Below are 56,443 nucleotides of genomic sequence, written 5' to 3' on the forward strand. Positions count from 1 at the left end.
TTCGACCGGCGGCAGGACGCGATGCTCACGCCGTCGGCCTATCGCCAGATCGGCGGGATCTCCGGGGCGCTGGCCAGGCGCGCCGACCAGATCTTCCTCGCGCTTCCTGACGGCGTCAGGGAGGCCGCCCGCCAGCTGTATCTGCGGCTGGTCACCATCGGCGAAGGAACCGGCGGCACCCGCCGGCGGGTGCCGCGTGCCGAACTGGTCTGCCTGCAGCCCGGTCCCCAGGAGATGGAGGCGGCCATCGACGCCTTCGGCGCGGCGCGGCTGCTGTCGTTCGACCGTGATCCCGACACCCGCGCGCCCACGGTCGAGGTGGCCCACGAGGCGTTGCTGCGCGAGTGGACCCGGCTGCGCGGCTGGATCGACGCGGCCCGCGAGCACGTGCGGACCGAGCGCCGGCTGGCCGCCGCGGCCCGTGACTGGCTGGGCGCGGGCCGGGACGACTCCTTCCTGGTCACCGGATCGCGCCTGGACCAATGGGAGGCCTGGCGGAACACCTCCGGCCTGGCCCTCACCCCCGACCAGCACGACTTCCTGCGCGCGTCTGCCGCCGAGCGGGATCGCGCCCGGGCGCAGGAGGAGCACCGGCGGGCAAGGGAGCGGGCGCTGGAGCGGCGATCCGTCAGGCGGCTGCGCGGGCTGGTCGCGGTGCTGGCGACCGCCGCGATCACCGCGGCCGGGCTGACGGTGTTCGCGACCGGCCAGCGGGAACGCGCCGAGGCCGAGGCCCGGCGGGCCGCCGCCCGGGAACTGGCCGCGGCGGCGGTGGGGAACCCGGAGGCCGACCCCGAACGCAGCATTCTGCTGGCCCTCCACGCCGTGCGACGCACCCGCTCGGCCGACGGCACGGTGCTGCCCGAAGCCGAAGAGGCGCTGCACCGCGCCGTCGGCGCCTCTCGCGTCGTGCTGACCGTCCTCGGCGTGGGCGGCGCGCTGGACTGGAGCCCCGATGGGAGCATCTTCACCACCGAAGGCCCGGAAGAGACCGGGATGGTGGACATCCGTGACGCCCGGACCGGCCGGTCGGTGCGCAGGTTCCGCGGGCACGACGTCGACGTCAACGAGGTGGCCTTCAGCCCCGGCGGCGCGCTGCTGGCCACCACCGGCGACGACGGCTCCGCCAGAGTCTGGAACGTCCGGACCGGCACCCAGGCAGCGGGCTTCACCAGCCGGAGTCTTCCCGGCGGGGAGGTGTGGGCACCCTCGTTCAGCCCGGACGTCGCACTGCTGGCGGCGGCATGGAAGGACGAGGGCCTGGTCCGCGTGCTGGACGCCGCGACGGGACGGGTCAAGCGCGAGTTCCGGACCGCGGGAAAGCCGACCGTCACCCGGTTCAGCCCGGACGGCGGCCGGCTGGCCATCCTGGCGCGCGACCCGAACGAGGCCGCCGTGGTGGATGTGGCCTCCCGCAAGCGGCTGTTCACCCTGCGCGGCGTCACATCGCTCCTCACTGACGTCGAATGGAGCCCGGACGGACGGTGGATCGCCACGACCGGCATCGATGCGAACGCGCGTGTCTGGGAGGCGACGACCGGCAAGCTCCGCTTCACCTTGCAGGGACACACCTCCGCCGTCGTCTCGGCCGACTGGAGTCCCGACTCCACCCGGCTGATCACCGGCGGCGAGGACGGGACCGCCAGACTCTGGGAGCCCGGCGAGGCCGGGTGGCGTCAGGTGCTGTCGTTGTCCGGGGCGCAGGACGCCATCGCGGGGGTCGCCTTCTCGCCCGACGGCCGCCGGGTCATGACCGGGGACGCGCAGATCGGGTCGGTGAAGGTCTGGGACGTCAGCCTCACCGGCGACGCCGAATGGCTCAACGTGCCCGGCGGCCCGGCCGCCAACGCGGTCGCCTTCACCCCCGACGGCGGCCGCCTCGCCGCCATCGGCGGGGGCGGCTCGGTCACCGTCTGGGACGCCGCGACCGGACGGGCCGTCCGCGTCCTCGGGCCTGGCCGCACGGCTCCCGCCAGCACCGTCCCCGCCATCGACGTCAGCCCAGACGGCGCGCTGATCGCCACCGCGACCGGTGAGGTGACGGTGTGGCACGCCGCCTCCGGCAGACAGATGTTCACCCTGGCGGGCGCGGTCGACGTCGACTGGAGCCCGGACGGCGGGGCGCTGGCCACGGCGACCAAGGCCGGCGGGGTGAGCGTCGTCGACCGGTCCGGCAGGCTCATGGCCGTATTCCCCGGCGACCCCGGCCTCACCACCGACCGGGTCCGCTTCAGCCCGGACGGCCGCCTGCTCGCCTACAACCAGTTCTCGACCGAACGGTTCAACGCGGGCGAGCCGCAGGTGAAGATCTGGGACTGGAAGCGGCGGAAGCTGCTGCGGACCCTCCGGGTCCTCGCCTACAGCATCGGCTTCGATCCGGCCGGCAGCCGGATCGTGCTGGGCGAACCCACCGGCCGGGTGGACGTCTGGGATGTCGGCGGCGGGCGGAACCTGCTGACGCTGGCCGGGCACACCGGAGTGATCGGGGACGCGGTGTTCAGCCCCGACGGCACGCGGATCGCGACCGCCGGCGCCGACTCGACCATACGGCTGTGGGACGCGACCTCCGGCGAGCAGGTGCTGACCCTGCGCGGGCACAAGGGCATGGTCTTCAGCCTGCGCTTCAGCCCGGACGGCGGCAGGCTCACGTCCGGGGGCGACGGGGACGCCATACGGGTGTGGGCGCTCAACCTCGATGACCTCATCCGCATCGCACGCGCCAACCTGACCCGAGCCCTCACCGACCAGGAGTGCCGCCAATACCTGCACACCGTACGATGCCCGCCCACCTGACTCGACCAACCGCTGTCGGGCCGCCACCGCCCGGCCTCCGCGCTCCGCGCTCTGCGGTCAGCCGAAGCTGATTACGGGCGGGTGGCGACGGCGAGCAGGGCGGCGGCCAGGGCCCGGGCGGAGGCGGGGGCGTGCTCGGTGTCTCCGAGGTGGTGCCGCAGGTCTCCGGCGTACAGCAGCACGGTGTCGTCCGGCTGCCGGGCGACGGTGATGCCGGCGTCGGGCAGCGCCACCCCGCGCACCCCGTCGCCGAGGTCACGGCTGAGGTCGGCCAGGGCGGGCAGCACCAGGCCGGCGGCAGCCTGCGCGGCGGCCACCGCTCGCGCAGCTCCCGCGCCTCGCCTACGGCGCGCTCGCGGCCGGTCTCGGCGGAGACAGCGCGCTGCTCGGCGGCGGCGGCGCGCTCGCGCTGGGCGTCGTGCTCGGCGCGGGCCTGGCGCAGTTCTTCTTCGGCGCGTTGCTGCAGCCGCGCGGCGGCGGCGGCCTCGCCTTGAGCGGCGATCAGGGCCAGGCGGGCCTCGGTGGCCTCGGCCCGGGCATCCTCGGCCCGGCGCTCGGCGGTCTCGGCGCGGGCGGCGTGCCGGCGGCTGTCGTGCTCGGCGCGCTCACGGGCGGCCTGGGCGTCGGCGGCGGCGGCGGCCAGGCGGTCCCGCTCGTGGCGGGCGGTCTCAGGTCGGCGGCCAGCGCCTGGCGCTCGGCCTGGGCCTGCTCCCGCTGGCGCAGCGCGTCGTCGCGGGCCTGCTCGGCGGCCTGGCGGGCCTGGTCGGCGGTGTCGCGGGCCTGTTCGGCGGCGCCGCGGGCGCGTTCGTGCGCGGCGGCCTGGGCCCAGGCGTCGCGGGCGTCGTCCTTGGCGGCCTCGACCCGGCGGTCGGCCTCCTGCCGGGCGCGGCGGGCGGCCTGCTCGGCGGCCTGCTGAGCGTCGCGGGCCGCGGCGGCGCGGGGCTCGGCGAGGTCGGCGCGGATGTCGGCGGGGCCTCACCTGGCCGCCCTCGCCCAGCACGTCGTCACCGCGCCCACCGGCAGCGGCAAGCAGACGGCCGCGCTGCGCACCCTGCCCGAGCTGGTCGAGGACCTGCTGGCCGCGCACGTCACCGCCAGCCGCGCCGCCGGGCACACCTGGGAACAGGTCGGCCGGGCCCTGGCCCTGCACCCCGACACCGCCCGGCGCCGCTTCGGCCACCCCCAGGCCGACGCCGACGGCGACGGCGACGCCGCCGCTGACGACCACGCCGCTCGCCGTGACGAACTCGGCGAAGAGGTCCTCGAGGAGCTCGCGGGCAATCACCCGGCAGGCGACGACACCTCCGTCCCGCTGCCGGAGGCTGGCCCCGCGCCCGACCCCGTACCCCGTACAGTCCCGAAGGCGTAGCCACAGTGGCGGCTCTCCTGCCGATAGCGAGGCTGCGGACCCCAGGCAAGCTCGTGAGTAGAGACCCGATCAAACCTACTTTGGGGCTGGGGACACCTTCGGGAGCGGAGGGCCGCTTCGATGGACGCGCTCGCACCGGCGCAGCCGTTGCCGATGACGAGCACGTCCACCTGGGCGGTCCACGTGCGAACCTCCGAGGCTCGCACCGGCGCCGTTCCTGTCGCCTCCATGGCGGCCCCTCTCGTTCACGCGCCCTCGCGCACGGACGACAGGAGGGCGGCGCGCCGCGCGCAGGGCCATATCCCGCTGGGCGGGACGTCTCACGCCAGGAGCAGCCCCTCGGCGATCGCGTCGATGACCGGCTCGGCCACGCCGGAGGAGGTGAAGTGGCTCATCGGCTGCCAGCCGCCGACGCAGTAGTCGGGCGCCCAGGGGCGGACGCCGGACAGCGGCCCGTCACCGGCGCCCCACGCGACCACGTCCCGGACGAAGTCGTGCTCGCCTTGCGGGGAGATCGGGTAGCCGGGCAGCGCGCTGTTCCACGGGTAGGGCGCCGACATGGCGGCCGAGGGATATCCCAGCTCGGCCACGAACACCGGCTTGCCGAACGTGCTGCTCAAGGTGGTGGTGACGTCCTTGAACAGGGCCAGGCGGTCGCCGTGGTCGTTGCTGGTCGGGTAGAACGAGGTGCCGAGCTCGCTCGCCTGGTAGCCCGCCGCCCGCATCGCCTGCCAGAACGCCACCGACAGGTTGGGGCTGGCCGCGCCGATCGTGCTGGTGTGGCTGCTGAAGCGGGCGCCGGGCTGGACCGTGCGGATGCCGGCGGCGGTGGCGGCCAGCATCCGTCCCACGTGCGGCCACAGGTGGGTGCGCAGCCAGGCGATGCGGTCGGTCTCGCTCAGCGTGAACAGGGTGGCGAAGTCCATCTGGCCGATCGCCGGGTCGACGGCGTCCGGCGGGCTGTAGGTCCAGTCGGCGGTCTGGGTGACCAGGCTGCGGATGGCGACGCCGGCCATGCCGAACTCGATCTCGTTGCCCAGGTCCCAGACCCGCACCGTCGCGCCCGTGGCGAGGATCTTCGCGGCGACGGTGACGCCGTAGCGGTAGAGGATCGGCAGCATCTGCTCGATGGTGAGCGAGGTCCACGGCCCCGGCAGGGTGATGCCCGGGTAGTCGGAGAAGTCGGGCTCGGGCTGGTAGGCGATGTCTCCGTAGACGGCCCACAGGCCGAGCTCGGGATTGAAGGGCAGGCCGAGCCGGCGGGCCAGCCGCGCGCGTTCGAGCCCGCGGTCGAGGCCGTGCTGGGCGTCGTTGTCGACCGCGACGCGGCGGGTCGCGATGCGGGCGTACACCTCGGTGGCCCCGTGCGCGACGAACAGGCGCTGCACGGCCTCCGCGGTGCGCGCCGTGCGAATGCCGTCGGTCAGGGGCGTTCTGGCGAGCACCGCTTCGGTGAACGGGCTGACCGAGAGCGCGGTACGGAAGGGCCGGGCCTGGTGCGACGTCTCGCCGGCGGCGGGCAGGGCGGGCGTGGCCAGAGCGAGGCCGGCGGCGGCGGTGGCGGTGGTAAGGAAGGTTCGGCGGGTGACACGGGCATGGGGGGTGTGGTGCGTCATGTCGATCCTTTTCAGCGGAGGGTGACTCAGTTGCTCTTGTAGGCCTTGTCCATCTCGGTCAGGACGTCCTGCGGTGTGGCGGCGCCGGAGAAGAGCTCCTGCACACCGCTCAGGTGAGCCTGCTGGACCTTCGGGTTGGGCCAGAACTGGTCCATGAACGGCACGGTCCTGCCCGACTTCTGGTACTCCAGGAGCGCGGCGAAGGCGGGGTCGGGGGCGAAGGCGTCGTTGGGGATGGCGGGGGCGGCGTTGCTCTTGGCGGCGTAGTCGTTCATGATCTGCGGCTGGGCGAGAAAGTCGATGAACTTCTCGGCGGCGGCCCGGTCACGGGCCTTGGCGTTGATCGCGTAGGAGGTGCCGACGGCGCCCGGCATCCGGGTGGCCTGGGCGTCGTCGGTCGCCGGCAGCGGGAACATGCCCAGCTCGGTGCCTTGGGCCGCGGCGTCCCTGATCTGCCCGGCGGTGGCCAGAACCTGGACGGCCGCGACGGCCTCGCCCTTGCCGACCTGCTGGAGCGCGGTCTCGACGGGGGTGCCGAGCGGATCCTTGGAGAAGCAGCCGCGCTTGCTCAGCTCCAGATACTTGTCCATGGCGCCCTTCCACCCGGTGGAGGCGGCGAAGCTCGTCCTGCCGCCGGCCAGGTCGGCGTCGAAGGTGGAGCCGGGGGTGTAGACGAGGGTGGAGACGAGCGCGTAGTCGATGAGCTGGGTCACCCAGGGCGTCTGGTTGCCCAGGGCGAAGGCGGTCCTGCCCGCGGTCCTGGCCTTGTCGCACAGGTCGAGCACGTCTTTCCACGTGGTGGGTTCGGATCCGCCGACCTCCCGCATGGCCTTCTTGTTGTAGATGGCGCCGATGCCGGTGAAGGTGACCGGCAGGAGGTACTGCTTGCCGCCGGCCTGCGTGACGGTCTTGACGTCCTGCGGGACCTGCCCGGCCCACGGACGGGCGGACAGATCCTGGAGGTAGCCGGACGGGGCGAGGACCTGGACCGCGCCGGCGTTCCCTTTCGCCGGGAAGGCGAAGAAGACGTCAGGGGCGGTGCCCGAGGAGAGCTGCGTGCGCAAGGTGGTCAGGTACGGGTCGGTGTCGGCATAGGTGACCTGCACGTCGATGCCGGGGTTGGCCCGCTTGAACGCGGCGATCGCGGCGTCCAGCGCGATCTTCTCGCTGGAGTTGGACGCGATGCGCAGGGCGGCCGAGGCCGTGCCGCCCCCGGGAGGGGTGGCGGTGTTGCTGCAGGCGGCCAGCAGGGCTCCGGTCGCCAGGACGCACAGCGCCGCGGGCAGCCGTCGGTTCGTCATGGTGGTTCTCCTGAGATGTGGTGAACGGTGATCAGCCCTTGAGGCCGCCGGCGAAGCCCTTGATGATCCGCTTCTGCATCAGGAAGTAGATGAGCAGGATCGGGACGACGCTGATCACCAGGCCGGCGAAGACGAGGTGCCAGTCGGCGACGTACTGGCCGACGAACTGGAAGACCGCCACCGGGACCGTCTGCTGCGCACTGCCCGACAGGTACAGCAGCGGCGTGAGGAAATCGTTCCAGATGAAGATCGCGTTGAGGATGGCGACGGTGCCGGTGACGGGCCGCAGCAGCGGCAGGACGACGGAGAAGAACACCCGCACCGGGGTGCAGCCGTCGATGGCGGCGGCCTCCTCGTACTCGGCGGGCACGGCCCGCAGGAAGCCCGCGTACAGGAAGACGCTGAAGGGGACCTGCAGGCCGCAGTAGAACAGGACCAGCGACCACACCGAGCCGAGCAGGCCGAGGTCGCGCATGCTCTGGTAGAGGGGGATCAGCGCGAGCTGGGCCGGCAGCAGCAGGCCGAGGGCGAACAGCAGGAACGTCCATCGCGACCAGCGGCTCGTCAGGCGCGCCAGCGGGTAGGCCGCCATCGCCGAGACGATGACGATCACCACCAGGCCGGCCAGCGTGACGATCGCGCTGTTGGCCAGGGCGGCGCCCAGCCCGGCCGCCTGCCAGGCGTCGGCGTAGTTGGCCAGGGTGGGCGACGTCGTCGGCGCCACCGGCGAGGCAGGGTCGCCCGGGCGGCGTACCGACAGGTTGACCAGGACGTAGAGGGGGAAGGCGAAGACGGCGCCGGCGGCGATCATCACCGTCTCCAGCAGCGCCGTGCGCGCTGTGTAACGCTTCACGAGGAGCCCTTCTGCTGCCGCAGGCCGCGGTACTGGACGGCCGAGACGGCGGCCACCACGACGGCCAGGAGCACGGCGATCGCGGTGCTGTAGGCGAAGTCGCCGAACTGGAAGGCGTTCTTGTAGATGAGGGTGGACAGGGTCTCGGTGGCGTGGCCGGGGCCGCCGCCGGTGGTGACGTACACCTGGTCGAAGAGCTTGAATCCGCCGATCAGCGCGAGCATGACGTTGATCGTGACGGCGGAGGCCAGCAGCGGGCGGGTGATGTGCCAGAAGCGCTGCACGGCGCCCGCGCCGTCCACGCCGGCGGCCTCGTGCAGCTCGCGTGGCACGCTCTGCAGTCCGGCCAGGAAGATGACCATGGAGTAACCGGAGAACTGCCAGATGACGATCGCCGCCACCGACCACAGCGCGAGGCCGGGGTCGCCCAGCCAGTTCTGCCGCAGGGCGCCGAGGCCGAGGGCGTCCAGCGCCGTGTTGAGCGCGCCCTCCGGGGCGTACAGGTAGCGCCACAGATAGGCCGTGACCACGGGAGTCATCACCGCGGGCGCGAAGAACAGCACGCGCAGCGCGTTGCGGCTCCTGATGCGCGAGTGCACGCCGAGCGCCAGCAACAGACCGACCACGTTCTGCACGATCGTGATCACGGCCGTGATGGCGACGGTCTGCCAGAGCGCGTCCTGGGCCGCGGAGTCGTCGAAGATCCTGGCGAAGTTCTCCAGCCCGACGAAGGACATCCGCTCGCCCAGGCCGCTCCAGTCCGTGAAGGCGTATCCCGCTCCTCTGAAGGAGGGGACGAGCACGACGTAGAGGTACAGCGCGAGAGCGGGGAGCACGAACCATCCGGGGATCGAACGTCCGCGCCGGCGTCGTCGGGACCGGCGGCCATGATGCGGGGAGGCAGGTCTGACCTCGGAGATCTTCGGCATCGTACCTCTTGGTAAAACGTTTTAATGGCGAACGGAAGAAAAGGGCTGCGTACGGCGCGTAGTGAGGATGATGCGCCCGCGTCTCACCCGCGCGGTAGGCCCTTCACCGACGGGTCACTCGCCTACGCGGGAAGGCATGTCCACGAGGAGTCCTATCCCGCCCACACCCACAGCTTCGTGGAGGTGGCGGTCGTCGTCGCGGGCGCCGGCACGCACCACTCGCTCGCCGGCCGGCACGCGCTCGCCGCAGGTGATGTCGTCCTGCTGCGGCCCGGCGTCTGGCACGAGTACGAGCGCTGCGCGGACCTGGTGTTGTACAACTGCTGTTTCCGGCCCGGCCTGCTGCGGCGCGAACTCGCCTGGGCCAGGGAGGACGCGCTGCTGGGGCACCTGCTGTGGACAGCCCCCTACTCGCTCGGCAGGCGCGGCATGCTCATGGCGCGGCTCGACGACGCGGCTCTTCAGGAGTGCATGGCGCCGTTGCGGGCGCTCGACAGGCTGGGTTCGGTGGCCGGTCCGCTGCACCGCGGCGACATCATCGGTCACCTGACGTTGTTCCTCAGCGCTCTGGCCAGGGTCGTGGCCAAGGAGGGGAACAGCCGGCTGAGCCCACCGGCGTCGCCGCACCCGGCCGTGGCCAGGGCCATGCGCCTGCTGGAAGGCGACTTGGCTCATCCCTGGACGCTGCGCGAGCTGGCCGAGGAGCTTCCCATGGTGCCCGGCTCGCTCGTGCGGCTGTTCAAGTCGGCCGTGGGGCTGCCGCCCATGGCCTACCTCGCCCAGCAGCGAGCCGAAGCCGCCGCCGCGCTGCTGCTGCGGGACGAACGGCCGATCTCGCAGGTCGGCGCGGCGGTGGGCTGGCCGGATCCCAACTACTTCGCGCGTCGTTTCAAGGCGCACTTCGGGCTGAGCGCGCGGGCGTACCGCAGCCGCTTCAGCGACGACTCGGCCTTTCTCCGGACCTGGCTGCACGCGGAGTCCTGAGCTCGAAGCCGTCATTTTCCCTTTTCGTGACCCCTGTCGCCCTTGCCGCTCAGTGGCGGCGATGTTACGTTCCTCGCACTCACTGGCACGTGTTAGTTGCTGAGTGCTTAAAACGATCAAATGGAGAGTGTGATGTCCGAGCCCGCATTCCCGCCTCCGGCGGCAGCCGCTCCAGCCGCGCGGCCGGCCAGGGCGAGCGGCGGCTTCATCACCGTCTATGTGCTGGCCTACCTGGGGCTGTACGTGGCGGTGATGACGCCGTTGCTGGCCTCCCTGGCCATCCGGCTGCAGCAGATCGACCCCGAGGGCAAGGAGGCGGCGCTCGGCCTGGTCATCGGGATCGGCACGCTGCTCAACATCATCGCCGCCCCGGTCGTGGGCCTGCTGAGCGACAACACCACCTCCCGCCTCGGCCGGCGCAGACCATGGATGCTGGCGGGCATGCCGGTGCTGGCCGCAGGCGCGGTGCTCACCGCCGTGCTCGACACGGTCCCGGGTGTGCTGCTGGGCTACGTCGTCGCGCAGGTCGGCATCACGTTCATCATGACCCCGCTGCTGGCGGTCATGCCGGACCAGGTGCCCGAGGAGCAGCGCGGCAAGGTCGGCGGCCTGCTCGGGTTCACCGCCCAGATCGCGGGGGTGGCCGGGTTCCAGGTGTCGGGCGCGCTGGCCGGCTCGCCGCTGCTGCTGTTCCTCATTCCGGCCCTCGTCGCCTGCGCCGCCGTGCTGCTGCTGGTGGTGACGATGGCGGACCGGCCGCTGCCTCGCGAGCAGCGCAAGGTGCTCGACCTGGCGGGCCTGGCACGCGACCTCACCTTCGACCCCCGCCGCCATCCCGACTTCGCCTGGACCTGGCTGGGGCGCTTCCTCATCCAGTTCAGCCTCATGTTCCTGTCCACCTACCAGCTGTACTTCCTGACCGATCACCTCGGCTACCGGCTCGAGGAGGTCACCGGCCTGCTGGCGATCACCGGCGGCGTCGGGCTGGTGATGACGTCGGTAGGTGCGGTGGTGAGCGGCTACCTTTCGGACCGGCTGCGGCGGCGCAAGCTGTTCATCTACCTGGCCGCCGCCTGCTTCGTGGTCGGCTTCGTGATCGTCGCCTCCGCCGCGTCGTTCGCCTCGGTGCTGGTCGGCTCGCAGTTCATCCTGCTCGGCGCCGGTGTCTTCGGGGCCGTGGACCTGGCTCTGGTCAACGACGTGCTGCCCGACCGCGAGCGCTCGGCGGCCAAGTACATGAGCCTGGCGGGGATCGCCAGCGCCCTGCCGCAGTCCGTCGCGCCGATCGTCGCCCCGGTCATCCTGGGCATCGGCGGCGGGGGCAACTATCCGCTGCTGTTCCTGGTGGCCGCAGGCGTCGCGATCGTCGGCGGGTTGACGGTCCGGCTCGTCAAGGGTGTACGGTGACCTCGCTAACACGTGTAAGCAAGGAGTCCGAGTGATCACCCTCCGATTCGAGCACCTGCGTGAACCGCTGGGCATCGGCACCCCCGCACCCCGCCTGTCCTGGTCGGCCGAGACCGGCACGCCGGACTGGCGGCAGAGCGCCTACGAGGTCGAGGCCAGGGGCGAGCGGGTCCGGGTCGAGTCGGCCGAATCGGTCCTGGTGCCGTGGCCGTTCGCGCCGCTGGCGGCGCGCGAGCGTGTGGCGGTGCGGGTGCGGGTCGAAGGCCCCGGCGGGTGGTCGGCGTGGAGCGAGCCCGCGCACGTGGAGGCGGGGTTGCTGGCGCGGGAGGATTGGACGGCCGCGTTCGTCAGCCCGGGGGAGGGCTCGCTGCTGCGCGGCGAGTTCGAGGTCCGGCGGGGCGTGCGCGCCGCCCGGCTCTACACCACCGCGCTGGGCGTGTACGAGGCGGAGCTGAACGGCGAGGTCGTCGGCGACCATGTGCTGGCCCCCGGCTGGACCGCCTATGAGCACCGGCTGCGCTACCAGACCTTCGACGTGACGGACCTGCTGAGCGAGGGCACCAACTGCCTGGGCGCAACTCTTGGCGATGGCTGGTACCGGGGACGGCTGGGCTTCGAGGGCAAGCGGGCCCTGTACGGCGATCGGCTCGCCTGGCTGGCCCAGCTGGAGGTCGTCTACGACGACGGCACGGCAGAGCGTTTCGTGACGGATGAGTCGTGGCGGGCCGCGTCCGGGCCCTTGCTCTCCTCCGACCTGTACGACGGCGAGACCCACGACGCCCGCCAGGAACGCCGGGGCTGGTCGTCGCCCGGTTACGACGACTCCGGCTGGTCGCCGGCCGAGATCGTGGACCATGACCTGGGCACCCTGGTGGCGCCGGAAGGGCCGCCGGTGCGCCGCACCGAGACCCGGGCCCCCGTCGAGAAGCGCGTCACCCCGGGCGGCGCCACCGTCTACGACTTCGGCCAGAACCTGGTCGGCCGCCTCAGGATCACCGCCCGCGGTTCCGCCGGCGAGCGGGTGACGCTGCGGCACGCCGAGATGCTGCAGGACGGCGAGCTGTGCGTCGCCCCGCTGCGCACCGCCAAGGCCACCGACACCTACCTCCTGCGCGGCGACCCGCAGGGGGAGACGTGGGAGCCGCGCTTCACCTTCCACGGCTTCCGCTACGCCGAGGTGTCGGGGCCGGTGGACGACGTGGTCGCCGTCGTGTGCCGTTCCGACCTGGAGCGCACCGGCTGGTTCGACTGCTCCGACCCGCTCGTCAACCGGCTGCACGAGAACGTCGTGCAGAGCATGCGCGGCAACTTCCTCGACGTCCCCACCGACTGCCCGCAACGTGACGAACGCCTGGGCTGGACGGGCGATTTGCAGGTCTTCGCTCCCACTGCCTCCTTCCTGTTCGACAGCGCCGGCTTCCTGTCCTCCTGGCTCGCCGACCTGGCCGCCGAGCAGCGCGAGGACGGCCTGGTGCCGCACGTCGTGCCGAACGTCACCTCCGCCTCCAACGCCGCCGCGGCCTGGGGCGACGCCGCCGTGATCGTCCCGTGGGTGCTGTATCGCCGCTACGGCGACACCGGCATCCTGGAACGGCAGTTCGCGAGCATGCGCGCCTGGGTCGAGCACGTCGCCGGCCTGGCCGGGCCGGACCGGCTCTGGGACAGCGGCTTCCAGTTCGGCGACTGGCTCGACCCAGCCGCGCCCGCCAACCGGCCCGAGCAGGCCCGCACCTACCCCGAGATCGTGGCCACCGCCTACTTCGCCCGCTCGGCGGACCTGCTCGCCCAGGCGGCCGAGGCCATCGGGCGGGACGCCGCTCCCCATCGGGAGCTGGCCGACCAGGTGCGCCGAGCCTTCGCCGCCGAGTACGTCACCGGCTCCGGGCGGCTGCTGAGCGACTCGCCCACCGCCTACGCCCTGGCCCTGGAGTTCGCCCTGCTCCCCGAGCCGGGCCGGCGTGCGCGTGCTGCCTCCCGACTGGTGGAGCTGGTGCGCGCGAGCGGCTACAAGATCGCCACCGGTTTCGTCGGCACCCCGCTCATCTGCGACGCCCTGGCCGAGGCGGGGGAGACGGAGGCCGCCTACCGGCTGCTGCTGCAGCGCGAGTGCCCGTCCTGGTTGTATCCGGTCACGCAGGGCGCCACCACGATCTGGGAACGCTGGGACAGCCTGCTGCCCGACGGCACCGTCAACCCCAGCGGCATGACCTCCTTCAACCACTACGCCTTCGGCGCCGTCGCCGACTGGCTGCACCGCACGGTCGCGGGCCTCGCCCCGGCCGCGCCGGGCTACCGGGAGATCGCCGTGCGTCCCCGGCCCGGCGGCGGGCTCACCCATGCCGCCGCCCGGCTGCGTACCCCCTACGGCCTGGCCGCCGCCTCCTGGCGCGTCGACGACGGCACGCTCACCGTCGAAGCCGTCGTCCCGCCGAACACCACCGCGCACGTCACGCTGCCCGGCGGCGACCGGCACACCGTCGGCTCCGGCACGCACCACTGGACCTCCCCCTACACCGAGACCCGAGCCGCCGCCGCGCCGCTCACCCTGGACAGCACCCTGGCCGAGGTGGCCGACCGGCCCGGCGCGATGCGCGTCGTCACCGACGCCATCGTCCGGCACCTGCCGGAGATCGCCGAGTACGTGGAGACCGGCATGGACTCCGCCGCCCAGAACATGACGGTCCACGAGGCCATCGCCCTGATCCCGAACGCCGACCACCTGCCCGCCGAGATCGAGACCGGCTTCGCCGCGCTCCAGAAGGACTGACACCGTGCCGTTGATCGATGAGGCGGACCTGCTGCGCCGCCTCGCCGCCATGACCCTCAAGGAGAAGGTCACCCTCCTCACCGGGGCCGACGCCTGGACACTGACCCCGGTGCCGTCCGCTGGGCTGACCGCGCTGGCCCTGTCGGACGGCCCCGTCGGGCCGCGCGGCACCTCCTTCGGCGCTGACACCCCGCCCTCACTGCTGTTCCCCAGCCCCACCTCCCTGGCGGCGGCCTGGGACGAGGAGACCGCCTACGAGGCCGGGCGGCTGATGGGCGCGCGGGCCCGCGAGATGGGCGTCCACGTCCTGCTCGCCCCCACGGTCAACCTGCACCGCTCGCCGCTCGGCGGCCGCCACTTCGAGTGCTACTCCGAGGACCCGCTGCTCACCGCCCGCATCGCCGTCGGTTTCATCCAGGGCGTGCAGTCGGCGGGAGTAGCGGCGACCGTCAAGCACTTCGTCGGCAACGACTCCGAGACCGGCCGGATGACCTACGACGCCCGCATCGACGAGCGCACGCTGCGCGAGGTGTATCTGCCGCCGTTCGAGGCGGCGGTGCGCGAGGCCGGAGTCTGGGCGGTGATGGCCGCCTACAACCGCGTCAACGGCGAGAGCATGACCGAGCACCGCGACCTGCTGACCGGCGTGCTCAAACAGGAGTGGGGCTTCGACGGCGTGGTGGTCTCCGACTGGACCGCCGCCCGGTCCTGCGAGGCCACCGCCCTGGCCGGGCTCGACCTGGTCATGCCCGGCCCGGACGGGCCATGGGGGGACGCGCTGGTGGCGGCGGTCGAGGACGGCCGCGTCCCTGCCGGGGTCGTGGACGACAAGGTGCTGCGGATCCTGCGGCTGGCCGCGCGCACCGGCGCTCTCGACGGCGTCCCCGCCACCCCCGCCCCGCCCGTCCCCGGCGACGTCCGCGACCGCCTGCGCGAGCTGGCGATCCGCGGCTCGGTCCTGCTGCGCAACGACGGCCTGCTGCCCCTGCGGCCGGGCCTGCGCAAGGTCGCGCTGATCGGGCCGAACGCGGTGCGGTTCACCGCCCAGGGCGGCGGCAGCGCCCACGTCACCCCCGAGCACGTGGTCGCGCCGCTCGAAGGGCTGCGCCGGGTGCTCGGCGAGGACACCGAGATCACCGTCCACGCCGGCGTCTTCCCCCACGCCAAGCTGCGGCCCCTGCCCGCCGCCATGGCCACCGACCCCGAGACCGGCGAGCACGGCGTACGGCTGGAGCACCGCAGGGCCGACGGCACCGTCCTGACGGCCGAGCACCGCGACCCCGCCCCCTGGTGGTTCCCGATCATCCTCGCCGACGAGGTCGCCGAGCTGGCCGTACGCACCCGCCTCACCCTGCCGGCCGCTGGCCTGCACCGGCTGTCGGTCCTGGGCACCGGCCGCCACATCCTGCGCGTCCCCGGCCACGCCGACCAGTCCCATGAACGGCTCCAGGACGGCGACGACATCGCCGCCCTGCTGCTGAACCCGCCCTCGCACACCTTCACCTTCACCGCCGGCGCGGGCCCGATCGACATAGAGCTGCTGATCAGCCCGCAACGCAACCTGCCCTACCCGGTCACCCTGACCGGGCTCGGCTACGAACCGCCGCGCGGCACCGACGAAGAAGAACTGGAGACGGCCCTCTCGGCGGCCCGCGCCGCCGACGTGGCGATCGTGCTGGTCGGCAGCGACGCCGACACCGAGACAGAAAGCCTCGACCGCACCGGCCTGGCGTTGCCCGGACGGCAGGACGACCTGGTCCGCCAGGTCTGCGCGGCCAACCCGCGCACCGTGGTCGTGGTGAACGCCGGAGCGCCGTGGCTGATGCCCTGGGCGCACGAACCGGCCGCGCTGCTGTGGGCCTGGTTCCCCGGCCAGGAAGGCGGCGACGCCATCGCCGACGTCCTGACCGGCGCCGAACCCGGCGGCCGGCTGCCCACCACCTTCCCCGCCGCCGAGGCCGACGTCCCGGTCCTGTCCACACAGCCCGTCGACGGTGTGCTCGACTACGCCGAGGGCGACCGCATCGGCTACCGCGCCTACCGGCCCGAGGGCGTGCTGTTCCCGTTCGGCCACGGCCTGTCCTACACCACCTGGGAGTACCTGCGCGCCGAGACCGCGGACGACGCCGTGCGGGTGACGCTCCGCAACACCGGCGAGCGGCCGGGCTGCGAGGTCGTCCAGGCGTATCTGGAGCAGGACGGCGCTCTGCGCCTGGCCGGCTTCGCCGCCGCCGAAGCCGCACCAGGACAGACGATCACGGTACGGATCGGCATCGTCCCGCAGGAGCGCCCGCACCGGCTGCGCATCGGCCGCTCCGCCTCCGACCTCCCTCTGACCTGCACCATCAACTGAAACGGAGTGAACACTTCCATGCAGCGACTCACCGACCGCCGCATCCTCATCACCGGCGCCGCCTCCGGAATCGGCCAAGCCACCGCGCTGCGACTGCTGGCCGAAGGCGCCCGCGTGGTAGCCGCGGACATCGCCGAGGACGGCCTGAAGGAGACGCTCGCCCTGGCGACCGAGCAGGGCACCGCCGACCGGCTCACCGTCACCTCCGTCGACATCTCCGACGAAGGCTCGGTCACCGAGGTGGTCTCCTCAGCGGTGAGCGGGCTCGGCGGCCTGGACGCCCTGGTCAACACCGCCGCCATCCTGCGCGGCGCGCACACCCACGACTGCTCGCTGGAGCTGTGGAACCGCATCATCACCGTCAACCTGACCGGAACCTTCCTCATGACCAGGGCCGCCCTGCCGGCCCTGCTGGAGTCCGGCCGGGGCGTCGTGGTGAACTTCAGCTCCACCGCCGCCTTCTACGCCCACCCGTTCATGGCCGCCTACTCGGCCAGCAAGGGCGGCATCGCCTCCTTCACCCACAGCCTCGCCCTGGAGTACTCCAAGCAGGGCCTGCGCGCGGTCAACGTCGTGCCCGGCGGCATCAGCAGCGGCATCACCAACAACATCGGCTCCCTCGTACCGGAGGACACCGACTGGAACCTCTTCCTCAAGCTGACCTCGGCCATCAGCGACGGCCTGCCCGGCCCCGAGAACGTCGCCGGCGTCGTCGCCATGCTCGTCTCCGACGACGGCGCGTTCATCACCGGCACCGAGATCCGCGTCGACGGCGGCGCCCACATGTGACCTGCAACGTCGCGCAGCCCTCCACGCAACAGGACCAGTGCCCGCCATCGTGTCCTCGCCGCGATCGGCCAGGAACGCGGGCTGAGTGACCACCCGCAGGCCATGCGTCCGCAGGGGGCCCAGACACCAGTCCGGCACCAGGGCGACCGGCTGTGCTCGTGCGTGCGCGGAAAGGATCGTGGCCACGAGTTCCGCGAGGGCCGGCGTCGGTGACCGCCGTGACGCCCCAGCGGGCCAGTACGCCAGCCACGGCGGCCAGGTGGGGGTACGGCGATTCCCGAGCGCCACGCAGCAAGTGGTCGGCACGCCAGAGGCGGCAGGTCGGCCGCCCGTCGGCCGCGCGTTCGATGCCCGTGTCGTCGCTTCCGTCAAGACGAAGCAGGCGGATCGCGGCGGTGTTCAGCATCCACAGCGAGCCGCCCCGATGCTGCAGCCGGACGGGCCGCTCGGCGTGCAGGCGGTCCAGGGCGCGGACGCGCGCAGGCTGTCCCGCTCGGAGTTCACGATCACGGTCGGTGGGAAGCCTGTGAGGTCACGGCCGCCGGGGAACGCCTCCGGCACCTTCAGGCGGACTCGCGCTCGACCACCCGGATGCCGGCATCCGGCAGCACGTCAAGCTGTGAGGGCTCGCCGTTCAGCGCCCTGAGCAGGGCGGCGGCGATGCGCGCGCCGAGTTCGCCGCTGTCCTGGGCGACCGTGGTGAGCGGCGGGAGCGCGAAACGGGCCGCCGGGATGTCGTCCGCGCCGATCACGGGCAGGCTCGTGCCCAGCTTCCGCATGCCGGCCAGCAGCGCCAGGGCCACCTCGTCGTTGTAGGCGCACACGGCGGTCGGCGGCTGCCGCCAGCCTGCCACCGTCTCGGCCGCCGCGGCGGTGTCCAGGGGGATGGTCGAGACGATCGGTACCGGCAGGCCGGCCTCCGCGCACACCTGGGCCGCTCCCTCGGCACGCCCCTGACCCAGTGCGCTCAGCCGGGGGTCGTCGGGCAGGACGTAGGCGAGCCGGGTGTGCCCCTTCCCGATCAGGTACTGCGCTTGGAGCCGGCCCACGCCATTGAGCCACAGTGTCGAGCCGACATCGTGGCCGCTCTGCTCCGGGGACGGCAGCACGGCCGCGATGTTCGCGCGCCTCATGCCGGCCAGCTCGTGGGCCGTGAACGGCCGCATGCCGAACACGGCCGCCGGGGCGAGTGCGGTCCACAGCCGCGCGAGGTCGTCGTCCTGGCCGGTGTGCACGTGGGTGACGAGGGTCAGCCCGGCGCCGGCCAGCACCTGCGCGGCCCGATCGACGAGCTCCGCCACGGTGTGGCCCTGCGGCCAGTCGGGCAGGACGAACAGCACGACGTCGCTGCGGCCGCTGCGCAGGGTACGGGCAGGCGCGTAGGGCGTGTAACCCAGTCGGGCCGCCGCCTGCAGCACCCGCTGCCGGGTGGCCTCGGGGATGGACTGGCCCGGCGTGTCGTTCAGGACAAAGCTGACCGTGGCCCGAGACAGCCCCGCCTCCCGTGCCACGTCCACGCTGGTGATGCGGCGCTTGGTCTTCTTCTGGTCCGCCACACTGCCCTCGTCCCGCTGTCCGTTCGTCGGGACGATGCTAACGTCCGCATGCTCGCCGGTTACACGTGACAGCCTGACCTGCGCGCCCAAGCCGGTGTCGCAACAGGCATTTCACAGTCCATCCAGCCGTGTTTGCGGTCTACGGACATAGCCGGATTTCACCCGTCGACAGTTCATCCGTCAGCGCGTGGGCCGGGGCCGGTGACCAGCGGATGTCGCTTGACATGGGTGGTGAAGGCGGGCGTCGATACCGACTGCCCCGGACCGGCCAGGGCCCGCGTGAGGTCCGTCACGACGATCCCGGCGAGTGGTCCGGGGCTCACGTGTTCTCCGGGAAGCCGAGGTTGATTCCGCCGTGGCTGGGGTCTGGCCAGCGGCTGGTGATGACCTTCGCGCGGGTGAAGAAGCGGACGCCTTCCATGCCGTGGGCGTGCAGGTCGCCGAAGAGCGAGTTCTTCCAGCCGCCGAAGGAGAAGTAGGCCATGGGGACGGGGACGGGCACGTTGATGCCGACCATCCCGACCTCGATCTCGTTCTGGAAGCGCCGGGCTGCGCCGCCGTCGTTGGTGAAGATCGCCGTGCCGTTGCCGTACGGGTTGGCGTTGATCAGCTCGACCGCCTCCTCGTAGGTGTCCACGCGGAGCACGCTCAGGACCGGGCCGAAGATCTCATCGGTGTAGATGCTCATGTCGGTGCCGACGTTGTCGAACAGCGTGGGGCCGAGCCAGAACCCGCCGGACTCGCCCTCGGCCTCCACCTTCCGTCCGTCGATGACGAGCCGGGCGCCGGCGCTCTCGCCCTCGGCGATGTAGCCGGCGACCTTGTCACGGTGGGCGCGAGTGATGAGCGGGCCCATGTCGACGCCGGTCATGCCGTCGCCGGTGCGGAGCTTGACCGTCCGTTCGGCGATCTTGGCGACCAGATCGTCGGCGATATCGCCGACCGCGACCAGTGCGCTGACAGCCATGCAGCGCTCACCGGCCGAGCCGTAACCGGCGTTGACCGCAGCGTCGGCGGCCAGGTCGAGGTCGGCATCGGGCAGCACGACCATGTGGTTCTTGGCCCCGCCCAGGGCCTGGACCCGCTTGCCGTGGGAGGTGGCGGTCTCGTAGACGTAGCGGGCGATGGGCGTGGACCCCACGAAGGAGACCGCCTTGATCGCGGGCGAGACGAGCAGCGCGTCGACTGCTTCCTTGTCGCCCTGCAGTACGTTGAACACGCCGTCGGGCAGCCCGGCCTCGGTCCACAGCTCGGCGATCCACAGCGCGGCGGACGGGTCCTTCTCGCTGGGCTTGAGCACCACGGTGTTCCCGGCGGCGATCGCGACGGGGAAGAACCACATCGGCACCATGGCAGGGAAGTTGAAAGGGCTGATGACGGCCACCGGGCCGACCGGCTGGCGGATGGAGGACACGTCCACGCGGGTGGAAGCGTTCTCCGTGAACTCGCCCTTGATCAGGTGCGGGATGCCGCAGGCGAACTCGACGACCTCCTGCCCCCGGGTGATCTCGCCGAGGGCGTCGGACAGCACCTTGCCGTGCTCGGCGGTGATGATCTCGGCGAGCTCGCCCTTGCGGGCGTTGAGCAGCTCACGGAAGGCGAAGATGATCTGTGTGCGGCGGGTGAGCGAGGTGTCGCGCCATGCCGGGAAGGCCGCCGCGGCCGCCGAGATGGCGGTGTCGGCGTCGCGGGTGGAGGCCATCGCCACCTGGCCGGTGATGGCGCCGGTCGAGGGGTCGGTGACCGGTGCGGTGCGCCCGCTCGTGCCGGCCACGCGCTTGCCGTTGATCCAATGGGCGATGGTCATCGTGAGTTCTCCTGTGGGTCGCGGCTGACGACCGGGGTTCGCAGGGTGCCGAGCCGGTCGATCTCGGCCTCCACCACGTCTCCTGGTTTCAGCAGCCATGGCGGGGTGCGGACGTAACCGACGCCGTCGGGGGTGCCGGTGGCGACGACGTCGCCGACGCTCAGCGCGGCCGTCCAGCGGCCGAACAACGTCGGATGCTCAGGCACGTCGAACGAGCCCTCGGCGGCGTGCGCGCGGTAGTTGAGCCCTACGCAGATCACCCGCGCCGACGGCGGCACCGGAGGCGCGAAGCTCACCTCCCGCACCGGGACGGCCTCGCCCGTGAGCTGGGCGGCCTTGGCCGTCCAGCCCCGGGCGTCGGCCCAGAAGCGCGTCACGTCGGTCACGATCCGCACGGTGTCGCCGTCCGGACGGGCGAGGTGTACGAGGTCGTCTCCGGGGAGCCGGACTCCGGCGAGTCTCACTGACGGCCAGGAACACGTGCGTGTGGTCAGCGGCCGGCAGCCGGCGGCGGTGACCCGGTAGTGCAGGTGGGCGGGGCGCATTGGATGGCGGCCGATGGCATGCGGCAGCCTGCCGCCGGTGCCGTCGGCGGCCACCGGGTGGCTGCACCACCGCGCCGGGCAGCGGGGTGCCGTCGCAATCGAGCACGCGGCCATGGACCACGGTGGGCACGCCGCGCTCGCGCTCGGGACCGAAGCTGATCCACGCGCCCCGTTCGCGAGCGGGCGCCGGCGAGTGGAAGGGGCCCTCGACCGAGGACGGCGTCATGTTCTCGGGGCCGGCGTTGTTGACGCTGAGCACTTGGTGCGGGAGCGGAGTCACCTGGCGTCGCCGAGATGGCTGAGCAGGAACGCCGCGGTGAGCCGCAGGTGGCCGGGGCGGTCGAACTCCTCGCCTTCGTGCCCGGCGCCGCCGAGCAGCATCATCGTGGACTGGGCTCCGGCGCGGACGAGCGCGTCATGCAAGGCCAGGCTCTCGGCAGCCGGGGTGACCCGGTCCCGGTCGCCGTGGGCGATCAGGAACGGTGGCGCGTCGGCGCTCGCCCAGGTGAGCGGGCTGGTGGCGCGGGCCGCGGCGGGATTCTCGGACACGTCGCCGAGGCCGAGCAGAGGACCCTCGAACGGCGGGTTGAGGATCTCCTTCTCCAGCCAGGTACGGCGGGAGTTGGCCCACAGGTCGCTCTGGCCGAACCAATGGACGACCGCGTCCACATGGCTGGGCTGATCAGGGTGGTCGCCGACCGAGCCCTCCAGTTCGACGTTCTTGGCCGTCAGCCCGATCATGCTGGCCAAGTACGCTCCGGCGGACGCGCCCCAGGCGCCGATCTTCTCGACGGCGAGACCGTACCGCCTGCCGTTGGCGCGCAGCCAGCGCACGGCGGCCTTCACGTCGTGCAGCTGGGCCGGATATGTCGCCTGCGCGGCAAAGCGGTAGTTGGCGGAGGCGACGGCGACGCCATAGGAGGCGAGCAGCTCCAGCCGCTCGGTGGCGCCGTCACGTTTGTCGCCCACCTGCCATCCACCGCCGTGCAGGTAAAGCACGACAGGCGCCGGGCCGTCAACGGTGGGCAGGTAAAGGTCGAGTGCGAGGGAGACGCCGTCCGCCTTCGCGTACTCGATGTCGGACTCGATGCGCACGTGCGTCACGCGGGCTGCCTTTCGTCGGTCAGATGGAGACGAGCGGCCAGTTCGTCGACCAACGCCGGCAGGCCGGAGGCCAGGGTGACGCCGAAGACGTACCAGTCGGGGCGGGTGATGTAGGCGTCGGCGTGGTGGTCCTTGAGAAACCGGCTGTAGACGCCGTCGAGGTCGGTGACCGCGTTCGGGTCGGCCGGGTCCTCCAGGACGGCGACGGAACAGCCGATCGCCTCCAGGGTGTGCAACTGCGCTGCTGACAGCTGCGGGGCGTGGCGGGCGATGAGCTGGAATCCGTGACCGAGCAGGTCGTCACCGCGGCCCTCCACACCACCCTTGCGCAGACGGCCCTGCGGGGACAGCGAGCCGGTGACCGCGGCGATCGAGCCGTCGGACTCGCGGTGCAGGACACCGTGCTCGAGCTTGGGGAACGGCGGCGGGGGCGGGTTGAGGTTGTTGCGCATGGCGTGGTTGCGCTGCGCCGCCTCGTCCTCGTCCACGATGTTGACCAGGCGGGACAGCGCGTCGCTGGCGAACACGATCGCCGACACGTGGGGCTCGCGCTCGGCCTGGTAGTCGTCCAGCAGTTCCTCGCTCGCGGCGCCGGACAGCACGAGTGACAGTTTCCAGCCGATGTTGCGGCCGTCGCGAATGGCGGAACAGCCGCCCTGACCCATGTAGGGGGTCATGGTGTGAGCGGCGTCGCCGGCGATGAAGACCCGGCCGGTGCGCCACCGCTCGGCCACGCGCGTGTAGAAGTGGTAGACGACCTGGCGGCAGATCGACATGTCCTGCTCGCCGAGGCCGTGCTCCTCGCGCAGGAAGTCCCAGGCCGCCTGCGGGTCGTACATCGCCGTCTCGTCCTCGTGCTCGTGCAGGCGGATCTCGAAGCGCTGGCGGGTGGTGCCGAGCGGCATGTACATGTGCGGCCGCTTCGGATCCATGATCATGATGAGGCGGTCGAACCGCTCGGGCAGGTCGCGGAGCTTGTTCATGTCGAAGTTGAGCCAGCGCTCGTGCAGCCCGTAGTCGCGCATGGTGATGCCGGCCGCCTCCCGCACGAAGCTGCCTGTCCCGTCCGCGCCGATGACGTAACGGGCCCGGACCGTCCGCTGCTCGGCCGGGTCGGTCGACTTCTTGGGGCGCACCGTGAGCTCGACGAAGTCGTCATGCTGCGTCAGGCCGCAGACCTCGGTGCCCCGGTTCACCTCGACGTTGGGCATCGTGTCGACCTTCTCTCGCACGACCGCCTCGACGTCCGGCTGGAAGATCGAGGAGTGCGCGGGGAAGCCGCACTGGCTGCCGCTCCAGTCGATGCTGAGCAGGGGCTCGGCGGCGGCGTCGCCGAAGTGGCACGCGTCCAGTCGCACGGCGGTGCTGAGCGCCTTGTCGATGGACGAGCCGGTGGCCTGGACGGTCCGGCATGCCTCACCGTCGAAGGTGACCATGCGCGGCAGCGGATAGAGCTCCTTATGCCGCTCGAACACCACCACTCGGTGTCCGGCCGCGCCGAGCGTGGCAGCCGCCACCTCGCCCGCAGGCCCGTAACCGACGATCGCTACGTCGTAGATGTCAGGCACGAATGTCTCCCAGATGATGCGGCGCCAGGCGCCGGACGAGAAGCCGCGAGCCCCCCGAAACCCGAAACCCGCCTAAAGGTTCGGATGTTTTAAGCGAGTGTGCCTGCCCGTGACCTGCGGGTCAAGAGCGCGTTACGCCCTATTTCAGAAATGTTGCGTTGGGGGCGGAGGCGATCCCGCCGGGCGCTCGGGTGGGCACGCTGACGAGCATCCCCTCGTACACGCCGTCATCCGCACAGTCTTCGGCCAGGTCGCGCAGCCACCACAGCTCACCCAGGGCCATGCCGAAGCTGCCGATGAGCATCTGATGGATGAAACCGAACGGCGCCGCCTGCGGGCTGGTGTCCGCGGGCCAGGCCTCGACCGCGAAGGTGTCGGAGGCGACGGCGGCGCAGTGCGCGTTCCACAGGTAGCGGCACACCTCCTCCGAGTGCGCCAGGCCAGGCGCACGCAGCTCCCGCGGGAGCCGCTTGCGCACGTCATCGGGCTGGTCGGCGTACCAGCCGGTGAAGCCGGTGTGCAGCAGCAGGATGTCGCCGACCTGGTAGTCGACGCCGGCCAAGCGCCGGGCCGCCTCCAGCTCGTCCGGGCCGAACTCGACCGTGGTGCCGGGATCATAGGGACGGCCCAGAGCCCGCATCGCGGCGGGCATGTCGAGCAGGACGCCCCGGCCGGTCATGCCGTGGTCGGCCCAGCGGTCGATCGTGTTGCGGCGGCCGGAGACGATGTCGTCCGAGGTGGCGCCGTTGTAGTACACCTGACGGCTGTATCCGATGTGCGCCAGGGAGTCCCACTGGCTGCCCGCCTGCGGGTAGACGTTGTCCCAGACGTCGTCGAAGCCGATGCCGCCCGGCTGGGCGATGACATGGTGACGAGGATTGCCTCTGTTGCTGTTGAGGGGCGGGGAGAACATGCCGAGGGGCGCGTCCAGCGGGAAACCAGCCCCCTTGCGTACCAGCTTGGCGGCGGCGGCGACCCGTTCCGGGGTCAGCAGGTTGACCAGGCCGAGCTGGTCCTGCTCGCCGAACAGGCCCCAGGCGCTGCGGCCTCCATCCGGTGCCGGCGGCAGGTCGTCGTAGCGGGGCAGTTCCGTCATGGCCGCAGCACCACCAGAAGCGTGGCGTCGGCGCCTGAGGCGTTGCGCAGCGACCGCACCTCGCCTTTGGTGAGGTGAACCGAATCGTGCCGGCCGAGGGTGACCACCCGGTCGTCGCAGGTCAGCTCCAGCTCGCCGGACAGGACGACGTAGACGGTCTCGGCCGCGGTGGGCGCGGAGTCGACCGTCGAACCGGGGGGATAGTGCGACAACCCGACGGAGAAGCCGCCGGGGCCGCCCGCGTCGAGTCCTTGCAGGCGGCGGGCGGCGACGTCGTGGTGGCCAGGCGGGTCATAGGGCACCGCCTGTGCGGCTGTGACCAGGTGCATGAACGGCATTCCTTCCGAACTACCAGGGCAGGAACAGCGGAGGGTCGGGGAAGAACCCGCCGTTCTTCTCCACGGTCGCCGCCACGTACTCTTTCGACTTCTCCAGTGCCTCGCGTACCGGTCCCCACTCGGTCGTCAGCGCGCCGGCCCGCTTGCGGATCCGGCCCGCGATGATGACGGTGTCGATGTTGCCGGGATGCGCCTGCGTGATCACGGTGGCGTACGGGTCGTGCACCGGCGCGGTGTTCACGGAGTCGGCGCGGACGAGGATGACATCGGCCTGCTTGCCCGCCCGCAGGCTCCCGATACGCGTGGACTGCCCCAGCGCCTCGGCACCCCAGATGGTGGCGGCCTTGAGCATCGTCTCGCACGACGGAGGCACAGATTCGGGCGCTCGTCCGGCGGCCATGCCCTCGTCGGCGGCCAGCAGGCGTCCCACCTGCATGGCGGTGCGGGCCTGCTGGAGCAGACTGCCGGAGACGGACGTCGTGACGTCGCAGCCGAATGTGCAGTGCCCGCCGGCCTCCAGCACCCGCTCGGTGGCGGGGCGGCCCATGCCCATGGCCATCTCAGCTTCGGTGCAGGTCGCCACGGAGCCGCCGGAGTCGGCCACCATGCGCAGTTGCTCGGCGGTGGCGTAGTTGAGATGCACCCACACCAGATCGGGACCGAGCAGCCCGGCCTCGTCGAAGACGGCCAGGTCGTCCACCGGCTCGTGGAACAAGATCGCCAGGCCGTTGGTGGTACTGCGCAGTCCGAGCCGCCGTGCGCCCGTCAGTTCAGTCCGGATGCGGTCGATGCCCACCTCGGGCAGGTCCGACAGCGCGATCCCAAGGGTGACCAGCGCGTCGTCCGAGGCCAACCGTCCCTCACGCAGCCTCGCCGCCAGCGCGAGCCGGCCCTCGGCGCTCGCCAGCGTCTCGTCCTGGCCGGGCACGTCGCTGAAGCCGAGGGCGAACTGCGTGCGGATGCCGGACTCCACGCTGCCCTCGATCGCGGCATCCGCGTGCTCGGCCGTGCTGACCGCGTGGCAGAAGTCCAGCACTGTGGTGACACCGGCGTCGATGGCCTCGAGCATGCCCGCCAGGTTGCCCACTCGGATGTCCTCGGGCCGGTACACCGCGGAAGCCTGGAACCTGACACTACGGAAATAGTCCTTGAGCACGGAGTCCCCGGTGAGCCCGCGCAGCCCGGCCTGCCAGACGTGCCGGTGCGTGTCCACGAGCCCGGGCAGCACGATGGTCCCGGTAGCGTCGATCACCTCGGCGTCGGCCTCGATCCCCGGCTCCACCGCGGCGATCACGTCCCCCTCCATGAGCACGTCGGCCAGACGCGGTCGGTCACCCGGCTCCATGGTGAGCACGGTGCCGCCCTTGACGAGCACACGGTTCATCGCAACCTCCTTGGTGTGGACGAAGTCGCAGGCCAGCAGGCTAGCCGACAACTATAACCACCCGGATGTTTGGGGTGTTATGTATATCGCCGGAGCGTACCCTCCGGCTGCCGGAATGGCTAGGAATCTGGTAGAACTGTTCGCGTGGTTACCGCTGACCCCCTGACCCGCGCGGAGGCGCTGGCCGCGGACATCGAGACGATGATCGTCGAACGCGGCCTGGGCCCCGGCGATCTGATCGGCACGATGGAAGAGTTCCGCGACCTCTCCGGCTATGGGCGTGCGACCATCAGCGAGGCCGCGCGACTGCTCAACGATCGCGGCAGTGTCGAGATCCGGCCCGGTCGCGGCGGTGGCCTGTTCGTAGCACAGCCCAACCCGATCGTGCGGCTCCGGCACACGCTGCTGACTGTGCGGAAGATGCCGACCACCGTGGCCGACGCCATCGCCGTGCGCGAGGCCCTGGAGCCTTTGATCGCCGCGGACGCGGCTCAGCACCGCAGCCGGCAGGACATCTCGGACCTGCGCAAGCACCTCACCGCTCTCAAGCGCGCAACGACCAGCACGGACCGCTTCATGCGGGCCAACTGGGCCCTCCACGAGCGGATCGCCGAAATCAGTCCCAATCACCTGGCCAAAGCCGTCTACCTCAGCATGACGCGGTTCATCACCAACCTGTCGGAGCACGCCGACCCCGACGACAATCGCGACAATGACTATCTCCGCCTACGACTGGACGTGCACGTCGAACTGGTGGACGCGATCATCGCGGGCGACGTCGCTCGAACCATGACGGCAGTCGAGCGTCATCACGCGTCCTCCTGACGTCCACCGCCGGCTTCCCGAGGACGGCGGCTTCGGCTGCGCCATCCTTGAGGCTCCCGGAGCGAGGTCGCCCGAGCACTGGCGAGGTCTGGCGTCGGCATCGTCCCGTCGGCCGCGAGCGGGACCGGATTCGGTGAGGGTGCGCCGCAGCGCCGCGTGAGGTATGTGACCACGCTGGAGCCGGTCGGGTCGGCGATCATCCGCGCTGAGCGGTGTCCGTGTCGTGGCTGAGCGTGCGTGGTGCGTACTGGACGGCGGCCTTCGTCAAGATGCGTGGGTGGGGCCGATCCCGGTGAAGAGGGCGTCGAGAATCCGGTCGACGTACTCATGAGTCAGCGGTTCCTGCGTGATCAGCAGCTGGAAGTACAGCGGCCCCGACAGGATCGCCATCGCCAGCTCCAGATCGAACTGCGGCGACAACTGCCCCTGATCCCGGGCCGCCCTCAACCGGGCGACGGTCTTGTCCGCCTGCGGGCCGATGAACCGCTCGTTGAGCGCCGCGGCGACCTGCGGCTCGTGCTGAGCCTCGCCGATCAGCGCCCGGAACAGGGGCCCGAAGGGCGGCCCGGCAAGCAGATCGACGGCCGCGTGAATCTGCACCCGCAGGTCGGCGGCGATGTCCCCGGTGTCCGGATAGTCCAGGCCTGCCTCGTTCAATGACAGCAGCGAGTCCAGCAGCAGCGCGCCCTTGGACGGCCACCGCCGGTAGATGGTGTGCTTCCCGGCTCCGGCGCGGGCCGCGACGGCTTCGATGCTGAGTTTGGCGTAGCCGATCTCCTGGCCCAGCTCCAGCGTGGTCCGCATGATGGCCTCGGTCCGGTCGGCGCCGCGCCGGCGGGGTGTGTCGCTCATGAACGCCACCTTATCGGTACGGCACGTGCCGTGCTTGACATCGTTTCCCCGCAAGGCCATCATCCTTATCGGCACGATACGTGCCGTGCTGATAGATGCCGCGCCCGCCCACCTTTCGCCTGGCGGATCGAATCCGCCCGCACCGGTGGACGTACTCGGCAGGGGCTCGTCGTGGCGCGGATCAAATCAAATGAGACGAGACGGTCCGTCTTGACAGGCAGATGAAAGGCCAGTATGGTCACTTCTCGTCAAGACGAGACGGATCGTCTCGCAGTAGACGAACAACCGATCGGAGTTCCGTTCATGCGCACCGCGAAGACCGCCTCTTCCCGCACCTGGTTCATCACCGGAGCCAGCCGCGGCCTGGGCCGTGCGTTCGCCGTCGCGGCGCTGGAGCGCGGCGATCACGTGGTCGCCGCCGCCCGCACCATCACGCCGCAGGACTTCGACCATCGGTACGGAGACCGGCTGCTCACCCTCGCCCTGGACGTGACCGACCGCGACGCGGTGTTCGCCGCCGTCCACACCGCCGTCGAGCACTTCGGCCGGCTCGACATCGTGGTCAACAACGCCGGCACCATGTCCTCAGGCATGATCGAGGAGTTCACCGAGGCCGAGGCGCGCGCCCAACTGGAGGTCAACCTGTTCGGCGCGATGTGGGTCTGCCAGGCCGTCCTGCCGCACCTGCGTGCCCAGAGGTCCGGTCACATCGTGCAGGTCTCCAGCATCGCCGCTCTCGGCGGCTTCCCGAGCACCGGGATGTACAGCGCGAGCAAGTTCGCGCTGGAGGGCATGAGCGAGGCCCTGGCCATGGAAGCCGCGGCGTTTGGCGTCAAGCTCAGCATCGTCCAGCCCGGCGGCTACTGGACCGACCTGTACACCAGCATGACCATGACGTCGCCGCTGGAGGAGTACGCGCCGTTGCGCGCCGAACTGGAGAAGCAGTGGGCCGAGGGCTCGATCGACAGCGAGCCGCGCCTGGCCGCCGAGGCGCTGCTGAAGCTGGTCGACAGCGAAGACCCGCCGCTGCGGCTCCTGCTCGGCAGCATGGTCTACGACCTGGCCTTCGACATCTCCCACCGGCGGATGGCGACCTGGGCCGGCTGGGAGCAGGTCAGCCGCGCCGCCGAACACGCCGTCCCCGCTCCCTGAACCGCCGACTGACCGCGGCCCCCGACGGTACACCTCGGCCGAGCTGCCGCGGCCGGCTCAGGTCCGCACCGTGGCCGGGGCGCCAACTCATGAGGAGTGAACCATGGACAGAGAGACCAACCCCCAGACCGGCGGACTTCGCCGCACTGAGACCTTCGTGGATGTCGCGGACGGCTATCGGCTCTGGGTGGAGACGGCCGGCGATCCGGGGCGTCCTCCCCTGTTACTGGTGATGGGAGCCAACACCAGCGGGCTGGGCTGGCCCGAGGAGTTGGTCGAGCTGCTGTCTCGGGACCACTTCGTCGTCCGCTACGACCACCGCGACACCGGACGCTCCACCCACGCCTTCCACGAGCGTCCCTACCCCGTCCGGGCGCTGGCCGACGACGCGGTCGCGGTCCTCGACGCGCTGCGCGTCGCACGCGCTCACGTGGTCGGGATGTCGCTGGGCGGCACCCTCGTCCAACTGCTTCTCCTCGACCACGCGGACCGGCTGATGAGCGCCACGATCTTCGGCTCCGCGCTGCTCGGCGGAGCGGCCCCCGACCCCGGCATCTGCGACGAGGACCTGCCCGGGCCCGACCCCCGGCTGCTCGCTCTGTGGGCGGAGCTCGGCCAAGAGCGCGACCCCGAGACGGAGCTGCGGTGGCGCGTGGAGCACTGGAGGGTCCTCAACGGCGGCGTCCTGCCCTTCGACGACGAGGAGTTCGCCGATCTCGAACGCCGGATCGCCGCCCACAGCGGCACCTGGCACAGCCCCGCCGCCCATGCCCTGGCCGACCAGTCCGGCATGGAGCGCGGGGCCGAACTCGCGAACACCTCTGTGCCCACCTTGGTGATCGACGCGCCGGAGGATCCCGTCACGCCGCCCCCGCACGCCACCCGGCTGGCGCGCGCCATCCCCAGTGCCACACTCGTCACCGTTCCCGGTCTCGGTCACGCACTGCCCCTCGCGATCGTGCCGCCCCTCGCAGCAACGATCACCGCCCACACCGGCCGGCGACCCTGACTCGGGAGAACCGTCCGAGCTGGCGGTCCCACCTCAGGTTCCGGCCCGGCGTCGATGTTGGTCAGACCGTCGAGGACGTACAGGAACTCACCCGGCGTGCCCGGCGCCACCGCCTGCGCGACCCCATCACCTGGTCGGGGACCGCGTTCAAGATCGTGTCATCAGTTCTCTAGGTAAGGATGTCGGTGAAAGCGAAAGCGTTGCTCGGCCTGACCTGCGCAGGTCAGTTCATGGTGCTGCTCGACAACACGATCGTCGGCGCCGCGCTGCCCGACATGCAGCAGCGGCTGCACACCGGGCTGACCGGCCTGCAGTGGATCGTCGACGCCTACGTGCTGCTGGTGGCCATGCTGCTGCTGTCCGGCGGCGTCTTCGCCGACCGGTTCGGCCGCAAGCGGGTGTTCCTGGCCGGGGTGGTGGTGTTCACCGCCGCCTCCGTGGTGTGCGCGCTCGCGCCCTCCCTCGGCTGGCTGATCGCCGGGCGGGTGCTGCAGGGCGTCGGGGCCGCGGCGCTGAGCCCGGCCTCCCTGGCGCTGCTCACCGTCGGCTGCCCCGACCCGAGACAGCAGGTCAGAGCGATCGGCTTGTGGGCCGGGCTCAGCGGCATCGGCCTGGCCGCCGGGCCGCTGGCGGGCGGGATCCTGGTGGAGACCTTCGGCTGGCCCGCCATCTTCCTGGTCAACGTACCCATCGGGGCGGTGCTGCTGCTGGCCGGGCTGCGGATGCTGAAGGAGTCCCGCAACCTGGACGCGCCGCCCATCGACGTGCCCGGCACGCTGCTGTCCGCCGTGGGCGTGGGCGCTGTCACCTACGGCCTGATCGAGGGCGGCTCCCGCGGCTGGACCTCACCGGTGATCCTGGGCAGCTTCGCCGCCGGGCTGGTGCTGCTGGCCGCGTTCGTCGTGGTCGAGGGCCGCGCGCTGACGCCGATGCTGCCGCTGCGGCTGTTCCGCCGGAGGCTGTTCACGGTGTCCAACACCGCGATGGTCGTGGTCGGGTCCGCGCTGATGGGGTCGTCGTTCTTCTTCTCCCAGTTCTTCGTCTCCGTCCAGGGCACCTCGATCCTGGTCGCCGGGCTGCGGACCCTGCCCATGACGCTGGCCATGGTGATCGTCAGCCCGTTCGCGGGCCGGCTCGCGGCCAGGTACGGCTTCCGGATCGTCGTCAGCGCCGGCCTGGCGCTGGCCGGGCTGGGGCTGCTGGCGCTGGGCCTCGTCCACGCCGACACCGGCTACGGCAACGTGTGGTGGCGGCTGGCGCTCACCGGCGCCGGCTTCGCGCTCGCCATGTCGCCGCTGACCGGTGCCGCCATGCAGGCGGTCAGCCCGCGAGAAGGCGGCCTCGCCTCGGGCGTCAGCAGCACCACCCGGCAGATCGGCGCGGTGCTCGGCGTGGCGGTGCTCGGGGCGATCGTCCACGCGCGCGAGTCCGGCGGCGCCTCCTTCGAATCCGGCCTCAACAGCGCCTTCCTCACAGCGGGCGCCGTGACCCTGGCCTGCGCCGTGTTCACCGGCCTGTGGCTGACCACGACCCGCACACCGACCAGCGTCCCAGCCGGACAGCCAGCAGGCCGGGCAGCCGGCGAGCCGCCGTTGCCAGTCGCTTCCAGCCGGCTCACGTCTTGAGCCACTCTGCTGGAGGATCCAGATGAGGCACGGTCGATCAGCCCATGTGAACGACGCACGTCTGGACGACAGCCTGCTGCCAGACGCTCCCGATGGCCTGCGACAGGCCCTTGAGCCCGTCGCTCAAGCCGGTCTCACCGTGCCGACCGAGGCCGCCGCGCTGGAGCGGTCTGCTCATCACGCTGCTGCGGCACAGCGACCGGGTCGCAGCCGCCTGCCTGGCCCAGCGCGTGACCGTGATCACGCCCATCATGACCGAGCCCGGTGGCCGGGCGTGGAAGCTTGACGCGAGGACTCTCGGCGCGAACGGAGGTAGCGCCCCGGTCCAACACGAGCCACCGCCGCGATCCGCTCAGGATCGTGCTACCGCCGGTGTCGGGTCTGTCCAGTGAACGGTGTGATTCGATCTTGACTAGTTCTATCGGGTGGTCGGGGTCAGGCGGCCTTCGAAGGTGATGGCGAAGGCGTTCAGAGCGGCTTTCCAGCGGGTGATCCAGCGTTTGCGGCCCTTGCCGGTCGGGTCCAGGCTCATGATCGCCATGTAGACGCACTTGAGCGCTGCCTGCTCGTTGGGGAAGTGGCCGCGAGCCTTGACCGCCCGCCGGATGCGGGCGTTCACCGACTCGATGGCGTTGGTCGAGCAGATCACCCGGCGGATCTCGGTGTCGAAGTTGAGGAAGGGCACGAACTCGGCCCAGGCGTCCTCCCACAACTTCACGATCGCCGGATACCTGCCGCCCCAGAGCTCGGCGAACTCGTAGAACCGTTCCAGAGCGGCGGCCTCGGTCGGTGCGGTGTAGACCGGCTTGAGCGCCTTGGCAATAGCGTCCCAGTGCTGGCGGGCGGCGTACCGGAACGATGCCCGCAGCAAATGCACCACGCACGTCTGCACGACCGCCTGCGGCCAGATGCTCTCGATGGCCTGCGGCAACCCCTTCAGGCCATCGCAGACCACCATCAGCGCATCGCCGACGCCGCGGTTCTTGGGGGCTCGCCCCGAAGTGTGGACACGGGTGTTATGCGGCGAGTAGCACCCTATCGATGGTCTGCTGCTCGTAGTCGATCGGGCTCAGGTAGCCGAGGGTGGAATGTCGCCTGCGGGTGTTGTAGCGGGTGATCCACTTGAAGACGGCCAGGCGGGCCTCGCGTGCCGAGGACCACCGCTTGGCGCCCTGCAGCGTCTCGCGTTTCAACGTAGCGTTGAATGCCTCCGCGGCGGCGTTGTCGGCGCTGGACCCGACGGCTCCCATGGACTGGCGCACGCCGAGCTCTTCGCAGACGGCGGCGAACTCGGCAGAGGTGTACTGGGCCCCGTGGTCGGCGTGGAAGATCGTGCCGTGCAGGCTGCCCCGGGTCGCGGCGGCGGCCCGCAGCGCGTCGCTCACCAGCTCGGTGCGCATATGATCGGCGATCGACCAGCCCGCCAGCCGGCGTGAGGCCAGGTCCAGCACGGTCGCCAGATACAGAAACCGGCCCTCGCCGACGGGCAGATACGTGATGTCACCGACATAGCGCCGGTTCGGGGCCGGCGCGGTGAAGTCCCGCCGGATCAGGTCCGGCACCTTCTGCTGCGAAGGTTCCGGCACCGTGGTACGCACTTTCTTGCGCAGGTGCAGCCCCACGATGCCGGAGCGGCGCATCACTCGCGTGACCCGCTTGTGGTTGACCCGGCGGCCCCGGGCTCGCAACTCGGCGGTGACGCGTGGACTGCCGTAGGTGCCGTCGAACTCGCCATGGATCTGCCTGATCTCTTCGGCGAGTGCCGCTTCGGCCGCCGCCCGCTCCGCTCGGGCCGGCGCTGCCTTGAGCCACCGGTAGAACCCCGAGCGGGACACCTTCAACACCCGGCACAGCCGCTTCACGCCGAAGGCGCGGCGATGGTCGTCGACGAACTCGAAGCGGCTCAGGAGCCGTAAGACAATTACTGCTAGTTTCAGTGCGACTGCGATGAGTGGTGTGCTAAACGGCCTTCATGGGGATATCTGAGGCGGATCTGGCGGCCCTGGATGTGAAGTTCGCAGCCGTGCTGCCGCATCTGGACGAGCGGCAGCGCCGCTTATATCTGGCGGCTGAGGCCGATGCACTCGGGCATGGCGGGATCGTGGCGGTGGCCAGACTGGCAGAGGTATCGGAGTCGACCATCACGCGCGGACGTCTCGAGCTCGCGAGTAGTGCACCGGTTCTGGGCCGCGTGCGCCGTCCCGGTGGCGGACGAAAACCGGCTGCTGAGCGTGACCCGGGCCTGGTGCCGGCGCTTGAGGCGTTGATCGAGCCACGAGAGATCGGTGATCCGGTTTCTCCGCTGCGCTGGACCACGGCCTCGTTGCGCGACCTGGCCCGGGAGTTAACCGCGGCAGGGCACCCGATCAGTGCCCCGACAGTGGGCGATCTCCTGCGGGCGGCCGGGTTCAGCCTCCAGGGCATGGCCAAGCGGCGCGCCGGCAGCCAGGTCCCCGACCGCGAAGCCCAGTTCCAGCACATCAACACCACGGTCGAACAATTCCTCGCCGACGGTTCGCCGGTGGTCAGCGTGGACGCCAAGAAGAAGGAACCGATCGGTGACTTCGCCCGAGCCGGCCGCACCTACCGGCCCAAGAAGAAACCGATCACGGCCCCCGATCACGACTTCACCTTCGCTGATACCCCGGTCGCGATCCCGTATGGGGTCTATGACCTGGGACAAGACGTCGGCTGGGTGAACGTGGGCACCGACCGCAACACCGCGGCGTTCGCGGTGGAGTCCATCCGCCGCTGGTGGAACCAGCAAGGCCGAGGCCACTACCCCGGCGCGACCCGGCTGCTGATCACCGCCGATTCAGGAGGAGCGAACTCCGCCGACTCCCACCTGTTCAAGAACGACCTGGCCGCCTTCGCCGACGAGAGCGGGCTGACCGTCACCGTGCTGCACTTCCCACCGGGGACATCGAAGTGGAACAAGGTCGAGCACCGCTTGTTCTCCCGCATCACCCACAGCCTGCGCGGACGGCCCCTGACCAGCTACGAGGTGCTGCTGCAGAGCATCTCGGCCACCCGCACCAGCACCGGGCTGACCGTCAGCGCCGTCCTGGACGACAACAACTACCCCACCGGGCGCACTCTCACCAAGGAGCAGCGCCAGATGCTCCTGCAGCGCGTCCAGCGTGACGACTTCCACGGCGAATGGAACTACACCATCGGCCCCTACGACCCCAGCACAGCACCACCGGCCGAACCTGAACAAGCCAAGGCGCCCCCGATCCCGACCGAGGCTACCTACCTGCTCACCCACCCCGCCCTGACCGGCATGACCCGCGACCAGTTCGACCGGCTCGTGACCGAACTCGAGCCCTGGCGCAGGACCCTGGCCGAGGCCGAACGCGAAAAGCGCAAGGGCATCAACCGGCGCGGATACAACCCCGGCTTCGGATTCCTCGACCACCGGCATCGCGTCCTGGCCGCCGTCCTGAGCCACCGCAACACCGTCACGCTCACCCTGGCAGCCCGGCTACTCGGCCGAGACCGCAACACCCTCAGCTACCACGCCCACCGGACCAGACCTCTGCTGGGCTTCGCGGCCCCTGACCTCGCCGCAATCCTCGCCCAGCCCCGCCGCCGGACCCACCCGCCCCGCTCGATCGAGGCACTCCAGAACGAGATCACCGCCTACGAAAGCAACATCAAATCGGGCAGTAGTTAGTTGACGGCTCCTCACCAGTTCGTCTCTCCCGCGAAATATTTGGCCGCCCGGCGCAGGATGTCGCGTTCCAGCTCCAGTTCCCGGATCCGGGCCTTGAGCTGCTTGTTCTCCTCTTCCAGCACGTCGTCGGACGATAGCGGGCCCCGCGCCGGCTTCCTCGCCGGGCCCCGCGCCTTGGCGCCCGCGGTGCCGTCGGCCTGCGCCTGACGCACCCAGTTACGCAGCGTCTCCCGGCTAATCCCCAGATCGTCGGCCACCGAGGCCAGCGTGCGTCCCGGATCGGACAGGTACAACGCGACGGCGTCCGCCTTGAACTCCGGCGGATACGACTTCATCGCCACGTGGAACTCCTTGTCTCCGGATCTCCATCATCCGGTACTCAAGGTGTCCACACCTCGGGGGCAGGGCCCCTTGATCTCGGTCAGCACATGCAGCCAGAACTTGGCCCCTTCGCCGCCGTCGCCGGCCCACAGACCGAGGATGTCGCGCTCACCGTCGACGGTCACCGCCAGCGCCACGTAGGTCGGCCGGTTGGCGACCTGGCCCTCGCGCAGCTTCACGTGGATGGCGTCGATGAAGATCACCGGATAGACGGGGTCCAGCGGCCGGTTCTGCCACTCGGCCATCCCGTCCAAAACCTTGTCGGTGATGGTGGAGATGGTCTGCTTCGACACCTCGGCCCCGTACACCTCGGCCAGATGCGCGGAGATCTCCCCGGTGGTCAGGCCCTTGGCCGCCAGCGAGATGACCATCTCATCGACCCCGGACAGGCGGCGTTGCCGCTTGCGCACGATCTTCGGCTCGAAGCTGCCGTCCCGGTCGCGTGGCACGGTGATCTCCACCGGTCCGACATCGGTGATGACGGTTTTGGACCGGCTGCCGTTGCGCATGTTGCCGCTGTCATTGCCGGAGCGTTCGTGCTTGTCATAGCCGAGATGGTCGGTGATCTCGCCCTCCAGCGCAGACTCCAGCACCAGCTTGGTCAGCCGGCCCAGCAGCCCGTTCTCCCCGACCAGCTCCATGCCCTCGGCTCGGGCCTGGTCGACCAGCCTGGCCACCAGTTCCCGGTCTGTCGACTCCTCCGGCTTCTTGCGCGCCACCGCGGCGTCCTCCAGGTCGATCTCCGTCGATGCCTGGATCACAGTACTCATCAGGTGCGTCCTCCATGATCAGGAGTCACACCGTTCTTTGTACAGTCCCCTGAGGTAAACAATAACGGGGTAGTCGGTCAGATTTTGTGTTTCGAAATCCCCAAGAGTACACGCATGTCGCCGGACCTGGGCGGGCAGAGCTTGGCAGGCGCAAGGTTCGCTCCCTTCGTTTCGGGAGGGAGCGAAGCTCGGGCCATGCGCAGGACAGCAGCACCGCAATCACTGAACTGTTTTCATCCTCGGCGGGCATCTGCTGATCACAACATGATCGCGAGTCCGGCGTTCGCCTGAAGACGCAAAGAACCCCTGGTAGACGGGTGGATCACCACAATCAACACCGTCACCACCAGGGGCTCGGATGCTTTTCTATCGTGCTGCCGTCGATTTGTCGCGCCCAACGCTGAACTACGTGGCCGGCATCATCCGCCGCCACCGCAAGGCCATCGGCTCCACCTGGCGGCGGCTCAACCCCGCCCAGCAGGCCCTGCTGGTCCTGGTCTACCTGCGCAAAGGCGAGACGTACACCGAACTCGCTGCCGGGTTCGGCGTCTCGATCGCTACCGCCTGGCGGTACGTGGAGGAGACCGTCGCCCTGCTGCGCGCCCGCGCCCCCAAGCTCGGCTGCGCCTTACGCAACGCCGCGCGAGACGGCCTGCACTACCTGGTGCTGGACGGCATGCTCATCCCCATCGACCGTGTGCGCGCCGACCGGCCGTACTACTCGGCCAAGCACCGCATGCACGGGATGAACATCCAGGTCATCGCCTCTCCAGACGGCACGATCATCTGGACCTCCGGCTCGTTGCCGGGAAGCACCCACGACTTGACCGCCGCCCGCATATGGGGCGTCCTGCAGGCGCTGGCGCAGAGCGGCATGCTGACCCTTGCCGACAAGGGCTACCAAGGCGCCGAAGGCCCGGTGGCCACGCCGTACAAGGGCCGCAACAAGCCCCTGTCCCAGAAGGTGGCCAACCGCTCCCACGCCCGGCTCCGCGGGCCCGGCGAACGCGCCAATGCCCAACTCAAGAGCTGGCGTATCCTCCGCAAGCTCCGCTGCTGCCCGCACCAGGCAGGCGCGCTCTGCAAGGCGATCGCCGTTCTGCAGAACTACGAGCTCACCCAAGGATGAAAAGGGCTCACTGGTTCGGATTACGAAGGTGAGTCTGTATCGCTGTCCTGTGAAGCCTGTGCGAATTCTCGGATCAGGCGCACGGCTTGATGTCTTGTTCTTTGCGAAAGTGAGTGCGAGTTCGTTATCAGCTTGAGAGGTTCGACAAATCGAGGTTGCATAGTTACACCTCGACCTGATTCGGACAGTCTCTGAACCGCACGCTCTGCCCAGTACGGACTCTTACCATCGAGAGCCATGTAAACCGCATCCTTGATGGGCAGGGCGGAAGTCAGGCTGCTGACGTCTTTGGCCAGTCCAAGACGTTTGACCGCTTCCTTCAGCTTCGCAGTCAGCTGAGTCGCGCTGATTTCCAGCAAGGTCAGCCAAGCAATCGACATCCCCTGCTCCGTCGAACTGACGGCTGCGTTCAGCCTCCCGATCGCCCAGAAGCCCCGAGAGGCCACTCCTATCCAGGTTCCTGATTCTGTGATCTGTGTGAGCGGTGCCCACGTGATTATTTCCGCGTCGGGACTCGTCGACCTGATCCAGGCCGGATCCGGGATCTCGTTCGCCCACTCACCCAGTGAAGGGTTCTGCTTATGCACGCTACCAGTCACCCCACGTGGATGAATGTTTTACCTCGTAACCGTATTGTTTCATGAATTCTACGAACTTCTGGCTGAAGGCTGTCAATACTCGGTTCATGGTCGTGAGCTGCGGGTTTATCTTGGCTTCCTGGTCGGAGCAGTGGCCTGGGTCGGGCATGCTCGAGGCTCGTGACGCTCCGTCTCTTCTATATGAGTTTCTGCCGCATCGTTGGGTGGCTGACGCTGCTGGCTCGTGGCGACGCGACCAAGAATATGGAGATCCTCGTGCTGCGGCACGAGGTGGCGGTGCTGCGTCGTCAGGTGGGCCGTCCGAGACTGTCGTGGGCGGATCGAGCGGTGCTGTCCGCGCTGGCCCGGGGACTGCCGGCGGTGCTGCGCGCCCACCGGCTGGTGACCCCGGAGACGCTGCTGCGCTGGCACCGGCATCTGATCGCACGCCATTGGGCCTACCCGCACCGGAGAATGGGACGGCCCGCAACCGACCCGGCGATCGTGGCATTGATCCAGAAGCTGGCACGGGAGAATCCGCGCTGGGGCTACGAACGCATCCGAGGTGAACTACAGCATCTGGGCCGCCGAGTCAGCGGTGCGACGATCCGCCGAGTCCTGAAACGGGCGCGTCTGGGTCCGGCGCCGCGACGTGCCGACGACCGCTGGCGCGATTTCCTCCGCACCCATGCCACGAGCACACTGGCTTGTGACTTCTTCACGGTGGACACCGTCACGCTGCGCCGGTTGTACGTCTTCTTTGTGGTGGAGGTCGGCACCCGATTCGTGCACGTGCTCGGCGTCTCCGCCCACTCTGACGGCGCATGGGTTACCCAGCAAGCCCGTAACCTTCTCGCTGACCTGAAGGACCGGGCCGGCACCTTCCAATTCCTGATACGCGATCGGGACACGAAGTTCACCAGCAGCTTCGATGAGGTGTTCACAGGCGACAACATTCAGGTACTCAAGATCCCGCCACGAGCGCCTCGCGCGAACGCCTTCGCCGAGCGATGGGTCCGCACCGCACGCACGGAATGCACCGACAGGCTGCTGATCTTCGGCGAACGGCACTTTCGCACCGTGCTGGACGAATACGCCGATCACTACAATCGCCACCGGCCACACCGCTTCCTCGGCCTCCGAGCTCCCACCGATGACGACTCCGACGTGATCCCGCTGCCGACGGGCCAGATCGAGCGCCGTCACGTTCTCGGCGGGCTGATCAACGGGACCAGCGAGCTGGCTGACCAACGAGGTGCCGTCACGAATACGCAGGTCAGCGCCTTGGGCCTAGTTTTGACACCCTTCAGGCGAAGCGCCGCATCGCCGACGCCCTCAACCAGCACGACCCCGGCTCGTGATTGCAACGCCTGCTGGCGCGCCGTGGGGGAGGCATTGGGGAGAGGCCGCTGTGAACGGTCCGTGCGAGCCGTAGATAGTCGGACACGGAGAACCCCCGCCCCGGCACAACAGTGCTGGTCAGGCGGGGGTTTTGGCTGTTCCGGAGAAGTAGGGCGGGTGGGACTTGAACCCACGACCCACGGATTATGAGTCCGATGCTCTGACCGGCTGAGCTACCGCCCCTGGATTCAGTTGTGCGGCCGGGCGTGGTCCTGGTGGATCATGCTCGGTTTCGTGCATGGCTAAGGCTAGAGCATCGGATCCGCTCGTGGGTGCCTGGGCCAGTGGGAGAGGGGGGTCTCCGCGGACATCATTCCACGTTCGGGGGGTCGGTGGGGCGGGGAGTTACGGTCGGGGGATGAGGGCGGGTGTCAGGGTGGTGTACGAGACGCACGCGAGCGGCGCGGACGACGAGGCCGGGATCGCGACGGGGTGGCTGCCGGAGGAGTTGTTGGTACGGGGGCGGGGGAGGCGTGTGAGCTCGGGGTGCGGCGCAGGGGCCTGGATGTCGTGTGCGTGGCGGATCTGCGGAGGGCGTCGCAGAGTGTGGAGACCGGGTTCCAGGGCGTTGCGGCATCTGGTGGAGGGCGGGGTGATGGAGGAGTTGGTGGAGAGGGCGTTCCGCGCGCGGCCCAGGCGTGAAGAGGGTGTCAGGGGGCGGTGCCGTAGGTGGGGTTGCGGGAGAGCCAGTCGTGGTAGACCGGGCTGCGGCGGACGGCGTCCCGGTGGGCCTCCTTCGCCTGCGTGACCACCCAGGCCGCGTCCGCCGCCGTGGGGTGGCGGCCCAGGAGTTGGCGCCAGCGCAGGGGCGCGCCGGCGAGCGGCACCATGACCAGGCCCTGCGCCGGCTGGTGGGTGGCCTGACAGAGGACGACGGCGCGGCCCACCTGGGACAGGTGGGTGCAGGTCGGCACGTCCGTCTCGTAGATCGTTCCCGGGGTGAAGCCGGCGCGCGCGCAGGCCTTGGCGAAGCAGTCGGCGAAGCAGCCGTCGCCGGGCGTCACGGCCCACTGCTCGTCCGCGAGGTCGGACAGCGCCACCTCCTTCTCCTTGGCCGCCGGGTGTGAGCGGGAGACCAGGCAGAAGACGGGGTCGAGGCTGATGGTGTCCCAGACGAGGGTGCCGGTGGGGGTGCCGGAGTCGCCGCAGGCGCCGGTGAGCAGGTAGTCGAGGCGGCCGAGCTCGACCATGCTGGTCAGCTCGTGGGTCGACCAGGACGTGTACGTCGTGACCGGCCGCTCCGCGGCCAGCCGGTCCACCAGGCCGCCGAGGATCGGCCCGTTGGTGGCGCCGATGCGGTAGCCGGGGGTGGGGGCGTGCGCGAATCGTACGGCCTCGTCCTGCAGTTCCTTGGCTGCCGGGAGGAGGACCCGTGCCCGCGCGAGCACGAGTTCGCCGAGCCTTGTGGGCCTGGCGCCGTGGCGGTCGCGCTCGAACAGGGCGCCGCCGAGCACCCTTTCGATGCGCTTGAGCTGGGCGGTCAGGGCCGGTTGTGCCAGCCCGAGCGTCGACGCGGCCTTGCTCACGCTTCCCGCGTCCGCGACCGCGCGGACGATCCTGAGGTGCCGGAGCTCGAGGTCCATAACGGGAAGGTAAAGCGGCGGCATCTGACAGACAATGCCTATATGTCACGAAATGTGACAGATATTGTCGGGGGACTCCGGGGTAGTGGGGTACCCATGACGACGATGGGAATAGATCCGGCGCAGCTCAGCGACGACGACCTGATCCGTGAGCTGCGGCAGCTGCACTCCACCCGGAGCGACACGTTCTTCCACGGCTCCGACGACGCGTTGTCCCGCCACACCTCCCGCACGAACGAGCTGGAGTCCGAGTACCTGCGCAGGTACCCGGACCGGGAGGTGGACCCCGAACGGCTGCGCGAGGGGGCGAGGCAGCGCTCATGAGCGAGGGCCACGACGTCCAGGCGCTGTCGGACGTCGACATCCACGTGTACGAGGCCGTCGCCTCCCAGGCGGTCGGTACGGGCGGCGCCGGGTTCGGCGCGCTGGTCCGGACGTCCGGCCTGGCGGAGGACGAGCTACGGGCGAGCTTGGCCAGGCTGGTCGAGCAGGGGTACGTCGTCCCGCGGGGCGACGGGTACGGGCTGGGCCCGCACACCTTCGAGGTCGAATACTGAGCCGACGCATCGCGGGGGCCCTCCGGGAGAGGGCCCCCGCGCCGGTCAGATGCGGCGCACGCGGGCCCAGACCACGAACACCGCGCCGAAGACCGCCATCGCGAGCCCGGTCCACAGGTTCACCGCCTCGCCCAGCGCGCCGACGACGATCAGGATCACGCCGTACAGCAGGAACAGCCCGCCGATCACCATGCGGATGTCGCTCATCACAGGATCCCCCCGTACATCGCGGCGGCCAGCACGACCGCGCCCACGCCCAGCACCACCGGCGAGCGGTACCACTTGCGGTCACCGGCCAGCGCGTCGTCCTCCAGGTCCACCGCGCTGAGCCCCCACACCAGGCCGCGCAGCTCCTTCTCGGGTTTCTCGGTGGTGACCAGCGTGACCACCACCGACACCACCACGTCCACGACGAAGGCCGTCCCGGCGCCCCAGAAGCTGGCGTTCAGCTCGGTGCCGAAGCTCAGCACCCCCGCCTTGTACAGCACGTACGACGCGAACGCCGCCACCGTGCCGGACAGCAGCCCCCAGAAGCCCGCCCACGGCGTCATCCGCCGCCAGAACAGGCCGACGATGAACGTGGCGAACAGCGGCGCGTTGAAGAACGAGAACAACGCCTGCAGGTAGTTCATGATGTTGGAGTAGCCGGCCGCGATGAACGCGGTGCCCACGCCGAGACCGACGCCGACCACGGTGGCGATGCGGCCCACCCGCAGGTAGTGCTTGTCCTCCTGGCCGGGCTTGATGTGCGCGGCCCAGATGTCGTTGGCGAAGACGGTGTTGAAGCCGCTGATGTTGGCCGCCATGCCCGCCATGAACGAGGCCAGCAGCCCGGTCACCGCGACGCCGAGCACGCCGTTCGGCAGCAGGTCGCCCATGAGCAGCGGGATCGAGTAGTTGTACGCCTGCCCCTTGCCGAGATCGCTGAACAGCACCAGCGCGATCATGCCGGGCAGCACCGTCACCAGCGGGATGAAGATCTTCGGGAACGCGGCCACGATCGGCGTCAGCCGGGCCGCGTTCGTGTTCCTGGCCGACAGCGCCCGCTGGATCTCGGCGAAGTTCGTCGTCCAGTAGCCGAACGACAGCACGAACCCGAGCCCGAACACGATGCCGATCCAGTGCGCCTGCATGGGGTTCTGGCCGGCGGTGTCGGCCCAGGTGTGCAGGCCGGGCTCGCCGAGCGGACTCTGCCGGATCTTGTCCGCCAGGCCGCTGACGCCGCCCACCTTGATCAGGCCGAGCACGGTCAGCGGGATCAGCCCGGCGAGGATGACGAAGAACTGCAGGACCTCGTTGTAGATGGCGGAGGACAGGCCGCCCAGCGTGATGTACGCCAGCACGATCAGCGCCGACACCACCACCGACACCGGCAGCGGCCAGCCCAGCAGCAGCTCCATCACCAGCGCCAGCGCGTAGAGGTTCACCCCGGCGATGAGGATCTGCGCCACCGCGAACGTGATCGCGTTGAGCAGCTGCGTCGCGCCGTTGAACCGCTTGCGCAGGAACTCGGGGACGCTGCGCACCTTGGAGCGGTAGTAGAAGGGCATCATGATGATGCCGAGGAACACCATCGCGGGGACCGCGCCGATCCAGTAGTAGTGCACGGTCATCGCGCCGTACTGGGCGCCGTTCGCCGCCATGCCCAGGATCTCGATCGCGCCCAGGTTGGCCGAGACGAAGGCGAGGCCGGTGATCCACGCCGGCAGGCCGCGTCCGGCCAGGAAGAAGTCCAGGCTGGAGCTGATCCGGTTGCGGGCGGCGATGCCGATGGCGAGCACGGTCGCGAAGTAGATGGCGATGAGCACATAGTCGAGGAGGTTCACATCGAGCCGCACTCCGCACCGCTACCCCGTAAAACCAGGGCATCACGTCATGGACCGTCGCCCCTGCTCGGGCCTACTGTCGGAGGGTGGACGTCGCCGACCTGACCCCCGCGCAGGCGCGGGAGCGCTTCCGCAGCGGCGAGCGGAAGCCCACCGCGGGCTGGTGCCGGGGCTGGACGCAGGCCAACCTCATCGCGGTCCCCGCGGCGCTGCGCTACGACCTGCTGCTGTTCGCCCACCACAACCCGCAGGCCTGCCCGGTGCTGGACGTGGGGGAGCCGGGCGCGCACGCCACCGCGCTGTTCGGCGGCGACCTGCGCACCGACCTGCCCGGCTACCGGCTCTACCGGGACGGCAAGCCGGTCGCCGACCTCGACCGGGTGACGGAGGAGTGGCGCGAGGACCTCGTGCCGTTCCTCATCGGCTGCAGCTTCACCTTCGAGCGGGCGCTGCTCGCCGCGGGGGTGCCGGTGCGGCACCTGGAGCTGGGGACGAACGTGCCGATGTACGTCACGGACGTCGCCTGCGCGTCGGCCGGGAGCCTGTCGGGGCCCCTGGTGGTGTCGATGCGGCCGGTGCCGGAGGCGCTGGTGAAGACCGCGGCCGAGGTGAGCGGACGCTACCCGCGGGTGCACGGCGCGCCCGTGCACGTGGGCGACCCGGCCGCGATCGGCATCGGCGACCTCGCGCGGCCCGACTTCGGCGACGCGGTCGAGGTGCGCGAGGGGGAGGTGCCGGTGTTCTGGGCGTGCGGGGTGACGCCGCAGGCGGCGATCATGGCCAGCGGGGTGGAGTTCGCGATCGGGCACCTGCCGGGGCACATGGCGATCCTGGACGTCCGGGACGACGACTACCGCGTCGAGGACTGAGGCGGACGGGCGACTACCGCGCCGGGGACTGCGGCCGGAGGGCGCGATCATCGCAGGGCGGAGAGCTGGCCGGCGATCGGCGGCGCGCCGGGCCGGTTGTCGATCTCCAGGTGCGGCACCACCGGCGGCTCGTCCACCCGGATCGCCCGCAGGTAGCCGTCGAAGGCCGCCAGCTTGCCGGCGTCCCGCGCGTACCCGCGGGCCGTGAGCCGGGCCCGCAGCGTCGGGCCGTCGGAGCGCACCCACAGCAGCCGCACCGGCTCGCCGCCCAGCTCCGCCACCCACTCCGCCCACCGCGCCGCGTCGTGCACCTGCGTCGTGAACGGGCCGTCGAGCAGCACCGGGCAGCCGTGGCCGCGGATCTGGCGGGCCAGCCGGGTCAGGCCCGCGTACTCGTGCCGCTTGACGTGCTCGTCGTACCAGGGGCCCTCGCGCTCGCCGTCCGGGCGGCCGTGCGCCCGCAGCAGCTCGGCCACGAAGCCGCCGTACACCGTGTCCTTGTCGAGCACGGCGGGCACCGGCGACAGGCGGGACAGCAGCTCGGCCGCCACCGTGGACTTGCCCGCGCCCGGCGGCCCGCTGATCACCCACACCGCGCTCATGGGGATCAACCTACGGGATACGCGGATCCGCGTACGCGGGAGCCGCGCCCGCGCGGACGACCCGCCCCCGCCGCGCGGGACAGACTCGGTGCCCATGCTGACCGTCTTCGCCAGGGCGTTCCGGGTTCCGGAGCTGCGCAGGAAGCTGCTGTTCACGCTCGCGCTCATCGCGCTGTTCCGGCTGGGGCAGATCCTGCCCGCGCCCGGGGTGGACGTGGTGGCGGTGCGCGCCTGCGTCGGGTCGGCCACGGGCGGCCTGTTCGACCTGGCGCAGATGATGAGCGGCGGCGCGATGCTGCAGTTGTCGGTGTTCGCGCTCGGCGTCATGCCGTACATCACCGCCAGCATCGTGCTGCAACTGCTCACCGTCGTGGTGCCGCGGCTGGAGGCGCTGCGGAAGGAGGGGTCGCGCGGGCAGGCCAGGATCACGCAGTACACGCGGTACCTGACCGTCGCGCTCGCCGTGCTGAACGCCGGGACGGTCGTCGCGCTCGCCCGCACCGGCCGGCTCCTGCCCGGCTGCCCGCGGCCGCTGCTGCGGGACGACGGGCCGCTGCCGGTGCTCGTCATCGTGACGACCCTGGTCGCCGGGGCCTGCCTGGTGATGTGGCTGGGCGAGCTGATCACCGAACGCGGCATCGGGAACGGGATGTCGCTGCTGATGTTCACGCAGGTCGTGGCGGTCTTCCCGGGGTACGTGTCGAAGATCTTCGTGCTGACGCCGGCCGGGGCCGTGGTGATGCTGGCGGCCGGGCTGTTCCTGGTGGCGGCCGTGGTCTTCGTCGAGCAGGCACAGCGGCGGGTGCCCGTCCAGTACGCCAAGCGCCTGGTCGGGCGGCGCATGTACGGCGCAAGCAGCACGTACATCCCGCTCAAGGTCAACCAGGCGGGCATCGTGCCGGTGATCTTCACCTCGTCGCTGCTCTACCTGCCGACGCTGGCCGCGCCGCTGCTCGGCGGCGAGGCCGGCGGGTGGATCGAGCGCAACCTCGCCGGCGGCGCGCACCCGCTCTACATGGCCGCGTACGCGCTGCTCATCGCCGCCTTCGCCTACTTCTACGTGTCCATCACCTTCAACCCCGCCGAGGTGGCCGACAACATCCGCCGCTACGGCGGGTTCGTGCCGGGGCTGCGGCCGGGCCGACCCACGGCGGAGTACCTGGCGTACGTGCTGACCCGGCTGACCGCGCCGGGCGCCGCCTACCTGGCCGTGCTGGCGCTGCTGCCGCTGGTCGCCTTCGCGATCCTGCGGGACCCGGGCACGCAGCAGAACTTCCCGTTCGGCGGGACCAGCGTGCTGATCATGGTGGGCGTCGGGCTGGACACCGTCAAGCAGATCGAGGCCCAGCTCCAGCAGCGCAACTACGAGGGCTTCCTGCGCTAGTCAGCCGGGCGGGGTCAGGCCGGCCCGCATCGCGAACACCACGAGCTGCGCCCGGTCGCGGGCGCGCAGCTTCACCATGGCCCGGCTGACGTGCGTGCGGACGGTCTCGGGGCTGATCACCAGCTCCCTCGCGATCTCCTCGTTCGAACGGCCGGTGGCCACCCAGGCGGCCAGCTCGCGCTCGCGCGGGGTGAGGAGGTCCAGGCCCTCGACCGGCTCCGTGCCGTGCCGGCCGAACAGGCCGATGACCTTCCTGGTGATCGCCGGGGACAGCAGCGCCTCCCCGGCGGCGACCACCCGCACCGCGTTGACCAGCTCGTCGGGGGCGCTGTCCTTCAGCACGAAGCCGCTGGCGCCGGCCTGGAGCGCGGCGAAGACGTACTCGTCCACGGCGAACGTCGTCACCACGACGACCCTCGTGCCGCGCAGCTCCGGGTCGCCGGCCAGCGCGCGGAGCACGGCCAGGCCGTCGGTGCCCGGCATGCGGATGTCGAGCAGCAGCACGTCGGGACGCGTCCGCCGGACCAGGGCCAGGGCCGCCGCGCCGTCCGCGGCCTCGCCCGCGCACTCCAGCCCCGGCTCCCGCTCCAGCAGCGCCCGCAGCCCCATCCGGACGACGGCCTGGTCGTCGGCGATCGCCACCCGGATCACCCGCGGCGGCTCGCCGGTCACGTCAGCGCCCGGTGCGGGAACCGGGCGGTCACCTGGAACCCGCCGCCGGGGCGGGGGCCCGCGGTGAGGACGCCGCCCGCCTCGGTGACGCGGGCGCGCAGGCCCGCCAGGCCGCGGCCCTCCCCGGCGCCCGCGCGGCCCGCGCCGCGGTCGGCCACCTCCAGCACGTACGCGCCGGGCCCGTCGCTCGCCCGGACCAGGACGCGGGTCGGGCCCGCGTGCCGCAGCACGTTCGTCAGGGACTCGCGGACCACCCGGTGGACGACGTCCCGCAGGTGGGCGGGCACGGGGAGCCCGGCGGGCTCGACGTCGACCGGCAGGCCCGCCGCCCGGACGCCGCCGATCAGGCCGGCGAGGTCGCCGCCCGGCGGGTCGATGCCGTCGAGCGCGGCGCGGAGCTGCGCCAGCGCCGCCGTGCTCGTCTCCTTGATCGCGCGCAGGGACGCCCTGGCCTGCTCGGGGTCGTCGTCCAGGGCGACGAGGGCGAGGCCGGCCTGCAGCGCGACGGCGGCCAGGCCGTGGCCGGCGGCGTCGTGCACCTCGCCGGCGATCCTGGCCCGCTCCACGGCCACGGCCCGCTCGACGGCCGCCGCCAGCCCGGCCTCCCCGGCCTGCTCGGCTTCCCCGGCGGGTGGGGTTCGTACGGTGGAAAGGCGCGCGGCCGGGTGGGCCGGGGGTGCGGCGGGGATGCCCCAAGGGCTGCTCGACGCCCGGAGCCGGGCATGTGAACCGGGGGGTGCCGCCGTCCCCGCCTCCGCGCGGGAAGGGGAAGGGGGAGGGGTGATCGCGGCGGGGGTCCCGAGCGGGGGCGGCTCGGCGTCGGCGGCTGCCGCGGCGGCGGCCGCGCGGGCCTGGGCGAGCCCCGAGAAGGACCATGGGACGGCCAGCCAGCCGGCCCAGGCCAGCATGACCACGACCGGGATGTCGCCCGCGCGCCGCACCCGCCGCAACACCCCGAGCCGCCCCCGCCGCCCCCGGCCGTCCACCCCGTCGCCAGGCCGGACGTCAGACCGATCGCCAGGCCCGTCACCAGGCCGATCGCCAGGCCGATCGCCAGGTCCGTGGCCAGGCCCGTCGGCTCGCCGGCCGCCGTGCTGGCCCGCGCCGCCGTGCTGGCCCGCGCCTTCGTGTGGAGGCGCGGGTGCGGGCGGGTTCAGGAACCAGGGCGTGCCGGCGGGCGCGGGCGGGCGCGGCGGCGCGGGCGGGCGCGGGAACGCGGGAGCCTGCCCGTCACCCTGCCCGTCCCCGTGATCGTGCGTGTGCTCCGTCTCCATCCCCCACCCGGCCCGAGACTCGCGTAGCCCCGATCCTAGCGAGTCTCACACCTTCCGGTTCGAAACGGGCACACCCAGCCCCCACGAGATGATCTTGCGCGGGGTGATCCGGATGAGCTCGCCGGAGAAGCCGGGCATGGGCGGCTCCTGACCGGTCAGCGCCTCCGCCGTGCCGCGGATCTCCACCCCCCGCACCGTCCACGGGCTCACCGAGGCGAGGTCGTCCACCACGAACGCCACCGTGCTGCCCGCCACCACGTTCCTGAACTTCTTCGACGCCCCCATGCCGTGCCCGCCGATCGTGACCGTGCCGCCGGCGGCGTCGAGGAAGAAACCGGTCGGGCTGTTCTGGACCTGGCCCTCGGGGGAGACGGTGGCCAGCCGGCCGAGCGGCTGCGTGGCCAGGTAGTCCAGTTCCGCTTGTGTGAAAGTCATGCGGCCAGCCTGCTACCTCAACCGGGCTTGAGGTCAAGCGGAGCCGGAGGTCAGCCAGCGCAGCGGGTTGTCGTGGGTGATCAGGCGGACCGTGTCCTCGGCGGTGCCCGCCTCGCGGAGGAGCGGGAGCAGGGCATGGAAGAGGTGGGCGTACCCGCGGCCCTCGTACTTGCGGAGCTGCGCGACGCGGCTGAGGCCGGTGCTGAGCAGCAGGCGCTCGGCGTGGCCGTCCTCGATGAGGGCGAGCGCGATCCTCGCCGCCTGCTCGGCGCCGAGGCCGAGGGCGCCGAGGCTCACGTACGCGCCCGCTTCGGCGATCTTGCGCGCGGCCCCCAGGTCGGTGCCCGCGTAGCCGACGGCCACCCGCGCGCCCGGCAGGTTCTGGCCGAGCAGGATCTCCAGCAGCGCCAGGGCGTTGCGGCCGTGCGTGGCGACGGGCAGGCGCGACTGCAGCGCGGCGCGGGCGGCGGCGACCAGGCACCGCTCCTCGCGCGGCGTCGGCTCGGGGCCCCAGGAGCCGACCTCGCCGATCACGCCGGGGAAGACGCCGGTGCCGTCCACGCCGCTGGAGATCTCGGTCATGAGCCGCCGGGTCAGCTCCTCGACGCCCTCGTCGCGCACGTCCGCGAACGGCTCGGCGAACAGCCCGGTCGAGGCGATCACCGGGATCCGGCTGCCGGCCGCGACCCGGGCCAGGGCGGCGGCGTCGCGGCCCATGCCCATGCAGGTCAGGTCCACCACGAGGCCGAGGTCGTCGCTCTGGCGCAGCTCGCGCAGCTCGGCGGTGACGGCCTGCTCCTCGTCGAGCCAGCGGTGCGGGTCGGAGCCGATGCCCACCGCCCAGCGCATGTCGGTGCGCAGGTGCTCGTGGGGGAGGACGGCGCCCGTGACGGCGGCGGCGCGTACGGGACCGGTGACGGTGCGAAGCAGAACCTCGGGCATAGCAGACATTAACCGATATTTGCCGGAAAGAGCGGTGCTCGCCGCCTTTCCTGCCGGAAATTTTACGGTTTGGGGAGTTTGGTGGATTGCCAGCCGCTTGCAAGTGGAACGCCAGACGGGCCCGTATCCTGGGGGACACACCGACCGCCGGAGGGAAATGTGCCGATTCAGAACTCCGACACCGGCGAGGCCGACGTGGTGAAGGACGAGGCCGCCCGCCGTTCGAGCATGTCCGACCGCCGTGAGGGCTTCCAGGGCTGGCTCGACGGCATCCGCGCCACCCGCACCGGCGCGCTCACGCTCAAGATCGTGATCGGCGTCATCGGCGCGGTCATGATCGTGGGCGGGCTCATCATGGTGCCCTTCCCCGGCCCGGGGTGGCTCGTGGTCTTCGCCGGGCTCGCGGTGCTGGCCACGGAGTTCCACTGGGCGCACAAGGTGCTGGAGTTCGGCAAGCGCACGCTGCACGCCTGGACGCAGTGGTACAAGCGGCAGGGCTGGACCGTCCGCATCGTCGTGCTCGTGGTCACCGTGGCCGCCGCCGCCGTGATCGTCTACTTCGGGCTGCGCACGCTCGGCATCGACGTGATCGCCCTGGCCCAGCGCCTCCTCTGAGGCGAGACCCGGCGCGGGCGCGCCGGATCCCGGCGGTCAGAGGTAGAGGCCGGTGCCGTGGTCGGTCTCCTGGGTGGCCACGGCGTGCAGGTCGCGCTCGCGCATCACCAGGTAGACCTGGGCGTGCACCTCGACCTCGAACTGGTCCTCGGGATTGAACAGCACCTTGTCGCCGACCTTGACCGCGCGCACGTTCGTGCCCACGCCGCACACCTCGCCCCAGGCCAGCCGGTTGGCCATCTTGACGGTGGCCGGGATGACGATGCCGGAGCCGCTGCGCCGCTCCTCCGCCTCCGGCTCCAGCTTGATCATGACCCGGTCGTGCAGCATCTGAATCTCGAACTTGGGCTGTTCCACGAGGCAAGTCTACGAGCAGCCTCCGGTGCGGACTTCCGGTACGGCCGTAACGAGGACGAACCGCCGGATCAGCGGTCAGGGGAGCCTGAGTTCGGCGAAGACCGGGCGGTGGTCGGTGCGGCGCAGCGAGAGCACGGCGTAGCCGCGCACCGCCATCGCCGCGCTGGCCAGCACGTGGTCGATCGTCACGCCGGGCAGCCGCTGGGTGGAGCCCTCCTGCGGCCAGGTCGCGGTCAGGCCGTGGCCCGTGACGTCGGCCGCGTCCCGGTACCCGGCGGCCAGCAGCTCGCGCATCGGCAGGTGGTCGAGCGTGGCGTTGAAGTCGCCCGCAAGCACCCGCAGCGCGCCGCCCCCGCGCGGCAGCGCGGCCAGCCCCGCGTTCCAGCACGGCTGGCGGCCGTACCGCCTGGGCGCGCACGGGTGCACCGAGACGATCTCCACCTTGGCGCCGCCGGGATGCCGCAGCCAGGCCCTGGCCTGGCCGAAGCCGCCGTACGCGATCGCCGGGCCGGGCGTCAGGGGGTGCCGGGCGTACACGGCGGACCCGCCGACGCCCTCCCGCGCCCGCGTCGCCGCGTACGGCAGGGCCTCGCGCACCCCCGCCTCCTCCAGCCGCCGCCGCGCGGCCGGCGTGAACTCCTGGAGGGTCAGCACGTCCGGGCGCAGCCGCCGGACCAGGCCCATCAGCTCCGCCGTGTCGGCCTGGCCGACGAGCAGGTTGGCGGCCAGCACCCGCAGCACGGGGCCGTCCGCGCCCGGGTTGCCGTCGGCCAGGGCGCGCGGCAGCACGAGCGGGACGAGCGTCAGAAGCGTCACCAGCGCGACCGTCCCCGCCGCGGGCCGGCGCAGCAGCAGCGCCAGCACCCCGCCGAGCGCCGCCGCCCCCGCCGCGTACGGCGTGTACGCCACCACCGGCACCCACGGCCAGTCCGGCTCGAACCCGCTCACCCGCACCGCCGCCCACAGGGCGAAGGGCGTCACCGCGATCCAGCTCACCCATGTCCGCACACCCCTGTATCACCACCACTCCCGGCGGAGGTTCACGCCCCCATAAGGTGTGCCTCATGCACGACGTGGAAGCCAGGGTCCTCGACGCCCTCGACGAGGCCGAGACCGTCAACCTGCTCGCCGAGACCGTCCGGGTGCCGAGCGTGACCGGCACCGACGCCGAGTCCGACCTCCAGCACCGCTTCGCCCGCCTGCTCGGCGAGGCCGGCATGGACGTCGACGTCTGGAAGCTCGACCTGCCCGGCCTGGCCGCCCGCCCCGGCTTCCCCGGCACCGAGGCGCCGCGCGCCGAGGGCTACGGCGTGGTCGCCGTGACCGGCGGCGAGGGCCCGCCCGCGCTCGCGCTGCAGGGCCACGTGGACGTCGTCCCCACCGGCGACCTGGCCAAGTGGCGGGGCAGCGACCCGTTCTCGGCCCGCATCGAGGGCGACGTGCTCTACGGCAGGGGCGCCTGCGACATGAAGGCCGGCCTCGTCGCCAACCTGGCCGTCGCCCGTGCGATCCACCGCGCCGGGGTGCGGCCGGCCCGGCCGCTCGCGGTGCACTGCGTGATCAGCGAGGAGGACGGCGGGCTCGGCGCGTTCGCCACGCTGGCGCGCGGCCACACCGCCGAGGCCGCCGTCATCACCGAGCCGACCAGCGGCGCGATCATCACGGCGAACGCGGGCGCGCTGACGTTCCGGGTGGAGGTGGCCGGGCGGGCCGCGCACGGCGCCACCCGGTACGAGGGCGTGAACGCGATCGAGGTGTTCTGGCCGGTGTTCGAGGCGATCCGGCGGCTGGAGGCCGAGCGCAACCGGGACGCGCCCGCGCTGTTCGGCGGCAACCCGATGCCGTACCCGATCGAGATCGGCGTGCTGCGGGCCGGTGACTGGGCCAGCACCGTGCCCGACCTGCTGGTCGCCGAGGGGCGGCTCGGCGTGCGGCTGGAGGAGGACCCCGCCGCGGCGCGGGCGGCGTTCGAGGAGGCGGTGGCGGGGGCCGCGCACCCGTGGCTGCGCGACAACCCGCCCGTCGTGACGTGGCCGGGCGGGCAGTTCGCCAGCGGCCGGCTGCCCGCCGGGCACGAGCTGCTCGGCGAGGTGGCCGGGGCGGTCGCCGACGCCACCGGCACACGCCCGCCCGAGTCGGCCGCCCCGTACGGCAGCGACCTGCGCCTGTACGCCGCCGGCGGCATCCCGACCCTGCACTACGGCCCCGGCGACGTCCGCTACGCGCACGCCCCCAGGGAGCAGGTGGACCTGGCCGAGCTGCGCGCGGTCACGCGGGCACTGGCACTGCTCGCGGTGCGCCGCTGCGGAGCACTCTGAGCAGCGCGGGCGGGCTCATCAGCGCCGGCGGCGGGTCGTACAGGTGCGCCACCCGCAGGAAGCGCCGCGCCAGCTCCGGGTCGTGCGCGGCGGCGGCGAGGTAGCGCTCCAGATAGGCGTTGACCAGCCGGGTCCGCGGCGACGGCTCGCCCGCGACCACCGGCAGCTTCAGGTCGCCGCCGACGGTGATCTCCCAGGGCCCGTCCACGATGCCGGCGACCCGGCGGAAGAACGCGCGCGGGGTGAGCTCCGCCTCCAGCAGCACCTTCGCCTCCAGGGCGGCGACCGTCATGCCCTGGCCGTAGAGCGGGTTGAAGGCGCACACCGCGTCGCCGGTGACCAGCAGCCCCTCGGGGAAGCGGGCCAGCCGCTCGTAGCGCCGCCGGACGCCGGCCGGGGTGCGGTACGAGCGGGGCTCGCCGATCGGCTCGGCCGTCGCCAGCAGGTGACACAGGTCGGGGGCGGGCAGCGTCGCGGCGTACCCGGCGAAGGCGGGCAGGTCGAGGCCGGGGCTCTCGCCGTAGCCGCCGAGGGTGACGATCCAGCGGTCGTCCTCCAGCGCCAGCGCCACCCCGAAGCGCGGCCGCTCGGGGGTGGGACCGATGATGACGATCAGGTCGCCGCCCATCTCGCCCGGGCGGCGGCGGAACTCGCGGGTGCCGTAGCGCAGGTCGAGCTCGACGCGCTCCTCGCGGGGCGGCTCGTGGCCCAGCTCGCCGAGCCAGATCGGCACCCGCGAGCCCCGGCCGGCCGCGTCCACCACCAGGTCGGCGGGTACGGGCTCACCGCCGGCGAGCCGCACCCCCGTGACGCGGCCCTCCTGGGTGAGCAGCCCGGTGACGCCGCGGCCGGCCAGCACCCGCACCCCCGGCAGGGCCGCGACCCGGCGCCGGATCTGGCCTTCGAGCAGGGGGCGGCTCACCAGCAGGCTGTCCAGGTCGCAGCGGTCCCTGGCCAGCCGCCGGCCCCCGTGGACGTTGCGGGCCTGGGCCAGCGGGTCGCACCGCAGCGCGCCCTGCGCGACCAGCTCGGCCGAGAGGCCGGGCAGCAGCTCGTCCATGGCCGCGAGGCCCCGGGAGAGCAGGCCGTGGGCGTGGCGGCTCTGCCCGGTGCCCTTGCGGTGCCCGTCCGCGGCGGGCAGCGTGTCCCGGTCGAGCACCGTGACCTTGGCGAACAGGCGGTGCAGGGCGGCCGCGGACAGCAGCCCCGACACGCTCGCGCCGATGACGACGGCGTGGTCCATTGGTCTTCCCCCTGTGGTCGTGTGGCGTCATCCCCCGGGAAGGGTCGCCCGCGCGGCGGTCCCGTTCCACGTCTTATGACGCGTTCCACGACGTTCCAGCGGGAGGGGAAGGCCGGGGTTACGGCTCGACGGGCAGGCCGGCGGCCACCCAGTCCTCGATGCCCTCGGCGTAGCGGCGGACGTCGGTGTAGCCGAGCGCGGTCAGCCGGGCCGCGACCGCCTTGCTGTTGGGGCAGGAGGGGTTGGTGCAGTAGGTGACGACGGTGGCGTGGCGGTCGGGCAGCAGCTCCGCGGCCCGCTCGGCGACCTCGCTCTCGACCAGGGGGATCGCGCCCGGCAGGTGCTGCTGGGCGTAGTAGTCGCCGCCGAGCGTGTCGACGACGGTCACGGTGCCGAGCGCGGCGCGCAGCTCGTCGCGGGTGATGGTCCGCAAGATGCCCTCCGAGGAGAAATGGACTACAGTCCGGTTTGTGGATGGCAAGGAAACTAACGGACCGCAGTCCGCTTCGTCAAGCGAGCCGCTGGAGCTGCTGCGGGCGCGGCCGCCCAGGGAACGCGCCGACGCGGCGCGCAACAGGGAGAAGGTGCTCGCGGCGGCGGCGCGGCTGTTCGCCGAGCACGGCGTCGCGGCGGTGTCCATGGACGCCGTCGCCGCCGCGGCGGGCGTGGGCAAGGGCACGCTCTTCCGCCGCTTCGGCGACAAGTCCGGCCTCGCGGTGGCGCTGCTCGACGCCCGCGAACGCGACCTGCAGGAACGCATACTCACCGGGCCGCCGCCCCTCGGCCCGGGCGCGCCCGCCCGCGAGCGCCTGGCCGCCTTCGCCGCGGCCTACCTCGGCTACCTCTACGAGCACCTGGACCTGGTGCGGATGTCCGAGACGGCGAGCCCGGGCGCCCGCTACCGCATCGGCGCCTACCGGTTCTGGCACCGCCACGTGGCCGTGCTGCTGGCCGAGGCCCGGCCCGGCGGCGACGCCGGCGTGCTCGCCCACGGGCTGCTGGCCGCCATGAGCGCCGAGGCGGCCGGGGCGGCGGCGGAGGAGTACGGGCGCGAGCGCGCCACGGCCGGCGTCACGGCCCTGGCACTGGCCCTGGCCGACGCGGGCTGACGTGAGATGTGGCGGGCGGGGTCAGGCGTCGGCGGGGACGCGGCGGCGGGACTCGGGGACGATGAGCGGCGTGCCCGACTGCGGGTCGGCGATGATCTCGCAGCGCAGGTCGAAGACCTGGCGGACCAGCTCGGCGGTGACGATCTCGCCCGGGTCCCCCTGGGCGATGATCTCGCCGCCGCGCATCACGATCAGGTGCGTGGCGTACCGGCACGCCTGGTTGAGGTCGTGCAGCACCGCGACCATCGTCCGGCCCGCCTCGTGCAGGTCGGCGCAGAGGTCCAGCACCTCGATCTGGTGGGAGATGTCCAGGAACGTGGTCGGCTCGTCCAGCAGCAGGATCGGCGTCTCCTGCGCCAGCGCCATCGCCAGCCACACCCGCTGCCGCTGCCCGCCGGACAGCTCGTCCACGATGCGGTCGGCCAGCTCGGTGACGTCGGTGGCGCGCATGGCCTCCGAGACGGCCGCCTCGTCCGCCTTCGACCACTGCCGCATCAGCTTCTGGTGCGGGTAGCGGCCCCGGGCCACCAGGTCGGCGACGGTGATGCCGTCCGGCACGATCGAGCTCTGCGGCAGCAGCCCGAGCCGGCGGGCCACCTCCTTCGACGGCAGCGAGGTGATCACGCTGCCGTCCAGGTGCACCGCGCCCGCCCTCGGCTTGAGCATGCGGGCCAGCGCGCGCAGCAGGGTGGACTTGCCG

53 protein-coding genes, 1 tRNA gene and 3 pseudogenes (2 of these 57 only partly in view) are annotated in these 56,443 nt (G+C 71.4%); 23 read left to right on the plus strand and 34 right to left on the minus strand.

What is annotated here, in order from left to right; genetic code table 11:
• Positions 1–2,793, plus strand: the 3' portion of a protein-coding gene (locus MF672_RS42580) for an nSTAND1 domain-containing NTPase (RefSeq protein ID WP_242376129.1). The gene continues 2,223 nt to the left of window position 1, outside the view; the window shows 2,793 of its 5,016 coding nt (coding positions 2,224–5,016); the start codon falls outside the window, past its left edge; the stop codon is at positions 2,791–2,793.
• Between the two features lie 71 nt (positions 2,794–2,864).
• Here the strand turns inward: MF672_RS42580 and MF672_RS42585 are convergent, their stop codons facing one another.
• Positions 2,865–3,110 (minus strand): hypothetical protein, encoded by a 246-nt coding sequence (locus MF672_RS42585; protein WP_242376128.1) that lies wholly within the window; start codon positions 3,108–3,110, stop codon positions 2,865–2,867.
• A 101-nt stretch (positions 3,111–3,211) separates the two neighbouring features.
• On the opposite strand from MF672_RS42585, the gene MF672_RS42590 reads away from it, so the two are divergent.
• Positions 3,212–3,709, plus strand: a complete 498-nt coding sequence (locus MF672_RS42590; protein ID WP_247815718.1) for a hypothetical protein — start codon at positions 3,212–3,214, stop codon at positions 3,707–3,709.
• Between the two features lie 45 nt (positions 3,710–3,754).
• Positions 3,755–4,162, plus strand: coding sequence for a hypothetical protein (locus MF672_RS42595; RefSeq protein ID WP_242381304.1), 408 nt, complete (start codon positions 3,755–3,757; stop codon positions 4,160–4,162).
• 320 nt (positions 4,163–4,482) lie between these two features.
• Here MF672_RS42595 and MF672_RS42600 read toward each other — a convergent pair whose 3' ends face one another.
• Genes MF672_RS42600 through MF672_RS42615 form a run of 4 tightly spaced genes read right to left on the minus strand, consistent with a single transcriptional unit; the run spans position 4,483 to position 8,768 of the window.
• Positions 4,483–5,778 carry a glycosyl hydrolase 53 family protein gene (locus MF672_RS42600; protein WP_242381303.1) on the minus strand — a complete coding sequence of 432 codons (1,296 nt, stop codon included), beginning with the start codon at positions 5,776–5,778 and terminating at the stop codon, positions 4,483–4,485.
• A gap of 26 nt (positions 5,779–5,804) precedes the next feature.
• Positions 5,805–7,079, minus strand: coding sequence for an ABC transporter substrate-binding protein (locus MF672_RS42605; RefSeq protein WP_242381302.1), 1,275 nt, complete (start codon positions 7,077–7,079; stop codon positions 5,805–5,807).
• 31 nt (positions 7,080–7,110) lie between these two features.
• Positions 7,111–7,932: a carbohydrate ABC transporter permease gene (locus MF672_RS42610; RefSeq protein WP_242381301.1), complete on the minus strand. Its 822-nt coding sequence runs from the start codon at positions 7,930–7,932 to the stop codon at positions 7,111–7,113.
• The gene (locus tag MF672_RS42615) at positions 7,929–8,768 is read right to left on the minus strand and encodes a carbohydrate ABC transporter permease (protein ID WP_242381300.1); all 840 of its coding nucleotides are present in this window, start codon (positions 8,766–8,768) and stop codon (positions 7,929–7,931) included. The genes MF672_RS42610 and MF672_RS42615 overlap by 4 nt, the downstream gene beginning before the upstream one ends.
• A 117-nt stretch (positions 8,769–8,885) precedes the next feature.
• On the opposite strand from MF672_RS42615, the gene MF672_RS42620 reads away from it, so the two are divergent.
• The 5 genes from MF672_RS42620 to MF672_RS42640 all read left to right on the plus strand — a co-directional run bounded on the left by MF672_RS42620 (position 8,886) and on the right by MF672_RS42640 (position 17,161).
• Entirely contained in the window at positions 8,886–9,845 is a 960-nt protein-coding gene (locus tag MF672_RS42620) for an AraC family transcriptional regulator (RefSeq protein WP_302893369.1), read from the plus strand.
• A 132-nt stretch (positions 9,846–9,977) separates the two neighbouring features.
• Positions 9,978–11,252 carry an MFS transporter gene (locus MF672_RS42625; RefSeq protein WP_242381298.1) on the plus strand — a complete coding sequence of 425 codons (1,275 nt, stop codon included), beginning with the start codon at positions 9,978–9,980 and terminating at the stop codon, positions 11,250–11,252.
• A gap of 31 nt (positions 11,253–11,283) precedes the next feature.
• Positions 11,284–14,019 carry a family 78 glycoside hydrolase catalytic domain gene (locus tag MF672_RS42630; protein ID WP_242381297.1) on the plus strand — a complete coding sequence of 912 codons (2,736 nt, stop codon included), beginning with the start codon at positions 11,284–11,286 and terminating at the stop codon, positions 14,017–14,019.
• Between the two features lie 4 nt (positions 14,020–14,023).
• The gene (locus tag MF672_RS42635; protein ID WP_242381296.1) at positions 14,024–16,372 is read left to right on the plus strand and encodes a glycoside hydrolase family 3 protein; all 2,349 of its coding nucleotides are present in this window, start codon (positions 14,024–14,026) and stop codon (positions 16,370–16,372) included.
• An 18-nt stretch (positions 16,373–16,390) separates the two neighbouring features.
• Entirely contained in the window at positions 16,391–17,161 is a 771-nt protein-coding gene (locus MF672_RS42640) for an SDR family NAD(P)-dependent oxidoreductase (protein ID WP_242381295.1), read from the plus strand.
• 563 nt (positions 17,162–17,724) lie between these two features.
• On the opposite strand, the gene MF672_RS42645 is transcribed toward MF672_RS42640, so the two are convergent.
• The 8 genes from MF672_RS42645 to MF672_RS42680 all read right to left on the minus strand — a co-directional run bounded on the left by MF672_RS42645 (position 17,725) and on the right by MF672_RS42680 (position 26,559).
• The gene (locus MF672_RS42645; RefSeq protein ID WP_242381294.1) at positions 17,725–18,717 is read right to left on the minus strand and encodes a LacI family DNA-binding transcriptional regulator; all 993 of its coding nucleotides are present in this window, start codon (positions 18,715–18,717) and stop codon (positions 17,725–17,727) included.
• Between the two features lie 319 nt (positions 18,718–19,036).
• Positions 19,037–20,524, minus strand: coding sequence for a CoA-acylating methylmalonate-semialdehyde dehydrogenase (locus tag MF672_RS42650; protein ID WP_242381293.1), 1,488 nt, complete (start codon positions 20,522–20,524; stop codon positions 19,037–19,039).
• Positions 20,521–20,910: a fumarylacetoacetate hydrolase family protein gene (locus tag MF672_RS42655; RefSeq protein ID WP_242381292.1), complete on the minus strand. Its 390-nt coding sequence runs from the start codon at positions 20,908–20,910 to the stop codon at positions 20,521–20,523. The genes MF672_RS42650 and MF672_RS42655 overlap by 4 nt, the downstream gene beginning before the upstream one ends.
• A 435-nt stretch (positions 20,911–21,345) precedes the next feature.
• The gene (locus tag MF672_RS42660; protein WP_242381291.1) at positions 21,346–22,173 is read right to left on the minus strand and encodes an alpha/beta hydrolase; all 828 of its coding nucleotides are present in this window, start codon (positions 22,171–22,173) and stop codon (positions 21,346–21,348) included.
• Entirely contained in the window at positions 22,170–23,741 is a 1,572-nt protein-coding gene (locus MF672_RS42665) for a bifunctional 3-(3-hydroxy-phenyl)propionate/3-hydroxycinnamic acid hydroxylase (RefSeq protein ID WP_242381290.1), read from the minus strand. The genes MF672_RS42660 and MF672_RS42665 overlap by 4 nt, the downstream gene beginning before the upstream one ends.
• A 139-nt stretch (positions 23,742–23,880) precedes the next feature.
• Positions 23,881–24,837 (minus strand): cyclase family protein, encoded by a 957-nt coding sequence (locus MF672_RS42670; RefSeq protein ID WP_242381289.1) that lies wholly within the window; start codon positions 24,835–24,837, stop codon positions 23,881–23,883.
• Entirely contained in the window at positions 24,834–25,166 is a 333-nt protein-coding gene (locus MF672_RS42675; protein ID WP_242381288.1) for a cupin domain-containing protein, read from the minus strand. The genes MF672_RS42670 and MF672_RS42675 overlap by 4 nt, the downstream gene beginning before the upstream one ends.
• Before the next feature lie 19 nt (positions 25,167–25,185).
• Entirely contained in the window at positions 25,186–26,559 is a 1,374-nt protein-coding gene (locus tag MF672_RS42680) for an amidohydrolase family protein (RefSeq protein ID WP_247815719.1), read from the minus strand.
• Between the two features lie 144 nt (positions 26,560–26,703).
• Here MF672_RS42680 and MF672_RS42685 point away from each other — a divergent pair, with 144 nt between their 5' ends.
• Positions 26,704–27,384, plus strand: a complete 681-nt coding sequence (locus MF672_RS42685) for a FadR/GntR family transcriptional regulator (protein ID WP_242381286.1) — start codon at positions 26,704–26,706, stop codon at positions 27,382–27,384.
• A gap of 264 nt (positions 27,385–27,648) precedes the next feature.
• Here MF672_RS42685 and MF672_RS42690 read toward each other — a convergent pair whose 3' ends face one another.
• Positions 27,649–28,236: a TetR/AcrR family transcriptional regulator gene (locus MF672_RS42690; protein WP_242381285.1), complete on the minus strand. Its 588-nt coding sequence runs from the start codon at positions 28,234–28,236 to the stop codon at positions 27,649–27,651.
• Between the two features lie 303 nt (positions 28,237–28,539).
• Here MF672_RS42690 and MF672_RS42695 point away from each other — a divergent pair, with 303 nt between their 5' ends.
• The 3 genes from MF672_RS42695 (at position 28,540) to MF672_RS42705 (ending at position 32,022) form a co-directional block, all read left to right on the plus strand.
• Positions 28,540–29,388, plus strand: a complete 849-nt coding sequence (locus tag MF672_RS42695; RefSeq protein ID WP_242381284.1) for an SDR family oxidoreductase — start codon at positions 28,540–28,542, stop codon at positions 29,386–29,388.
• Between the two features lie 103 nt (positions 29,389–29,491).
• Positions 29,492–30,397, plus strand: coding sequence for an alpha/beta fold hydrolase (locus MF672_RS42700; RefSeq protein WP_242381283.1), 906 nt, complete (start codon positions 29,492–29,494; stop codon positions 30,395–30,397).
• 185 nt (positions 30,398–30,582) lie between these two features.
• Positions 30,583–32,022 (plus strand): MFS transporter, encoded by a 1,440-nt coding sequence (locus MF672_RS42705; protein ID WP_247815720.1) that lies wholly within the window; start codon positions 30,583–30,585, stop codon positions 32,020–32,022.
• Between the two features lie 37 nt (positions 32,023–32,059).
• Here MF672_RS42705 and MF672_RS42710 read toward each other — a convergent pair whose 3' ends face one another.
• The gene (locus MF672_RS42710) at positions 32,060–32,266 is read right to left on the minus strand and encodes a transposase (protein ID WP_407654801.1); all 207 of its coding nucleotides are present in this window, start codon (positions 32,264–32,266) and stop codon (positions 32,060–32,062) included.
• Between MF672_RS42710 and MF672_RS52335 the strand changes: the two genes are divergently transcribed.
• The gene (locus MF672_RS52335) at positions 32,241–32,414 is read left to right on the plus strand and encodes a hypothetical protein (protein WP_407654811.1); all 174 of its coding nucleotides are present in this window, start codon (positions 32,241–32,243) and stop codon (positions 32,412–32,414) included. The genes MF672_RS42710 and MF672_RS52335 overlap by 26 nt on opposite strands.
• A 26-nt stretch (positions 32,415–32,440) precedes the next feature.
• Here the strand turns inward: MF672_RS52335 and MF672_RS42720 are convergent.
• Together MF672_RS42720 and MF672_RS42725 are read right to left on the minus strand one after the other, a co-directional pair.
• A pseudogene (locus tag MF672_RS42720) lies at positions 32,441–33,007 on the minus strand (IS256 family transposase); the annotation flags it as partial.
• A gap of 31 nt (positions 33,008–33,038) precedes the next feature.
• Positions 33,039–33,971, minus strand: coding sequence for an IS3 family transposase (locus MF672_RS42725; protein ID WP_302893397.1), 933 nt, complete (start codon positions 33,969–33,971; stop codon positions 33,039–33,041).
• Positions 33,972–33,994: 23 nt separating this feature from the next.
• On the opposite strand from MF672_RS42725, the gene MF672_RS42730 reads away from it, so the two are divergent.
• The gene (locus MF672_RS42730; RefSeq protein ID WP_242384090.1) at positions 33,995–35,698 is read left to right on the plus strand and encodes an ISAzo13 family transposase; all 1,704 of its coding nucleotides are present in this window, start codon (positions 33,995–33,997) and stop codon (positions 35,696–35,698) included.
• Here the strand turns inward: MF672_RS42730 and MF672_RS42735 are convergent.
• Together MF672_RS42735 and MF672_RS42740 are read right to left on the minus strand one after the other, a co-directional pair.
• A pseudogene (locus tag MF672_RS42735) lies at positions 35,678–36,039 on the minus strand (transposase); the annotation flags it as partial. The gene MF672_RS42730 and the pseudogene MF672_RS42735 overlap by 21 nt on opposite strands.
• 48 nt (positions 36,040–36,087) lie before the next feature.
• Positions 36,088–36,849: pseudogene (locus tag MF672_RS42740) on the minus strand (IS256 family transposase); the annotation flags it as partial.
• 358 nt (positions 36,850–37,207) lie between these two features.
• Here MF672_RS42740 and MF672_RS42745 point away from each other — a divergent pair.
• Positions 37,208–37,978 carry a transposase family protein gene (locus MF672_RS42745; RefSeq protein WP_242383014.1) on the plus strand — a complete coding sequence of 257 codons (771 nt, stop codon included), beginning with the start codon at positions 37,208–37,210 and terminating at the stop codon, positions 37,976–37,978.
• A 20-nt stretch (positions 37,979–37,998) separates the two neighbouring features.
• Here the strand turns inward: MF672_RS42745 and MF672_RS42750 are convergent, their stop codons facing one another.
• Positions 37,999–38,358, minus strand: coding sequence for a hypothetical protein (locus MF672_RS42750; protein ID WP_242383015.1), 360 nt, complete (start codon positions 38,356–38,358; stop codon positions 37,999–38,001).
• A 672-nt stretch (positions 38,359–39,030) separates the two neighbouring features.
• Here MF672_RS42750 and MF672_RS52340 point away from each other — a divergent pair.
• Complete coding sequence (locus tag MF672_RS52340; protein ID WP_407654812.1) at positions 39,031–40,107, plus strand: integrase core domain-containing protein; 1,077 nt, start codon at positions 39,031–39,033, stop codon at positions 40,105–40,107.
• On the opposite strand, the gene MF672_RS42760 is transcribed toward MF672_RS52340, so the two are convergent.
• Together MF672_RS42760 and MF672_RS42765 are read right to left on the minus strand one after the other, a co-directional pair.
• A tRNA-Ile gene (locus tag MF672_RS42760) sits at positions 40,067–40,140 on the minus strand. The genes MF672_RS52340 and MF672_RS42760 overlap by 41 nt on opposite strands.
• 467 nt (positions 40,141–40,607) lie before the next feature.
• Positions 40,608–41,540 (minus strand): LysR family transcriptional regulator, encoded by a 933-nt coding sequence (locus tag MF672_RS42765; protein ID WP_242383020.1) that lies wholly within the window; start codon positions 41,538–41,540, stop codon positions 40,608–40,610.
• 96 nt (positions 41,541–41,636) lie between these two features.
• Between MF672_RS42765 and MF672_RS42770 the strand changes: the two genes are divergently transcribed.
• Complete coding sequence (locus MF672_RS42770; protein WP_242383021.1) at positions 41,637–41,864, plus strand: DUF6158 family protein; 228 nt, start codon at positions 41,637–41,639, stop codon at positions 41,862–41,864.
• Entirely contained in the window at positions 41,861–42,097 is a 237-nt protein-coding gene (locus tag MF672_RS42775) for a hypothetical protein (protein ID WP_242383023.1), read from the plus strand. Before MF672_RS42770 ends, MF672_RS42775 begins: the two co-directional genes overlap by 4 nt.
• A gap of 45 nt (positions 42,098–42,142) precedes the next feature.
• Here MF672_RS42775 and MF672_RS42780 read toward each other — a convergent pair whose 3' ends face one another.
• Both MF672_RS42780 and MF672_RS42785 read right to left on the minus strand, forming a co-directional pair.
• Complete coding sequence (locus tag MF672_RS42780) at positions 42,143–42,304, minus strand: hypothetical protein (protein WP_242383024.1); 162 nt, start codon at positions 42,302–42,304, stop codon at positions 42,143–42,145.
• Positions 42,304–43,935: a sodium:solute symporter family protein gene (locus MF672_RS42785; protein ID WP_242383026.1), complete on the minus strand. Its 1,632-nt coding sequence runs from the start codon at positions 43,933–43,935 to the stop codon at positions 42,304–42,306. The genes MF672_RS42780 and MF672_RS42785 overlap by 1 nt, the downstream gene beginning before the upstream one ends.
• Before the next feature lie 74 nt (positions 43,936–44,009).
• Between MF672_RS42785 and MF672_RS42790 the strand changes: the two genes are divergently transcribed.
• Positions 44,010–44,792: a putative hydro-lyase gene (locus MF672_RS42790; protein ID WP_242383027.1), complete on the plus strand. Its 783-nt coding sequence runs from the start codon at positions 44,010–44,012 to the stop codon at positions 44,790–44,792.
• Positions 44,793–44,839: 47 nt separating this feature from the next.
• Here the strand turns inward: MF672_RS42790 and MF672_RS42795 are convergent, their stop codons facing one another.
• Positions 44,840–45,394: a P-loop nucleotide/nucleoside kinase family protein gene (locus MF672_RS42795; protein ID WP_242383029.1), complete on the minus strand. Its 555-nt coding sequence runs from the start codon at positions 45,392–45,394 to the stop codon at positions 44,840–44,842.
• 94 nt (positions 45,395–45,488) lie between these two features.
• Between MF672_RS42795 and secY the strand changes: the two genes are divergently transcribed.
• Positions 45,489–46,778 (plus strand): preprotein translocase subunit SecY, encoded by a 1,290-nt coding sequence (secY, locus tag MF672_RS42800; RefSeq protein WP_242383031.1) that lies wholly within the window; start codon positions 45,489–45,491, stop codon positions 46,776–46,778.
• On the opposite strand, the gene MF672_RS42805 is transcribed toward secY, so the two are convergent.
• From MF672_RS42805 to MF672_RS42820, 4 genes are all read right to left on the minus strand, one after another.
• Entirely contained in the window at positions 46,779–47,450 is a 672-nt protein-coding gene (locus tag MF672_RS42805; RefSeq protein WP_302893370.1) for a response regulator, read from the minus strand.
• Positions 47,447–48,436: a sensor histidine kinase gene (locus tag MF672_RS42810; RefSeq protein ID WP_247815721.1), complete on the minus strand. Its 990-nt coding sequence runs from the start codon at positions 48,434–48,436 to the stop codon at positions 47,447–47,449. Before MF672_RS42810 ends, MF672_RS42805 begins: the two co-directional genes overlap by 4 nt.
• Positions 48,437–48,769: 333 nt before the next feature.
• On the minus strand, positions 48,770–49,159 hold the full coding sequence (locus MF672_RS42815) for a PPOX class F420-dependent oxidoreductase (RefSeq protein WP_242382812.1): 390 nt from the start codon (positions 49,157–49,159) through the stop codon (positions 48,770–48,772).
• A gap of 33 nt (positions 49,160–49,192) precedes the next feature.
• Entirely contained in the window at positions 49,193–50,101 is a 909-nt protein-coding gene (locus MF672_RS42820; protein WP_242382814.1) for a phosphotriesterase family protein, read from the minus strand.
• A 159-nt stretch (positions 50,102–50,260) separates the two neighbouring features.
• On the opposite strand from MF672_RS42820, the gene MF672_RS42825 reads away from it, so the two are divergent.
• Complete coding sequence (locus MF672_RS42825) at positions 50,261–50,716, plus strand: TIGR02611 family protein (RefSeq protein WP_242382815.1); 456 nt, start codon at positions 50,261–50,263, stop codon at positions 50,714–50,716.
• A gap of 36 nt (positions 50,717–50,752) precedes the next feature.
• On the opposite strand, the gene MF672_RS42830 is transcribed toward MF672_RS42825, so the two are convergent.
• Positions 50,753–51,073: a GroES family chaperonin gene (locus tag MF672_RS42830; RefSeq protein WP_242382816.1), complete on the minus strand. Its 321-nt coding sequence runs from the start codon at positions 51,071–51,073 to the stop codon at positions 50,753–50,755.
• Positions 51,074–51,148: 75 nt separating this feature from the next.
• Positions 51,149–52,069, minus strand: coding sequence for an endonuclease/exonuclease/phosphatase family protein (locus MF672_RS42835; RefSeq protein WP_242382817.1), 921 nt, complete (start codon positions 52,067–52,069; stop codon positions 51,149–51,151).
• A 68-nt stretch (positions 52,070–52,137) separates the two neighbouring features.
• Between MF672_RS42835 and MF672_RS42840 the strand changes: the two genes are divergently transcribed.
• Positions 52,138–53,391 carry an ArgE/DapE family deacylase gene (locus MF672_RS42840; RefSeq protein WP_242382819.1) on the plus strand — a complete coding sequence of 418 codons (1,254 nt, stop codon included), beginning with the start codon at positions 52,138–52,140 and terminating at the stop codon, positions 53,389–53,391.
• On the opposite strand, the gene MF672_RS42845 is transcribed toward MF672_RS42840, so the two are convergent.
• Together MF672_RS42845 and MF672_RS42850 are read right to left on the minus strand one after the other, a co-directional pair.
• Positions 53,342–54,634, minus strand: coding sequence for a tryptophan 7-halogenase (locus MF672_RS42845; protein WP_242382820.1), 1,293 nt, complete (start codon positions 54,632–54,634; stop codon positions 53,342–53,344). The genes MF672_RS42840 and MF672_RS42845 overlap by 50 nt on opposite strands.
• 118 nt (positions 54,635–54,752) lie before the next feature.
• Positions 54,753–55,067 (minus strand): rhodanese-like domain-containing protein, encoded by a 315-nt coding sequence (locus MF672_RS42850; protein WP_242382822.1) that lies wholly within the window; start codon positions 55,065–55,067, stop codon positions 54,753–54,755.
• A gap of 37 nt (positions 55,068–55,104) precedes the next feature.
• Here MF672_RS42850 and MF672_RS42855 point away from each other — a divergent pair, with 37 nt between their 5' ends.
• Entirely contained in the window at positions 55,105–55,743 is a 639-nt protein-coding gene (locus tag MF672_RS42855) for a TetR/AcrR family transcriptional regulator (RefSeq protein WP_242382824.1), read from the plus strand.
• Between the two features lie 21 nt (positions 55,744–55,764).
• Here the strand turns inward: MF672_RS42855 and MF672_RS42860 are convergent, their stop codons facing one another.
• Positions 55,765–56,443: the 3' portion of an ABC transporter ATP-binding protein gene (locus MF672_RS42860; protein WP_242382826.1), read on the minus strand. Its footprint extends 125 nt past the window's final position; only the last 679 of its 804 coding nucleotides appear in the window; the start codon falls outside the window, past its right edge; its stop codon occupies positions 55,765–55,767.

It is taken from the genome of Actinomadura luzonensis (assembly GCF_022664455.2).
Taxonomy (GTDB): Bacteria; Actinomycetota; Actinomycetes; order Streptosporangiales; family Streptosporangiaceae; genus Nonomuraea; species Nonomuraea luzonensis.

Bases quoted from the DNA above. Each gene is read 5' to 3' on its own strand.
- MF672_RS42745 (WP_242383014.1), top strand. From the start codon at position 37,208: ATGCTTTTCTATCGTGCTGCCGTCGATTTGTCGCGCCCAACGCTGAAC.
- MF672_RS42775 (WP_242383023.1), top strand. From the start codon at position 41,861: ATGAGCGAGGGCCACGACGTCCAGGCGCTGTCGGACGTCGACATCCAC.
- MF672_RS52340 (WP_407654812.1), top strand. From the start codon at position 39,031: ATGGGACGGCCCGCAACCGACCCGGCGATCGTGGCATTGATCCAGAAG.
- MF672_RS42675 (WP_242381288.1), bottom strand. From the start codon at position 25,166: ATGCACCTGGTCACAGCCGCACAGGCGGTGCCCTATGACCCGCCTGGC.
- MF672_RS42845 (WP_242382820.1), bottom strand. From the start codon at position 54,634: ATGGACCACGCCGTCGTCATCGGCGCGAGCGTGTCGGGGCTGCTGTCC.
- MF672_RS42730 (WP_242384090.1), top strand. From the start codon at position 33,995: ATGGGGATATCTGAGGCGGATCTGGCGGCCCTGGATGTGAAGTTCGCA.
- MF672_RS42700 (WP_242381283.1), top strand. From the start codon at position 29,492: ATGGACAGAGAGACCAACCCCCAGACCGGCGGACTTCGCCGCACTGAG.
- MF672_RS42690 (WP_242381285.1), bottom strand. From the start codon at position 28,236: ATGAGCGACACACCCCGCCGGCGCGGCGCCGACCGGACCGAGGCCATC.
- MF672_RS42780 (WP_242383024.1), bottom strand. From the start codon at position 42,304: ATGAGCGACATCCGCATGGTGATCGGCGGGCTGTTCCTGCTGTACGGC.
- MF672_RS42600 (WP_242381303.1), bottom strand. From the start codon at position 5,778: ATGACGCACCACACCCCCCATGCCCGTGTCACCCGCCGAACCTTCCTT.
- secY (WP_242383031.1), top strand. From the start codon at position 45,489: ATGCTGACCGTCTTCGCCAGGGCGTTCCGGGTTCCGGAGCTGCGCAGG.
- MF672_RS42650 (WP_242381293.1), bottom strand. From the start codon at position 20,524: ATGACCATCGCCCATTGGATCAACGGCAAGCGCGTGGCCGGCACGAGC.
- MF672_RS42680 (WP_247815719.1), bottom strand. From the start codon at position 26,559: ATGAACCGTGTGCTCGTCAAGGGCGGCACCGTGCTCACCATGGAGCCG.
- MF672_RS42670 (WP_242381289.1), bottom strand. From the start codon at position 24,837: ATGACGGAACTGCCCCGCTACGACGACCTGCCGCCGGCACCGGATGGA.
- MF672_RS42595 (WP_242381304.1), top strand. From the start codon at position 3,755: ATGTCGGCGGGGCCTCACCTGGCCGCCCTCGCCCAGCACGTCGTCACC.
- MF672_RS42840 (WP_242382819.1), top strand. From the start codon at position 52,138: ATGCACGACGTGGAAGCCAGGGTCCTCGACGCCCTCGACGAGGCCGAG.
- MF672_RS42625 (WP_242381298.1), top strand. From the start codon at position 9,978: ATGTCCGAGCCCGCATTCCCGCCTCCGGCGGCAGCCGCTCCAGCCGCG.
- MF672_RS42795 (WP_242383029.1), bottom strand. From the start codon at position 45,394: ATGAGCGCGGTGTGGGTGATCAGCGGGCCGCCGGGCGCGGGCAAGTCC.
- MF672_RS42770 (WP_242383021.1), top strand. From the start codon at position 41,637: ATGACGACGATGGGAATAGATCCGGCGCAGCTCAGCGACGACGACCTG.
- MF672_RS42640 (WP_242381295.1), top strand. From the start codon at position 16,391: ATGCAGCGACTCACCGACCGCCGCATCCTCATCACCGGCGCCGCCTCC.
- MF672_RS42605 (WP_242381302.1), bottom strand. From the start codon at position 7,079: ATGACGAACCGACGGCTGCCCGCGGCGCTGTGCGTCCTGGCGACCGGA.
- MF672_RS42815 (WP_242382812.1), bottom strand. From the start codon at position 49,159: ATGACTTTCACACAAGCGGAACTGGACTACCTGGCCACGCAGCCGCTC.
- MF672_RS42750 (WP_242383015.1), bottom strand. From the start codon at position 38,358: ATGTCGATTGCTTGGCTGACCTTGCTGGAAATCAGCGCGACTCAGCTG.
- MF672_RS42820 (WP_242382814.1), bottom strand. From the start codon at position 50,101: ATGCCCGAGGTTCTGCTTCGCACCGTCACCGGTCCCGTACGCGCCGCC.
- MF672_RS42765 (WP_242383020.1), bottom strand. From the start codon at position 41,540: ATGGACCTCGAGCTCCGGCACCTCAGGATCGTCCGCGCGGTCGCGGAC.
- MF672_RS42695 (WP_242381284.1), top strand. From the start codon at position 28,540: ATGCGCACCGCGAAGACCGCCTCTTCCCGCACCTGGTTCATCACCGGA.
- MF672_RS42620 (WP_302893369.1), top strand. From the start codon at position 8,886: ATGGCGAACGGAAGAAAAGGGCTGCGTACGGCGCGTAGTGAGGATGAT.